This is a genomic window from Mesorhizobium sp. WSM4308 (genome assembly GCF_002294905.1).
Classification (GTDB): domain Bacteria; phylum Pseudomonadota; class Alphaproteobacteria; order Rhizobiales; family Rhizobiaceae; genus Mesorhizobium.
Map to the genome: position 1 here is coordinate 164067 of NZ_NSFW01000010.1, position 56562 is coordinate 220628.

Here is a 56562-nt window from a genome sequence, read left to right on the forward strand (position 1 = left end):
CTTGGGGTTGAGCAGATTGGTCATCAGCCCCATGGCGAACAGCTTGCGCGGCCGGTCTTTCGGCAGATCGCGCACCTGGGACGGGGAACGTCCGCCCGGCTTCACCGCTTGCCAGGCAAGCCACAGGAGATAGAGCACGCCGGCAAAGCGCAGCGCGTCGTAGGCATAGGGCACGGCGAGCAGCAGCGCGGTGATGCCGAACGCCGCCGACAGCACATAGAACAGGAAACCGACCGCGACCCCGCCAAGCGAGATCAGTCCAGCCTTCGGCCCTTGCGACAGCGAGCGCGAGATCAGGTAGATCATGTTCGGGCCCGGCGTCAGCACCATGCCGAGGCAGACCAGCGCGAAGGCGATATGGTTGGCGGTATCCGGCATTGTTCGTCCCCAAGCACGCCCGCGATCGATGTGCCATCCCGCGAGCAGCCAATATCTGCCTGTCACGGCAGGCGCCCGCAAGGGCTTGCCGGCATCAGGCGTTACGCCAGAGAAGCGGTTGCTGCATGTCGTTTCAAGTGCCTCCGGTTTCGGGACAACGACATGCATGAAGAAGGACCCAAAGCGCGCCGTTTCGGCGCGGCGCGCCTTAGCCGACCACCCGCAGGTTCGACAGTTCGTTGCCGATTTCCTTGAAGTCGTTCGACAGGCTGGCGCCGGTCGCATTCCAGAACAGCTTCGCCGGTTTGCTCGGATCCGTCGGGTCCTTGCGGAAGCGCGAGTCCGACGAGCAGGATTTCAGCGCATCGATCGCCAGCTTGTCGCTGGCCTTGGTCGTCGACAGGTCGAGCGCTACCGTCATCACCATGATGTTGGCCGCCTTGGCGTTGTTGCAAAGCGTTGCCATCTGCTCGTTGAGCGCATTGGTGTAGTTGCCGTTCGAATAGTCGAACTGACCGATGGCGCCCGACGTGCCCATGAACATGCGGCCGACCGAGGTGCCGTTGTAGCCGGGGTTGAGATAGCCGTAGGACGCATAGGTCGATTTCGAGTCGGCGGGGTCCGAATAGCCAAGCGAGGACGGCGTGTAGTAGGTGTTGGCGCCGTCGGTCAGCACGATCACCACCTTGTCATTGCCTTTTTCCGTTTCCTGGCGCCCTTGCGTGAACGGTTCGCCGCTTGAGACCACCCGCCAGCCCCACGCCATGCCCTCGGGAACATTGGTGCCGCCATTCGGCTGCATCAGGTCGATAGCCGCCTTGATCGCGGTGGCCCCATCGGCGACGCTCACATCGGTCAGTGGTGTGATCGGATTGGTGGTGCAGCTGTAGTTCGGGCCGTTGCCGGCGGGCAGCGCCGGCGCATCGATCGGCCGCGGCTGGAAATATTTGGCCATGTTTCGCAGCCGCGCTTGACCGGTGCTGCTCGTAGGATCGTCGTTCCACCAGCTGTTCACCGAGCCGTAGGTCACCGGGGCGGCCTCGTCGGGATCCTGCGTGAGCTTCCAGTGGTTGCCGGGTTCGTCTGGAGCGAACATCGGCACGAACATCGTTGCCGGATCGCCGACACCTATGCCTGTGTTGGCCGAGCCGCCGGACGGCGAAGCGTCGTTGACATTGTAGGGATAGGGCCGGGCCTCCACGCAGCCTTGCCAGCTGGCGAACGGACCGTAGGAATCGATGTAGTCATATTCGTCGTGGCTGCGTTTGCAGGTGTTGTTCGAATTGTACTCGTCGCAAACCACCCGCTTGCTGTTGACGACACGCTCGTGGTTGGTGACGACCTTCATGTCCCGGTAGAGTGAAAACCGGGTCAGCATCTGCCCTTCCTCGCTGCCCCAGCCGGTGCCACGTTTGTACCAGATGCCGTTGGTCTGCTGGGCATATTTGTTGGCCGCGTTCAGGGTCGACCAGTCGAAATTCTCGTTCGACACCGGCGACAGGCCCTCCGTGTCCATCCACGAGGCGTTGCCATTGGCGGGGCCGACATTGACCGAAGCGGCAAAGGGCACGAGTCCGAACTGCACCGGTTTGTCGACCTGCTTGATCATGACCGCCTGTTGGGCCAGCGTGTCGACCAGTTGTTTGGCCGCGGTCTTGAGAAGGTCGATGCGCTTTTGCCCCGAGCCCGTGCCGAGCGTGGTCATCGATCCGGAATTGTCGAGCACCAGGGCAACTTCCAGCGTGTTCTTCAGCCTGACCTGAGAGGTGACGCTGAAGTTGATCTTCTGGTTCGCATCGGTTGCCGATTTGCCGACGAGCTGGGCGAAGGCAGGATAGAAATAGGGCTTGTAGGCCAGCTGCGCCGTCATAGTGAGCAGGCCGCCGCCGCTGGTGTTGCTGGGCAAGGTGACGTTGAGCGTCGCGCTGGCCGGATCGATATCGTTCAGATTGGCATTGAAGAAGTCGAGCGCATAGGCTCTCAGCTGGTCATCGGTCGCGCCTTCCGTCAGCCGGCGCGCCGTAGCGAAGTTGGCGGCGTCGAGCGCATTCGTCACCATCTGCTTTTCGCGGTTCATTTCCGTGAAGTCGACCGCGATCGCCAGGCCACCCATCAGCGGCACCATCGCCACAACAGTCATAAGAGCATAGTTGCCGCGCCTGTCGCGGCGGAACTGACGCCAAAGTTCATGCATGACTTGCAGCGGCCCCCGCCTGCGGATTCTCGATTGACGCCAGCTTTTCACAAAACGCTGAAGGACGGATTTGGGAAACCGCTCTATTGCTTGGTCGGCGCTTCACCAACCGCTAACCAATGCAGGCCTGCGGCCCCGATCCGATCTAAGGCGAACGCCCATCGGGGAGGGCGTTCGCGGCCTGGCGATCAGCTGACGATGCGCAGGTTGGACAGTTCGTTGCCGATCGCCTTGAAATCGTCGGAGAGTGTCGCTCCGGTCGAATTCCAGAACAGTTTCATCGGCTTGCTCGGATCGGTCGGATCCTTGCTGAAGCGGGAATCCGACGAACAGGCCTTCAGCGCATCCATCTGTGTTTTTTCCGCCGTATTGGTAGAATCCAGGTCGAGCGCGATCGTCATGACCATGACGCCAGCTGTCTTTGCGTTGTTGCAAAGCGTGGTGAAATGCTCGTTCATCGCCTTGCTGTAGTTCGAATTGGAATAGTCTGTCTTGCTTATGCTGCTGCTGGTACCGAGGAACAGCCGGCCATATGTGTAACCGCTGCTGAAAGGCAAGATATAGCCGAGCGACGAATAGATCGCTTTGCTGCCCGCCAGGTCGTTGCCGCCATAGGCCCAATTGGTTCCTGAGTAGGTCTGGGCCGTCACCGAAGTTGGTGTGTAATAGGTGTTCGCACCATCGGTTAGGACGATCAGAACCTTGTCGTTGCCTCGTTCCGTCTCGGGCCGCCCATCGGTGAAGGGAGCGGTGCTGGAAAGGGTTCGCCAGCCCCAGGCCATGCCTTCCGGCACATTGGTGGCGCCGTCGGCGGCCATGGCGTCCACAGCCGCCTTCACCGACGTCGCGCCGGCTGTCGTGGAAACATCGGTCAGCGGCGTGATCGCCGTGGTGCTGCAGCTCGTATTGGGGCCGGCATCCATGCCATAGGCCGGCGTAACCGTGTTGCCCGGAGAGGCGAAATATTTCGGCATGTAGCGCTGACGTTCCGCGCTGGTGCTGTTGCCGGGCGTGGTGTCGGTACGCCAATTGTTGTTGGCGGGACGGCTGCTGGTGTCGGTGAGGTCGGTTTCATCAGGTGCGAACATCGGCACGAACAGGGTTGCGGGCGTTCCGGTCGAAGCTGGCGTATCCTGGATATTGTAGGGGTAGGGACGGGACTCGACGCAACCGCCCCAGTTGGCGACGGTGTCATAGGTATATGTCGCGTTCGAAGCGCAACTGCCGTCCCAGTTCTTCGAACTGCACGCCGAAACCCGTTTCATCTGCTTGTAGAGCGAAAACCGTGTCAACGGCAGGTCTTTCTGGGTTGCGTCCCAACCATTGCCTTTCGCATACCAGACGCCGGCGATGTTCTGGGCATATTTGGTGGACGAATAGGAAGAGCTCATGGTCGTCCAGTCGAAATTCTCATGATGGATCGGCGAGATGCCGGTCGTGTCCATCCATGCCGCCGAGGCATTGCCCGAGCCGACATTGACCGAGGCGGCGAAGGGAACCAGGCTGAACTGGACCGGTTTGGTAACCTGCTTCATCATCTGCGCCTGGCCGGCCAACTGGTCGACCAGCTGCTTCGCGGCACTCTTGAGGAGGTCGAACCGCACCTTGTTGGACCCGTGGCCGAGTTCCGTCATCGAGCCGGAATTGTCGAGCACCAGCGATACTTCCAGCGTATTCTTCAGGCGGACTTCCGAGCAGGCATCGAAGCTGATGTCGCTGTTGGCGGCGCTTCCGCCTATCAGCATTTTTGCCGTTGGCAGGAAGTAGGGCTTGTAGGTCAAGGTGCTACAGAGCTTCAAGGTGCCGCCGCCGGTATTATTGTTGGGCAGCGTCACGGCCAGCATGGTGTTGGCCGGATCGACATGTGCGAGATTGGCTTCGAAGAAATTCTTGGCGTAGGCCTTGGCATCGGCATCGCTGGCGCCGGCAACGATCTGCTGGGCAGTGGCGACGCCGGCAGCGTCCAGCGCGTTCAAGGTGGTTTGTCGCTGCCGCGTCATTTCCGTATAGTCGACGCCGATTGCCAGGCCACCCATGAGCGGTACCATGGCGACGACGGTCATGAGCGCGTAATTGCCACGCTGATCGCTTCCGAATCTCCGGATCATTGCTTCAAAATTCCCCCGCCAAATCGATAATCGGTGGGGATCGTGTCATAAATCGTTAAATTTCACGTTGCCGTAATACCTGCAAGGTCGAGCCGCCCTTTCAACGCGCGTTAACCAAACGCTGCCCAGTGGTGGCTCGGGCGCCAACAGATAGCGCCGTTTGCGCGCATAGGGGCGCCTTCGCGTCGATCTCCAGGTGAAAGCTGGTGACAGCGTGGATCGGTTCGGATAATTCGAAACCGCTGCGGCGAACCGTCGGCCGCGGCACTCGCAACGCTCATATTGAAGGAAACGGCATGGCGGATTCGCCTGACATCGTCGGCTCGCTCGAAGACGTCTCCAAAGCCTATTCGGCAATTCTTTGCGATGTCTGGGGCGTGGTGCACAATGGCGAATGGCATTTCCCGGCTGCTGTGGTGGCGCTGGCCAGGGCAAGGGCAGCCGGCATCCCCGTTGTTCTCATCACCAATTCGCCCCGCCGCAGCGCCGATGTCGTGGCCCAGATGAGTGTGATCGGCGTTCCGCCGTCAGCTTACGACCGTGTGGTGACCTCGGGCGACGTGACCCGCGACCTGATCGCGGAAGGCCCACGCAAGATCTTCCATATCGGCGCCGACCGTGATCTGACCCTCTATGACGGCCTCGATGTCGACCTCGTCGAGGAATTCGAGGCCGCCGGTGTCGTATGCACCGGGCTGTTCGATGACGAGGTCGAGAAGCCTCAGGATTATATCGACCTTCTGCGGCGATTGCGTGCCAGGAACCTGCCATTCATCTGCGCCAATCCCGATATCATGGTGGAGCGCGGCGAACGCATCATCTGGTGCGCCGGCGCGCTGGCGCGCGACTATGCCCAGCTCGGCGGCCGTACGCTGATTGCGGGAAAGCCCTATGCGCCGATCTACGACCTTGCGATGAAGGAGGTGGCCGAGGTGCTTGGCCGGCCGGTCGAGCGTTCTCGGGTATTGGCCATCGGCGACGGGATGATGACCGATGTGAAGGGCGCGGCCGACAATGGTTTCGACGTTCTCTATGTCTCCGGCGGCATCCATGCCCGCGACTACGGCAATGCATCCCGGCCGGATCCGGCCAAGCTCGGGCTCGTTCTGGAGCGGCACGGCTATCGTCCGGTGGCCGTCATGGTCAGACTGCAGTAGGTGGCGATGGTAGGCTTCCAGCATCTCACCGCGACCGCGCCGCTGCCCGCCGATCTGCGTGGCGGCGTTGTCGCGATCGGCAATTTCGATGGCGTCCACCGTGGTCATCAAGCGGTGCTCGAACGGGCGTTGGCCGAGGCTCTGCGGCGTGATGTGCCGGCCTTGGTGCTCAGCTTCGAACCGCACCCGCGAAAGGTGTTCAGGCCCGACATGCCGCTGTTCGTGCTGACGCCGCCGCCGATGAAGGCGCGGCTCTTGTCCTTGCTGGGTTTTGCCGCGCTCGTCGAGCAGCCGTTCACGCGCGACTTCGCTTCGCTGTCGGCGGAAGCTTTCGTCACCGACGTGCTGGAGAGGACGCTCGGCATCACCCACGCCGTGACTGGTTTCGATTTCCATTTCGGCAAGGACCGCCAGGGCGGACCGGCCTATCTGATGGCAGCCGGCGAACGCCATGGCTTTGGCGTCACGCTGGTCGACGCTTTTCGCGACGAGGGCGCCGAGGTGGTTTCGTCGAGCCGGATCCGGGCCCTGCTCTGCGAGGGCGAGGTAGTCGAGGCCGCCGGTCTGCTCGGCTATCGCTTCACGGTCGAGGCCGAAGTGATCGGCGGGCAGCAACTCGGCCGCACACTGGGCTTTCCCACCGCCAATATGAGGCTTTCACCGGAAGCGACCCTGAAGGAAGGGATTTATGCCGTCCGCTTCCGCCGCGCCGACGGCACGCTGCATGACGGCGTCGCCAGCTTCGGCCGCCGCCCGACCGTCGACGACAATGGCGCACCGCTTCTGGAAACCTTCGTCTTCGATTTTTCCGGCGATCTCTACGGCGAGACCTGCGAGGTCTCATTCTTCGGCTTCCTGCGCAGCGAGATCAAATTCGACGGCCTCGATGCATTGGTGGTGCAGATGAAGCGCGATGAAGCCGAGGCCCGGGCGCTGCTTGCCGGCGTCAAGCCGCTTTCACAGCTCGACGCGGCCATTGCGTTCTAAGGCATGATCCCGAAAAGCGGATACCGGTTTTATCGGACAAACGGTTTCCGCTTGCCCAGAGATCATGCTCGGCAAGACTCTACTTTTTCAGCGCCAGGCCGACCGCGATGAAGGTCCAGCCCTGGAAGATCAGGTCGATCGCCAGGAACAGTCCGAGCACCCACAGGCTGTTGACCGGCCAACCCATGGCGATGATCAGGCCGGCAAGCACGCTGATGAGGCCTGCCGCGACGATCCAGCCCCAACCCTGTTCCGGACGGTGGCTGTAGCCGACCCAGGCTCGCAGCGCGCCGGAGGCGACGAGCGCGACGGCCAGCAGGAAGGTCAGCACCGCCGAGGCCAGCAGCGGATTGTCGAAGGCGAAAAATCCGGCGACCGCGTAAAGCAGCCCGCTGAGCAGCCAGTAGAAGAAGCGGCTCCAGGTCTTGACCCCGAAAGCATGCATGATCTCGATGATGCCGGCCACCAGCATCAGCCAGCCGACGACATAGACGGAAGCCACGGTGGCGATGAACAGATTGCCGAAAGCAATGCCGCCGAGGATCAGCAGCACCACGCCCAGGCCGACAAACCATCCCCATTTTTCCCGCGTCTGGCCGATCGCTTTCTTCAGAGTATCGCCGTGCAAGGTCATGATACATCTCCCTCCACATCTGGCCGCGCATCCTGCGGTTGAAGGAAGGTAATCCCAATGGCACTACCCGTCCAGCGCGGTGGCTATTGCAAACGCGCGGCGAAGCTGGTGTCATCCCGCTTTGCCTCAGGGAGGTGTGACAATGAAGCGATCCCATGGGCTCGCCCTGTTTTCCTCAACTCTCGCCCTGTTCGCTGCCAATGCGGCTTCCGCATTCGCAGCGCAGCCCGGCGATCCGCCGGATGGCATCACCAAGATAGAAACGGTGGTCGTCATCTTCGCCGAGAACCGCGCCTTCGACAATCTCTATGGCCATTTTCCCGGTGCCGAAGGCATCGACAAAGCCAGCCAGGAAAGCTTGCAGCAGCGCGACCGTGACGGCTCGGTGCTGTCCGAACTGCCGCCGGTGTGGGACGGGCTGACCGCCAAGGGCGTCACGCCGCCGGTGACGCAGGCGATGACCGAGCACCTTCCAAACGCGCCGTTCACCGTGAACGACGCGAAGGGTTTCAACGTGCCGCTCAGCGTCACAACGCACGATCTCTGGCATCGCTACTACCAGAACCAGATGCAGATCAACGGCGGCAAGAACGACATGTTCGTTGCCTGGGCCGATTCAGGCGCCATGCCGATGAGCAACTGGGACGCTTCCAAGACCGACATGTGGGCGGTCGCGCAGAAATACGTGCTGGCCGATCATTTCTTCATGGGTGGGTTCGGCGGCTCGTTTTTCAACCACCAATGGCTGATCTGCGCTTGCGCGCCTTACTACGCCGATGCCGACAAGAGCCCGGCCAAACCGTCGATTTCGGTGACGGATGAGAGCGGCACAGCCCTGAAGATCGCCGACAATTCGCCGAAATCGGCGCGCGACGGCATTCCGAAATTTGTCTCCGATGGCAATCTGACGCCGGACTTCCACGCAGTGAACACGATGCAGCCGCCTTACCAACCAAGCGGCAACGATCCGACGCCTGGCGGCGATCCGCTCCTCGCGGATCCGGCCAAGCCCACCACGCTGCCGCCCCAGACGGAGCCGACCATCGGCGACATGCTTAGCCTCAAGCACATCACCTGGGCATGGTATTCGGGCGCCTGGCAGTACACGCTCGACCACGGCAACAACTCGCCGGTTCCGAATTTCCAGTATCACCACCAACCGTTCAACTATTATGCCAATTACGCGCCGGGCACCGAAGCCAGGCGCCAACATTTGCGCGACGGTGGGCTGGGCGGCGTTAGCTTCATCCAGGCGATTGACGACGGCGCCCTGCCACAGGTCTCCTTCTACAAGCCGCAGGGCAATCTCAACGAGCATTCCGGCTATGCCGACATCGAGGCTGGAGATCGCCATGTCGCCGACGTCGTCGCCCATCTGGAGAAAAGCCCGCAATGGCCGCATATGCTGGTCGTCGTCACCTATGACGAGAATGGCGGCATCTGGGATCACGTCCCTCCGCCCAAGGGCGACCGCTGGGGGCCGGGCACACGCGTCCCCGCCATCATCGTTTCGCCCTTCGCCAAGCACGGCTATGTCGATCAGACGCCCTATGATACGACTTCGATCCTGCGCTTCATCACCGAGCGCTTCGAACTGCCGGTGCTGCACGGCATCGTGGTTCGCGACCGGGCCGTCGCCGCGCATGGCGAACCGCCGCTCGGCGATCTTACCGCCGGGCTCGACCTCAATTGAAGGCCCGTGTCCGTAGGAAAACGATGAACGCTGACGGGATCGTCGCCCTTGTCACCGCTGCCGGCATCGAGCTTACCGACCGCCGCCGTAACGCCAAGGGCGACGGCTGGTCGCTAAGCTTTGCCAACGGTGCAACGGTGGAGGTGGGTGACGACGGATCGGCGCGCATTGCCGGCAAGGGCAGCAAGGCCGTGAGAGGGCTGCTGGACCTGCCGACCGCGCCGCGCCGCGCCTGATCCGGCGCGGCCGGACACTAAGTTGGCCGACTCAACTGTTACCGATGTTAAGTCAAATTTTACCGAACTGGCGCCATGGCTTGAGCGATGCCGGGTGTTTGTTCCGGCGTGTTTCGCGTATGGGGTATCGATGCGTATTGTCCGGGCGATTCCGCTGCTTCTGACCGCCTCCTTGCTGGGCGCTTCCGCGGCCGAGGCCGGCGACGGCCCTTTCGGCTGGCTGTCCGGCGACTGGTACCTGACGGTTGGCGCCACGGGCATGGTCGCGCCGAATTTCGAGGGCGGCAAGAAATACATGCTCAGCGCCCAGCCCATCATCTCCCTGGGCAAGGCCGGTCCCCAGGCTCGCTTCACCTCGCGCAACGACAATATTTCGCTGGCGCTGGTCGATGATGGCGGCGTTCGCGCCGGCCTGACCGGCAAGTTCCTGTTCTCGCGCGATGACAGCGATGCCGACGAGCTCAAGGGTCTCGATCCGGTGCGCTGGGGCGGCGAAGTCGGCGGCTTCTTCGAATTCTATCCGACGGACTGGATGCGCGCGCGCGCCGAATTGCGCCACGGCATCCGTGCCCATAACGGCTTTGTCGCCGATATCGCCGCCGACGCTTTCTACGATGTGACGCCAACCGTCAGGATTTCGGGCGGCCCGCGCGTGTCCTTTGCTTCGGCGAACTATTTCGACGCCTACTATGGCGTCAATGCGCAGGAGGCGGTGGCCTCCGGCCTGAGCCAGTACAATCCCGGTGGCGGACTGAAATCCGTCGGCCTCGGCGGCGCGGTGACCTGGAAGGTGACCGATCCGATGACCGCCAGCCTGTTCGGCGAATATTCGCGCCTGGAGGGGCCGGCAGCCGATTCCAGCCTGGTCAGGGAGCGCGGCGACCGCAACCAGTTCATGGTCGGTGTGTCGACCACCTATCGCTTCGACTTCAAGATGTAGGCGAATTGAACGAGACGCTTTATTCCTGCGTCCATCTCCGCTAAAAGCCACGCCATGATGAGCTTTTCGCGCCTTTTCGCGATCGCGATACGAATTACTGGCCCGGTGTTCCGGGTGGCCTGAGCGCCGCCGGAACCGCCGGGAGTTTCGCGCGCGCCCTCGCGCTTTTTCAGAACATCGACGCATATCGCCCAAAGGTGGGATCCGGTTTTGGGAAAACGATATGCGCCAATCAAAGACCTCAACGCCCGGGCTTTGTGCCGACGGGCTACGCAGATGGCAGATCAATGACCGACACTGTTGAAACGATCGACTATTCCAAGACGCTTTATTTGCCGCAGACGGATTTCCCGATGCGCGCCGGCTTGCCAGAGAAGGAGCCGGTGCTGGTCAAGCGCTGGCAGGACATGGACCTCTACGCCAAGCTGCGCGAGAGTGCCGCCGGCCGCACGAAATATGTGCTGCATGACGGCCCGCCCTACGCCAACGGCAATATCCATATCGGCCATGCGCTGAACAAGATCCTCAAGGACGTCATCACCCGCTCGTTCCAGATGCGCGGCTACGATTCGAACTATGTGCCTGGCTGGGACTGCCACGGCCTGCCGATCGAGTGGAAGATCGAGGAGCAGTATCGCGCCAAGGGCAAGAACAAGGACGAGGTGCCGGTCAACGAGTTCCGCAAGGAATGCCGTGAGTTCGCGGCGCACTGGATCACGGTGCAGGGCGGTGAGTTCCAGCGGCTTGGCGTCATCGGCGACTTCAAGAATCCCTATACGACGATGGCTTTCCATGCCGAGTCGCGCATCGCCGGCGAATTGCTGAAATTCGCCATGTCGGGTCAGCTCTATCGCGGCTCGAAGCCGGTGATGTGGAGCGTCGTCGAGCGCACCGCATTGGCCGAGGCCGAAATCGAGTACCAGGATTATGAGTCAGACACGATCTGGGCGAAGTTTCCGGTCGCCAATCTTGTCGTCGCCAATATCGTGGACGGGCAGCCGGCGGAACTCAATCCGGACCTGAGCGGGCGGTCGCTGGATTTGCTGGACGCCCATGTCGTCATCTGGACGACGACGCCGTGGACCATCCCGGGCAACCGCGCCGTCAGCTATTCGCCGCGCGTCGCCTACGGGCTCTATGAAGTGACGGCGGCCGAGAATGCCTTTGGCCCGCAGCCGGGTGAGAAGCTGATCTTCGCCGACGCGCTGGCCGAGGAAAGCCAGGCCAAGGCAAAGGTCACCTTGAAGCGCCTTCACGGCGTCAGCACCGAACAACTTGGAAACCTAGTGCTTTCACACCCATTCAAGGGTCTCGGTGGCGGTTACGAGTTCCCCGTGCCGATGGTTGCGGGCGATCATGTGACCGACGATGCCGGCACCGGCTTCGTCCACACCGCGCCTGGCCATGGCCGCGAGGATTTTGACGCCTGGATGGACGCCGCGCCGCAGCTGCGGGCACGTGGCATCGACACGGTGATCCCCTTCACGGTCGACGATGCCGGCTTCTTCACCAGGGACGCGCCAGGCTTCGGCCCGGATCGCGAGGGTGGAGCCGCGCGTGTCATTGACGACAATGGCAAGAAGGGCAACGCCAACCAGGCTGTCATCGACGAGCTGATCAAGCGTAACGCGCTCTTCGCGCGCGGCCGCCTGAAGCACAGCTACCCGCATTCCTGGCGGTCGAAGAAGCCGGTGATCTTCCGCAACACGCCGCAATGGTTCGTCTACATGGACAAGGACCTCGGCGACGGCACGACACTGCGCAGCCGCGCCCTGAAGGCCATCGACGACACGGGCTTTGTGCCGGCTGCCGGCCAGAACCGCATCCGCGCCATGATCGAGGAGCGCCCCGACTGGGTGTTGTCGCGTCAGCGCGCCTGGGGCGTGCCGATCGCCGTTTTCGCCGATGAGGACGGCAACGTGCTGAAGGACGCGGCGGTCAACCAGCGCATCATGGACGCCTTCGAGGAAGAGGGCGCCGACGCCTGGTTCGCCGCCGGCGCCAAGGAACGCTTCCTCGGCAACCACGATGCGTCCAAATGGAAGCAGGTGATGGACATCCTCGACGTCTGGTTCGATTCGGGCTCGACGCATGTCTTTACGCTGGAGGATCGCCCAGACCTGAAATGGCCGGCCGACGTCTATCTCGAAGGGTCCGACCAGCATCGCGGCTGGTTCCACTCCTCGCTGCTCGAAAGCTGCGGCACCAGGGGCAGGGCGCCTTACGACACCGTCGTCACCCATGGCTTCACCATGGATGAGGACGGACGCAAGATGTCGAAATCGCTCGGCAACACGGTGGTGCCGCAGGACGTCATCAAGCAATCCGGTGCCGATATCCTGCGCTTGTGGGTGGTGACGACGGATTATTGGGAAGACCAGCGGCTCGGCAAGAACGTGCTGCAGACCAATATCGACGCCTACCGCAAGCTGCGCAACACCATCCGCTGGATGCTGGGCACGCTCGCCCATGACGATGGCGAGACCGTACCGCTGGAAGCGATGCCGGAGCTGGAACGGCTGATGCTGCATCGGCTGGCCGAGCTCGACGAGGTGGTGCGCCAGGGCTACGACGCCTTCGAGTTCAAGCGCATCACCCGCGCGCTCGTCGATTTCATGGTGGTCGAGCTGTCGGCCTTCTATTTCGACATCCGCAAGGACGCGCTCTACTGCGACGCACCGTCGAGCGTGAAGCGCAAGGCCTCGGTGCAGGTGGTGCGCCATCTTTTCGACTGCCTGGTGAAATGGCTGGCGCCGATGCTGCCCTTCACCATGGAAGAGGCCTGGCTCGACCGTCATCCCGATGCCGTTTCGCTGCATCTCGACCAGTTCCCGGAAATCCCGGCGGATTGGAAGAACGAAGCGCTGGCGGAAAAGTGGCGCAAGGTGCGGCAGGTGCGCCGCGTCGTCACCGGCGCGCTCGAGATCGCGCGTGCCCAGAAGGTGATCGGCTCCTCGCTGGAAGCGGTGCCGGTCGTCACCATCAACGACGCAGCGCTCGAGGCGGCGATATCGGACGTCGACATGGCCGAGATGGCGATCACCAGCGACCTCGTCATTGCCCATGGCCAGGCGCCTGAAGGCGCCTTCACCCTCGACGATGTCAAGGGCGTCGCCGTAGTGGTCGAGAAAGCCGAGGACCGCGGCCTCACCAAATGCGCGCGTTCCTGGCGTTACACGGCCGATGTCGGGCAGGATCCCGCATTTCCCGATGTCTCCGCACGAGATGCCGCCGTTCTGCATGAGCTGAAGGCGCTCGGTCGGGTTTAGGTCGACGTCGCCGAAGAGCGTGCCGCGGTTCTGGGAAACGACGTGCACCCGATCAACAGTGCACAAATGCCACGCCGGGCGGTGCAAATCCGCCCGTGCGTTGCCCTTAAAGAGCGGTTGAGGTAAACACGCGAAACTCCGGAAGACAAATTGTCGCCGGATTTCCGTCGCAAGTGCTTGGACGATGGGGACCCGTCACAGGACCGGTGGCGATCGAGAGGCTGTCTAGAGTGGGACTTTTTGGCATGACCGAGAGATATAAGGCGCGCCTTGCGCTGCTGGCGCCGCTTGTCGCATCGGGCCTCGCTCTATCCGGCTGCATGGGCTCTCCGACCTATGGCACCGACAAGACCGCTGCCGAACAGCTGGCCGGCGATCTCTCGGGCGCCGTTTCCTTCGCGCCGAAGCGCAAGGATCCGATCGACTACAAGCCGCGCCCCACCTTGGTGAAGCCCGCTCCCGGACAGAAGGAAGCGCTGCCCGCACCGCAGGAAAGCATCCAGACGGCAAGCGCCGAATGGCCCGAATCGCCTGAACAGCGCCGCGCGCGCCTGCGCGCCGACGCCACCGCCCATCAAAATGATCCGGGCTATCAGGCTGAGGTCGTCGACGACGTGCAGACCGATCCGGCCTCGGTCAAGAAGGCGATGGCGGATTCAGGCTCCAGCCACCCGCCGGCCTGGACACCCGCTGATTCCGACAAGGGCCGCGCCGCCGAGATCCAGCGTCGTCTTGCCGCGAGCAAGCAGGGCGACCCCAACACCCGCAGATATCTGAGCGAGCCGCCATTGGCCTATCGCGTCGCGGCCGGCACGGCGCCGCAGAACGAACTCGGCGAGGACGAATACAAGAAGGAACGCCGCCTGAAGAAGGAGGCGGAAGGCAAGAAGTCCGGCTGGTTCGACTGGTTGCCGTCCCTGTAAGAACGCCCGCGCTGCCCTTTCGGGCGGCACATCGCGGTTCAGTCGCGACGTTCCTTGAAAAAATCCTTCAGCAGCAGCGCAGCCTCCGTCTCGCCCATGCCCGGATAGATGTCGGGCGTGTGGTGGCAGGTCGGCGAGGCGAAGAAGCGTACTCCATTGACCACCGCGCCGCCCTTTTCGTCGGCGGCGCCGAAGTAGACACGGCGTAGCCTGGCGAAGGAGATGGCGCCGGCGCACATGGCGCAAGGTTCCAGCGTCACATAGAGATCGTGGCCGGTCAGCCGCTCGCTTGAGAGTTTCCCGCAGGCTTCGCGAATGACAAGCATCTCGGCATGCGCCGTCGGGTCGGCAAGCTCGCGGGTGCGGTTGCCGGCTTTCGCAACGACCGTGCCGCCGTTGGCGATGACGGCGCCGACCGGCACTTCGCCACGCAAGGCTGCCGCCTCGGCCTCCTTGAGCGCCACCGCCATGAAATCCGGCCGCTTCACGCGGTTTCCATTCCGATTATCTCCTCGCCACTCAGGCGTGATCCTGTTATGGAGCGCATCAACCCGAAAATCGGACTCGATTTTCGGAAAAGATCATGCGCCAAATCAAAGTGCTACAGCGTTCGTTGCGCGCCCGAAAGGATGCGCCACGCTGTAGCAGCGCAAACGGACAAAGGCCACATGGACGACAACGACAAGAAATCTCCGCGCCAAAAAGGCCCGGGCAAGAAACCTGCGGCTCCGCGAGGCGACAGGAAGCCATCCTTCGGCGCCAAGAAACCCTATGCGCCGCGCGGCGATCGGCCGATGGCCGCCGAGGGCGAACGGCCGAAGCGCGACTTCAAGGGCGGCGACAAGCCATTCAGCAAGGGGCCACGCGCCGCGGGCAAGCCCTATGAGAAGCGCGAAGGGCCACGCAAGCCCTACGCGCCGCGTGGCGACAGGCCAATGGCAGCCGAAGGCGAACGCAAGCCGTATGAGAAGCGCGAAGGGCCACGCAAACCCTATGCGCCGCGTGGCGACAGGCCAATGGCAGCCGAAGGCGAACGCAAGCCGTATGAGAAGCGCGAAGGGCCGCGCAAACCCTATGCGCCGCGCGGCGACCGTCCGGTTGCCGCGTCGGCGGAGGGCGGCGGTAAGCGTTTCGACCGTCCCAAGCGTGATTTCGGCGATCGCCCGAAGCGCGACTTTGCCGACCGTCCCAAGCGCGACTTTGGCGGTGACCGCCCCAAGCGTGATTTCAGCGATCGGCACCAAGGGGCATCGGCCGGCTTCAAGCCGCGCCCGCGTCCCGCCGAGGCCACGGAAGAGGCCGGCGAACGCATCGCCAAGCGGCTGGCGCGCGCCGGGCTTGCCTCGCGCCGCGACGCCGAGGAACTGATCGCCGCCGGCCGCGTCAAGGTCAACGGCCGCGCCCTGACTTCGCCGGCCTTCAACGTCATGCCGGGCGACATCATCCATCTCGACGGCATGGAGATCCCGCCGATCGAGCGCACGCGCCTGTTCCTGTTCCACAAGCCCGCCGGCGTCGTCACCACCAACCGTGATCCCGAAGGCCGCAAGACTGTCTTCGACGTGCTGCCGGCCGAATTGCCGCGGCTGATGACCATTGGCCGCCTCGATATCAACACCGAAGGCCTGCTGCTGCTCACCAATGATGGCGGCCTGTCGCGCGTGCTCGAACTGCCCGCCACAGGCTGGCTGCGCCGCTACCGCGTGCGCGTCCACGGCAAGGTCGAGGAAAGCGCGCTTGCGGGCCTGCGCGAAGGCATTGCCGTCGACGGCGTCTTCTACGGTGCCATCGAAGCCAGCCTCGACCGCGAGCAGGGCTCCAATGCCTGGCTGACGATCGGCCTGCGCGAAGGCAAGAACCGCGAAGTGAAGAACATCCTCGGCGCGCTCGGCCTCGACGTGACCCGGCTGATCCGCATTTCCTATGGCCCGTTCCAGCTCGAGGATCTCCCCGAGGGCCACGTACTGGAGATCAAGGGTCGCGTGCTGCGCGATCAGCTGGGCGAGCGCCTGGTGGAGGAATCCGGCGCCAACTTCGACGCCGAGATAGCAAAACCCTTCTCCAACAAGCCGGTGCGGCGCACCGAAGTTCGCGAAGCGGAACCCGAGCGGCCGAAATTCACGCGCGACGGCGAGCGGCGGCCGATCGGCGAGGGCGGGCTGATCAAGAATCGCAAGCGCCGGGAAGGCAGCCGCGACGAGGCATTGGGCAAACTGTCGACCAGTCCCGACAGAGGCGAGCGGCCGGAAAAGAGCTTCGGCGAACGCGGACCCCGGCCCGAACGCGGCGGCTTCGGCGACAAGCCACGTGGCAGTTTCGGCGACAAGCCGCGTGGTGGCTTCGGCGACAAGCCGCGTGGTGGTTTTGGCGGTAAGAAATCCGAGCGCGAGCAGCGGCCGATCGAGCCGCCCGGCCAGCGCAAGGCCAATGTCTGGATGGCGCCAGGAGCCCGGCCGATCGGCAAGGGCAGGGCGGAAGCCGACGCCGCCAAGGCGGCGGAGGCCAAGGCGCGCAAGGCCTCGTTCAAGCCGTCCTATGGCAAACCCGCTGGCAAACCGGGCGGCGCAAAGCCTTTCGGCAAGCCGCGTGGCGAGCGTCCGGCTGGCGGTGAACGGCCGCGTGGCGGCCCCAAGGGTCCCCGCACAAGATGAGGATCGTCGGCGGTGAGTTTCGTGGGCGCCCGCTGGCGACGCCCCGCGGTAGCGCCATCCGTCCGACGACCGACCGCACCCGCGAGGCCGTCTTCAATGTGCTGGCGCATCGCTTTGCCGAACAGCTGGACGGCGCGCGCGTGCTGGATCTGTTCGCCGGCACCGGCGCGCTTGGTCTGGAGGCGTTGTCGCGCGGCGCGTCCTACGGCGTCTTCATCGAGGAATCTGCCGAAGGCCGCGGCCTGATCCGCGACAATGTCGAGGCCTTCGGCCTGACCGGGCGCACCAAGATCTTTCGCCGCGACGCCACCGGCCTTGGCGAGGCGGGCACGCTGGCGCCGTTCGGCCTGGTCTTCGCCGATCCGCCCTACGGCAAGGGGCTGGGCGAGCGCGCCCTGCAATCGGCGAAAGCCGGCGGCTGGCTGCGCCCCGGCGCGCTCTGCGTGGTCGAGGAGGCGGCGGCGGTTCCCTTCGAGCCAGGCCCCGACTTTTCGGTGCTGGACGAGCGCAACTACGGCGAAACCATCATCCGCTTCATCGAAGCCGCCTGATCGCCTGCGTTCATCGGTGGCCTCTTTGCCGCCGCCTTTGCCGGCAACAACAATTCACTTTGCTTGTCGCAAGCACCTTGCCTATCGTCTTGAAGAGAGAACCGGAGCCATTGATGACATCCAGGGCTGAATGGCTGCGGACGACACTGCTGGCAACCTCGCTGGTCTTCACGCTCACCGGCCCGACGCTGGCCGACAGCGCCGCGTCGCCTAACACGAAGCCGGCCGAGTTCAAGGTGACGGATTTCCTGCTCGACAACGGCATGGAGGTGGTCGTCATCCCCGACCATCGCGCGCCGATCGTCACCCATATGGTCTGGTACAAGATCGGCAGCGCCGACGAGCCGCCCGGCAAATCCGGCATCGCCCATTTCTTCGAACATCTGATGTTCAAGGCGACGACAAATCACGCCGCCGGCGAGTTCGACCGCGCCGTCTCCGACATTGGCGGCTCCAACAACGCCTTCACCTCCTACGACTACACCGCTTTCCACGAGACGGTGGCGCCCTCGGCGCTCGAGCAGATGATGGGCTTCGAGGCCGACCGCATGCGCAACCTCATCCTCACCGATGACGTCATCAAGACCGAGCGCGATGTGATCCTCGAGGAGCGCCGCTCGCGCATCGACAACAATCCGCAGGCCGTGCTCGACGAGGAAGTCGATGCCACGCTGTGGCAGAATCAGCCCTATCGCATTCCGGTCATCGGCTGGATGCAGGAGATGGAGCAGCTCAACCGTACCGACGCCGTCGCTTTCTATGACAAATACTACCGGCCCAACAACGCGGTGCTGATCGTGGCCGGCGATGTCGAGCCGGAGACGGTCAAGGCGCTGGCCGAAAAGACCTATGGCAAGGTGGCGCGCGGGCCCGACCTGCCGCCGCGCATCCGCCCGGTCGAGCCGGAGCAGAACACCAAGCGCACGGTCACGCTCACCGACGCCCGCGTCAGCGTGCCGAGTTTCTCGACGCAATGGGTGGTGCCGTCCTATCACACCGCTAGGCCGGGCGAGGCCGAGGCGCTCGACCTCCTGGCCGAGATCCTCGGCGGCGGCAACCGCAGCCGGCTCTACCAGGCGCTGGTGGTCAAGCAAGGCATCGCTTCCAACGCCGGCGCGTATTTCCAGGGCACCATGCTCGACGACACCAATTTCACCGTCTATGGCGCGCCGCGCGGCGACGCCAGGCTGGCCGACGTCGAGGCCGCGGTCGATGTGGAGGTGGCGCGCGTCGCCAGCGGCGGCGTCACGCCGGATGAGCTGGAAAAGGCCAAGGACCGCTACATCAGGTCGATGGTCTTTGCCCGCGACAAGCAGGACTCCATGGCCGAAATCTATGGCTCGACGCTGGCCACCGGCGGCAATGTGCAGGATGTCCAGCAATGGCCGGATCGCATCCGCAAGGTCACGGCGGACGAGATCAAGGCCGTCGCCGCGCGCTATCTGGTGTTGTCCCGCTCGACGACCGGCTATCTCTTGCCGCAGCAACAGGCGGGGAATTGATGATGACGAACCAGCACCGCGTCTCTGTCCCTTCTCCCCTCGTGCGGTCCGAAGGCCGGGGTGAGACCCGTGGCTCGCCCCAGGGCGGTGGCCTCGCGAAGCGAGGTCGGATGAGGGGTGTTCCAGCTTGGCAAGAACGGCGATCCTTCACCGACCCCTCAACCGTCTCGGCGCTGCGCGCCGATCCACCTTCTCTCACAAGGGGAGAGGGGAAGGCCCTGCACGCCCTCGCAACCCTCTTCCTCTCCATCCTCTTCCTGATCCTGCCCGCACTGGCCGCCCGCGCCATGGACATCCAGCAGGTGACCTCCTCCAAAGGCATCACCGCCTGGCTGGTCGAGGATTATTCCGTACCGATCGTCGCCGTCCGTTTCGTCTTCGGCGGCGGTTCGACGCAGGATCCGGTGGGCAAGGAGGGCGTCGCCAATCTGATGACCGGCCTGTTCGACGAGGGCGCCGGCCCCCTCGATTCGGAAGCCTTCCAGGTCAGGCTCGACGATGCCGGCGCCGAGATGAGCTTCGAAGAGACCCGCGACGGCGTCTATGGCTCCATGCGCATGCTGGCCGAACAGCGCGACGAGGCCTTCGATCTGTTGCGGCTGGCGGTCAACGAGCCGCGCTTCGACCAGGCCCCAATCGACCGCATCCGCGCCCAGATCCTGTCCGGCATCATCGCCAACGAGAACGATCCCGACACCGTGGCGCAGAACAAATGGGCGCGCGCCATCTATGGCGACCATCCCTATTCGCGCTCCGACCAGGGCACCAGGCAGAGCATCGCCGCCATCACGCAGGCCGATCTGAAGGCCCTGCACAAGGCGGTGTTCGCGCGCGGCGGCCTGCATGTCGCCGTGGTCGGTGCCATCGACGCGCAGACGCTGAAGAAGAAGCTGGACATGGTGTTCGGCGACCTGCCGCAGACCCAGGCGCTCGCCCCGGTCGCCGATGTCGAGCCGAAGCTGGCGCAGCGCGTCGAGGTCAATTACGACCTGCCGCAGACCTCGCTGCAGCTCGCCTGGCCGGGCGTGAAGCGCAAGTCGGCGGATTTCTTCCCCGCCGTGCTGATGAACGAGATTCTTGGCGGCGGCACCTTCACCTCGCGCCTGTTCGAGGAGGTGCGTGAAAAGCGCGGGCTGGCCTACAGCGTCAATTCCTCGCTGGTAAACCAGGACCATGCCAATGCGCTGATCGTCACCACCGGCACGCGCTCCGACCGCGCGGCCGAGACGCTCGGCATCGTGCGCGATGTCGCCAGGCGGTTGGCTGAGGATGGTCCGACCGAGGCTGAACTGGCGGCGACCAAGAAATATTTGATCGGCGCTTATGCCATCACCAATCTGGACTCTTCGAGTTCCATCGCCGCGACGCTAGTCGAATTGCAGCTCGACGATCTCGGCATCGACTACATGCAGCGCCGTGCCGGTTACATCAACGCGGTGACGCTCGACCAGGTCAAGGCGGCGGCCAAAAAGCTGCTGACGGCCGAGCCGACCATCATGGTGGTCGGGCCGCCGCTGGCCGGAGCCGGCAAGGGATGAGCCCAACTTTCGGCATAGCTTTTGGCGGCGGCGGCGCGCGCGGCCTGGCGCATATCCATGTCATCGAGGCGCTGGACGAACTCGGCATCAAGCCGGTGTCGATCGCCGGCTCGTCGATCGGCGCCATCATGGGCGCCGGCATGGCCGCGGGCATGACCGGCAAGGAGATCCACGACTATGCCCGCTCGATCCTCGGCCGCCGCGCCGAAGTGGCGAGCCGCATGTGGCGCGCGCGGCCAGGCACCATCGCCGAGGCCATGCAGAACGGCATCCGGGTCAGCCAGTTCAATGTCGAGCGCATCCTGAAGGCGTTCCTGCCGGAGGCCATTCCCGAAACCTTCGCCGAGCTGAAGATCCCGCTGAAGGTGACCGCGACCGATTATTTCGGCCACAAGCTCGCCGTGTTCGATGAAGGCGATCTGCACTCAGCCCTAGCCGCCTCGGCCGCCATCCCCGCCGTGTTCCGCCCGGTGACGCGCGACGGCAGGCTGCTGATCGACGGCGGCATCTACAACCCCGTGCCGTTCGATCTCATCGAGAACGACGCCGACATCATCATCGGCGTCGACGTCGTCGGCGCGCCGGAAGAGGCCGACCGCAAGCACCCCACCTCCGTCGACCTGATGTTCGGCGCCACCCAGTTGATGATGCAGTCGATCATCGCCAACAAGCTGAAACAGTGCCAGCCCGACATCCTGGTCCGCCCAGCGGTCTCGAAATACCGCGTGCTCGATTTCCTGAAGATCGACGCCCTGATGAACGAGACGGCGGACATCAAGGATCAGCTGAAGCGCGAAGTGGCGAGGGTGGTTGAGGCGCGCAATGGCGCTGCCATCAAGGGGAGGCGAGGGAAGAAGGCTGGTTGAGCGACGGGAATTGGCAGTCCTGTGTCGAACTCTGTGTCATCCAGCCTGGAAGCCCGCTATCACTTCGCCGTCACCGGCGCATACTCCAGCGCAACAACGCCGTTGCTGAAGGGCGTGGCCGAAATCAGCTCGAGCGGCACTTGTTCGCCCGGCGGGAACAGCGGCTTGCCCTGGCCGACAGCGCCGGGATAGCTGAGCAGCCTGACGCGGTCGACCAGCCCGTGGCGCAGCAAGTCTTGCGCCACGCTGAGGCTGCCATGCACATAGATGTTGCCGCCGCTGCCTTGCTTCAGCGTCCTCGCCGCGTCCGGCAGCGAGCCTGTGAGCAATTCGGCCGGTTTCCAGTCGAGCGCCTTCAGGCTGGTCGAGGCGACGTATTTCGGCAGCGCGTTGAACCGGTCGGCAAAATCCCCGGTTTCCTTGGGCCATGAGCCGGCAAAGATCTCATAGGTCGTGCGCCCCAGAAGCATGGCGCCGCTGTCGGCGAGTTCATCCTCCTTGAACCTGTTCATCTCGTCGTTCCAGGTCACGCCAGGCAGTTTTTCGACCTCGGCAATGCCATCGACGCTGATGAATTCGGTGACGATGAGTTTTCGCATGGCGTTCTCCTGCTTCGCTCAAAGGACGAACCGCATGGGCCTTTTGCTACAGGCTCTGGAAAAATCGCGGGTGGTTTGTCACAGAAGGAGTTTCCCAAGCCTAAACCAGGCTCCAAAGTCGAATTTTGGTGCTACATCTCAGCCGATATTCCCAAAGCTGCAGGAAGATCATGGGATTCGGGGTATTCGTCCACCGCTCTGATTCGATCTACGATGACAGGCCCGCTGAGCGATATCAGTTCCCCAGCCAGTATCTGCGCCGTGTGGAAGCATGTGTCGGCGGTTGGATCATCTACTATGAACCTAGCAAGGTAGAAGATGCCCGTGGCTATTTCGCCCTGGCGAAAGTCCAGCAGGTTATCCCTGATCCCGTGGCGCCTGGTATGTATCTCGCTTTGATCGAGCCGGGATCATACCTCGATTTCGCCAATCCCGTTCCATTCAATGGGATGGACGGGCTCGCTGAGCGAGGTTTGCTTAACGACCAAGGACGGATTTCTGGTCGGGCTCAATCGGCCGTCCGACCGATCAGCCCGAGCGACTTCAACCGCATCCTCGATCTGGGCCTTGACGCCCGTGAGCCACTGCTGCCGCGCGTCGATGAGATCGGCATTTCATCCGGGTTTCAGGATGAAGAGGCGCCATTCCAGTTCGAGCACAGCCGCGACCGCATAAGTTACATCGGATCGCGAATCGTGCGGGTCCGCATTTTCCGTCGCATCGTCTTGCGCGCCTATGACGAGCGTTGCGCGATTACGGGACTCAAATTGATAAATGGCGGTGGTCGGGCGGAAGTTGCCGCTGCACATATTAGACCCGTCGAAGCGAACGGGCCCGATGTCGTCAACAATGGGCTCGCACTATCAGGTACGGCGCATTGGATGTTCGATCGTGGATTGATCAGCCTCTCCGACGATCTGGAAATCCTGATCTCGCGGCAGGTCAATGACCTCGAGAGCGTGCAAGGGTTCATAAACAAGACCCGCCGTGCGCTTCCGCCTCGCCGACAGCTCGAACGCCCGCATCCTCATTTCCTGCAATGGCACCGCGAGCACTGCTTCAAGCAGTGAGGTGACGAGTAGTTTCCGGCCTGGGGCTGGCAGAGTGGAGAGTCCCCCTCAGTCCTTCGCCCGCTCCACATAGGACCCATCGGCCGTCATCACCACCACGCGGGTGCCGGGCGCGATGTGCGGCGGCACTGCGGTGCGCACGCCGTTGGAAAGCACGGCGGGCTTGTAGGAGGACGATGCCGTCTGGCCCTTGGTCGTCGGCTCGGTCTCGACCACTTCGAAAGTGGCGCGCTGCGGCAGGACCAGGGAAATCGCGATGCCGTTGAACTGGGAAACCTGCACCGGCATGCCTTCCTGCAGATAGGGTGCCGCGTCGCCGACCACGGCTTCGCTCACCGCCACCTGGTCGTAGGTTTCCGGGTTCATGAAGTGAAAACCTTCGCCGTCGGCGTAGAGGAAGGTGTGCTCGCGCTCCTCGACATAGGCGCGCTCCACCTGCTCGGTGGTGCGGTAGCGCTCCGAAACCTTCACCCCGTCGCCGATGCGGCGCATGTCGAGCTGCGTCACGGGCGTGCCCTTGCCTGGGTGGATGTTTTCGGCAAAGAGGATCACATAAAGCTTGCCGTCCTTGTCGACGACATTGCCTTTGCGGAGCGAACTGGCGATGACTTTCACCACGGTTTTAAATCCTGCGAGAGTTAGTGGGCGTTTGCCGGCTTGTGCGGCGCTGGATGGGGGCCTAGCGCATCTTGGCGCGAACCGCCAGCCCCCCAGGTGCCTCGGCACGCCTTCAAATCGCCCATGACCGCCGCTTCGCCCTGGTGGACGCCGCATGTCCACGCCGACCGCCGCCCGCGCCTGATGCTGCGCAATGGGCTCACGTCAGCCTTGCGCGAGTGGTTCGCTCGTCACGATTTTGTCGAGGTGGAAACCGCGGCGCTGCAGGTCTCGCCCGGCAACGAGGCGCATCTGGCGGCTTTCGCCACGGAAGCGGTCGGGCCGGATGGCGCGCGCGCGCCACTCTATCTCCACACCTCGCCGGAATTCGCCTGCAAGAAGCTGCTCGCCGCCGGCGAGAACAGGATTTTCAGCCTCGGCGCCGTCTGGCGCAATCGCGAGCGCGGCCCCTTGCACCATCCCGAATTCACCATGCTCGAATGGTACCGGGTGGGCGAGACCTATGAGAGCCTGATGCGCGATTGCGCCGACCTGCTGGCGCTGGCCGCGACGAGGGCAGGGGCCACGCGCTTTTCCTTCCGGGGCCGCGAGTGCGATCCGTTCGGTGAGCCGGAACGGCTGACGGTGGCGGATGCCTTCTTGCGCCATGCCGGCATCGATCTGCTGGCCACGGTCGCCGCCGATGGCGGCACCGACCGGGACGCGCTCTACGCCGCGCTGGTTCGGGCAGGCCTGCGCACGGCGCCCGACGATAGCTGGGCCGACCTGTTCAGCCGGGTGATGGTGGAAAAGATCGAGCCCAATCTCGGCCTCGGCCGCGCCACCATTCTTTGCGAATATCCGGTCGCCGAGGCGGCGCTTGCCCGGCCAAGCCCGCGCGACCCGCGCGTCGCCGAGCGTTTCGAGCTCTATTGCTGCGGCGTCGAACTCGCCAACGGCTTTGGCGAACTCACCGATGCCGAGGAGCAGCGCCGGCGCTTCATGCTCGAAATGGACGAGAAAGAGCGCATCTATGGCGAGCGTTATCCGCTGGACGAGGATTTTCTCGCCGCGCTTGCCATCATGCCGCAAGCCAGCGGCATCGCGCTCGGCTTCGACCGGCTGGCTATGCTGGCCACTGGCGCGCAGAAAATAGAGGACGTGATCTGGACGCCGGTCGCCGGCTCTTGAGCCACAGGCGTCGTGGTGCCCGGTCTTAGTGCGCGAAAACCTGCTCCAGCGAGCGAAAACCCTTGAATTCCAGGGCGTTTCCGGAGGGATCGCGGATGAACAGCGTCGCCTGTTCGCCGGGCTCACCCTTGAAGCGGACCATCGGCCGTTCCAGCCAGTCTATATCGTCGCGCGCTTCCAGCCGGGTCGCCAGGCGCTGCCAGTCATCCATCAGCAGCACGGCGCCGAAATGCGGGATCGGCACCAGAATGCCGTCGACCTTGCCGTCGCTGGCGGCTTGCGTGGCCTGCGGCCGCAAATGCGCCGACATCTGGTGGCCGTAAAGGTCGAAGTCCACCCAGGTCGCCGACGAGCGGCCGATCGCGCAGCCCAGCACTTCGCCATAGAAAGTGCGGGTTTCATCGAGATCACGGACCGGGAAGGCGAGATGGAAAGGCGTCATGAAGGATGCTCCGTGCGGGCTGCGGCCTGTTTTTGCGTCACAGGGTTCGCGATGGGAACCATGTAGTGATGCATTTTGATTGAAGCCTATGCCATTGCACAAGCCGGACCGGAACAATAGATGGGTGGGCGCGGCCGCAAGCTGGCCGCGACAAGCAGGATCACAGGCATGGCCGACACATCAGACGCTAAAAAACTGACCGACCGCGTCGCGGCGCTGGTCGAGGCCGCCAAGAAGGCCGGCGCCGATGCCGCCGACGCGGTCGCTGTGCGCGGCCGCTCCACCGGTGTGTCGGTTCGGCTCGGCAAGGTCGAGGCCACCGAATCGTCGGAGGCCGAGGATGTCTCGCTGCGCGTCTTCGTCGGCCGGAAAGTGGCGAGCGTCTCGGCCACTGCTGCATCCGATCCGGCGATGCTCGCCGAGCGCGCAGTTGCCATGGCGAAAGTCTCGCCCGAGGATCCCTATCAGGGTCTCGCCGATCCCGCGCTGCTGGCAAGGCAAATGCGCGATCTCGACCTGTTCGACGCCACCGAAGTGTCGGCCGACCAGTTGAAGGAAGCAGCCCTTGCGGCCGAAGCAGCGGCACTTGCCGTCAAGGGCGTGACCAATTCGGCCGGCAGCGGCGCCAGTGCCGGGCTGGGCGGTATAGTGCTGGCCACCTCGCACGGCTTCATCGGCCACTATGTCGGCTCGCGCTTCTCGCGCTCCGCCAGCGTCATCGCCGGCGAGGGCACCGGCATGGAGCGCGACTATGAATTCTCCTCGCGTCAGCACTTTGCCGATCTCGACGCGCCGGAGGATATCGGCCGCAAGGCCGGCGAACGCGCCGTGCGCCGCATCGGCGCGCGCAAGGCGGCGACGGGGCCGGTCGACGTGGTGTTCGACCCGCGCGTCGCTCGCGGCATCGCCGGCCATCTTGCCGGCGCCATCAACGGCGCGTCCGTCGCCCGCAAGACCTCGTTCCTGCGCGACATGATGGGCAAGCAGGTGGCCGCGTCCGCAGTCACCGTCACCGACGACCCGCTCAGGCCGCGTGGCCAGGCCTCGCGCCCGTTCGATGGCGAGGGCGTCGAGGGCGAAAAGCTTCTCATGGTCGAAAAGGGCGTGCTCAACCACTGGTTCCTGTCGACCTCGGCCGCGCGGGAACTGGGATTGATCACCAACGGCCGCGGATCGCGCAGCGGCTCCTCCGTGTCGCCATCCTCCACCAATCTCGCCATCGAACCGGGCGAACGCTCGCCGGAGGATTTGATCAAGTCGCTCAAGAGCGGCTTCTATGTCACCGAAGTGTTCGGCCAGGGCGTCGACATGGTGACCGGCGAATACAGCCGCGGCGCCTCCGGTTTCTGGATCGAGAACGGCGAACTTGCCTATCCGGTCGCCGAAGTCACCATTGCCTCGAACCTGAAGACCATGTTCCTCAACATGGTGCCGGCTGATGACCTCGACCGCAATTTCGGCACCGCCGCGCCGACGCTCCTGATCGAAGGCATGACCCTTGCCGGAGCCTGAACTGACCGCTGCCTCTTCCGGCGCCATTGGCGATCTGCCGTTGCTGCGCGACGCCGCCCGCGAGGCCGGTCTGATCGCCATGCAGTACTTCGGCAACAGCCCACAAGTCTGGATGAAGGGCGGCACCTCGCCGGTCAGCGAAGCGGATCATGCCGCGGACGCCTATCTGCGCCGCACGCTGCTGGCGGCGCGGCCGGACTATGGCTGGCTGTCGGAAGAGACGGTCGACGATCCAGCGCGGCTTTCGGCGCGCCGCACCTTCGTCGTCGATCCGATCGACGGCACGCGCGGCTTCCTCGAGGGACAGCGCACCTGGTGCGTCAGCGTCGCCGTGGTCGAAGAGGGCCGCACGCTTGCCGGCGTGCTCGAATGCCCGGCGATGGACGAGACCTACTGGGCGCTGCCCGGCCAGGGCGCGTTCCGCAACGGCAAGCGCATTGGCGTGCGCACGCTTGGCGACAAGGCCGAGATTTCAGGGTTGAAGCAGCTGATCGAGCTGGTGCCGGCCGGCTGGCAGAAGCGGCTGGTGCGCGCGCCCTACAGCCCTTCGCTCGCCTACCGCCTGGCGATGATCGCCAACGGCGCGCTCGACGCCACCTTCGTCAAGCCGAATGCGCATGACTGGGACATCGCCGCCGCCGATCTCATCCTGCGCGAGGCCGGCGGGCTGTTGCTCGACCCGCATGGCCGCGCGCCGCTCTATGCCGGCGAGGTGACCCGCCACGGCGCGCTCGCCGCCGGCAGCGGTGAATTGCTGGCGGTGCTCGTCGATGTCATCGCCGGGCTGGATGCGTGAAAGCACATTCGCAGGTTCCAAAGTCGGCGGCTTTGGTCTAGACCTGTCACAAACTCACAATATGTGAAGGACCGACATGACCGCGGAAGACGGGAAGAAACAGCTTTTGCATCTGGTGTTCGGTGGCGAACTGAAGAAGCTTGGGAGCACCGAGTTCCGCGATCTCGACGGGCTCGACATTGTCGGTATCTATCCCGATTATCAATCCGCGCACACGGCGTGGAAGGCCAAGGCGCAAGCCAGCGTGGACAATGCCCATATGCGTTATTTCGTCGTTCATCTGCACCGTCTGCTTGACCCCGACAACAAGGCTGCCGGTTGACTTCGATGGAGCATGACCTGGCGAAAGGGCCAGCCAGCGACACCGCGCCGACTCGCAGGGGCGGCAGCCGCGCGACCAAAACGTTCTGGCGCAAGGTGCGCGAACCGCTCGCGCAGTCACGATTCGTCAAGAACGCCATTGCCAGCCTGCTCGCGCAGTTCGTACGGCTGGTTCGCCTGACCAGCCCGCTGGTCGCCGGATCGGCGCGCTTTGCGGGCGGCGCCTATGCCGAATTCGAGCCCGGCATCATCGCCCTGTGGCACGGCCAGCATCTTTTGACGCCGGCCTACTATCCCAAGCGCAAGCCGCTGGTCGCCATGGTGTCGCGCAGCGCCGATGCCGAGCTCAACGCGCTGATGCTGGAGAAATTCGGCATCGAGGCGGTGCGCGGGTCCGGCGGGCGCGACAATGCCCGCCATCTCGACAAGGGTGGCGCCAAGGCCCTGATTGCCCTCAAAAAGTCGCTCACCGCCGGCAAGAACGTCGCCATGATCGCAGACATTCCGCATGGCACGCCGCGCGACGCAGGGCTCGGTATCGTTCTCCTGGCGCGCCTCTCGGGCCGGCCGCTGCTGCCTGTCGCCATCGCCACCAGCCGCCGCAAGGTGCTGGAAAAGAGCTGGGACAAGACCACCATCAACCTGCCTTTCGGCCGGTCCGCCGTGACCATCGGCGCGCCGATCTTTGTCGCGGCCGACGCCGATGACGCCGAAATGGAGCGCAAGCGCCAGGAAATCACCACCGCGCTCAATGCCGCGACGGCAGAGGCTTATCGTCTCGTGGATGGCCGGCGATGAGCGGTCGCTGGGCGCGCGCCATGCTGACCGCATACCGTTTCGCCGGTGCCGCGGCCTATCCGCTGGTCGGGCCCTATGTCGCCTGGCGCACCTCGCGCGGCAAGGAAGACCGCCACCGTCGCCGCGAGCGCTATGGCGTCGCCGGCCGCCCGCGCCCCGAAGGGCCCGTGATCTGGATCCACGCCGCGAGCGTCGGCGAGACCCTGGCCGTGGTGCCGCTGGTCGAGAGCATTCTCGATTATGGTGTCAACATTGTGCTGACGACCGGCACGGTGACATCGGCCCAGGTCGCGGACGAGCGGCTCGGCGACCGGATCATCCACCAATATGTGCCGCTCGACCTCAAGCCGGCGGTCAGCCGGTTCCTCGATCACTGGCAGCCGGACCTTGCGATCATCGCTGAATCCGAGATCTGGCCGATGACCATCCTCGAGCTTGGCGCGCGCCACGTGCCGCAGGTGCTGGTCAATGGCAGGCTGTCCGACCGCTCTTTCACCTCGTGGAAGAAGCGCGCCAACATCGCCGAGGCGCTGTTCGAGAATCTCGCCCATGTCGTTGCCCAGTCCGATGTCGACGGCGAGCGTTTTCGCGTGCTTGGCGCCCGGCCGGTCACGGTGTCGGGCAACCTCAAGGTCGACACCAACCCGCCGCCCGTCGACGAACGGGTGCTGGCCGGCTTGCAGCGGCAGGTCGGCGGCCGCCCGACCTGGGCGGCGATCTCGACCCATGACGGCGAGGAAGTGGTGGCGGCGGAAGTCCATGCGATGCTGCACAAGCGTCACCATGGTCTGTTGACGATCGTCGTTCCGCGCCATCCTGATCGCGCCGAAAGCCTTGCCGCGCAGATTTCCGGCATGGGGCTGAAGGTCGCGCGCCGCAGCAAGGGCGACCGTATCGGGCCCGACACCGATATCCTGCTCGGCGACACGATCGGCGAGATGGGGCTCTATCTCCGGTTGACCGAAATCGCTTTCGTCGGCCGCTCGCTGACCTCCGAGGGCGGGCAGAATCCGCTCGAGCCGGCCATGCTCGACACAGCGGTTCTGGCCGGCCGCAATGTGCAGAATTTCCGCGAGGCCTATCAGCGCCTGATCGACAGCGGCGGCGCCAAGCTGGTGCGCGATCGCGACATGCTGGCCGGGGCCGTCAACTTCCTTTTGACCAACGAAGTGGCGCGCCATGAGATGATGGCGGCCGGTGTGGCGACCGTCGACGAGATGCGCGGCGCGCTGGCGCGCACGCTGAAATCGCTCGAACCCTATATCCAGCCGCTGGTCGTCAAGTCGCGCCTGAAGGGCGCCAACGGGCGCTAGCGTGGCCTCCGAAGCACCACCTTTCTGGTGGGAAGAGCCGGACTGGAAAGTCCTGGCGCTGTCGCCGCTGTCGGCCGTCTATGCGCTCGTTGCCGGCCGCGGCATGCGGCGGGCCAGGCGTGAGAAGATCGAGGCACCGGTCCTGTGCGTCGGCAATTTCACCGTTGGCGGCACCGGCAAGACACCGGTCGCCATCGCGCTCGCCCAACAGGCCAAGCGCATGCGGCTGAAGCCCGGCTTCCTGTCGCGCGGCCATGGCGGTTCGTTCGCCGAACCGCATGTCGTCGATATCAATCACGATGCCGCCAAGCATGTCGGCGACGAGCCGCTGCTGCTGGCCGAACACGCCCCGGTCGCGGTGACGCCGAACCGCGCCGCCGGCGCCCGGCTGCTCTTGGCAAAGCATGGCTGCGATTTCCTGATCATGGATGATGGCTTTCAGAGCGCGCGCATCCATATCGACTATGCGCTGATCGTCGTCGACGCCCGCTACGGCATCGGCAATGGCCGCGTCATTCCGGGCGGCCCGCTCAGGGCAAAGATCGTTGACCAACTGGTCTTCACCAGCGGGCTGTTGAAGATGGGCGAGGGCACCGCCGCCGATGCCGTGGTGCGCCAGGCGGCGCGTGCCGGCCGGCCAATCTTCGAGGCGCACACGGAGCCCCGCAGCAAGACCGGGCTTGCCGGCAAGCGGTTCCTGGCCTTCGCCGGCATCGGCCATCCCGACAAATTCTTCGACACGGTGCGCGAGGCCGGCGGTGAGGTGGTCCTCTCAAAACCCTTTCCGGACCATCATTTCTACGCCGAGGACGAACTCGGCGAACTGGCGGTGACGGCGCGCGCCGAAGGGCTGGGGCTCATCACCACGGCCAAGGACGCCGCCCGGTTGCGCCACGGCGCCTCGCAGGACTTTCTCGACAGGCTCGAGGTGCTGGAAATCGACACGGTTTTCGAGCTCGACCATGTGCCCGAGCGCATCATCGAGGAAACGCTCGATGCCTGGCGGCAGCGCAGGCTGAGAAGCTAGCTACGCTTGCGCAGCTCCGGATGCATCTCGATTTCGCGGCGCAGCGAAGCGGTGGCGTTGACGTAGGGCTCCTGCCTGGCGACGCTCCAGTATTTCAGCTCGTCCAGGGGGATGTTTTCCCCGGTCACCGCACAGCGCACGAACGAGCCGGGACTGGTGACCTGGAAATCGCCATCGAGATAGCGGATGCGGGCTTCCTTGCCGCCCGGGCCTTCGAAACGGTTCATCATGCGGTGGTGCCAAGTGTCATACAGATTTCATCGCCACAAATCCGCGGCCGGGTCAAGCTTGCGACAAGCCTCGGACAATGCTGAGGCACTAGGACAGGTGCGAAAAGCGCTTTTATCGGGGGCATGATGGATATTTCTTCCGCCCGCCTGGCTTCCTTGCTCAAGGAGGCGATGACGCCGCAACCCGTGCCGTCGGCGAAGGCCGATCCGGTCAGGACGGCGCTGGTCAGGGAACTGGTCCAGCCCGCCGCGCCCTCTTTGTTCGCGCAACGCACGGCGCCCGCTTTGCTGGCGATGCCGGCGGCGCCGATGGCCGTCAAATCGCAGCAGATTGCTTCTTCCGGCATCGTCGAGGCCTATCAGGCCCAGCTCGACACACGGGACGAGGCGGTGTTGGCAACGGTACTGGCGAGGAGAACAGCGCCCGAAGCCGAAACGCAGCGCGGCGCCGTGCCGCCTTCGGCAACGGCCAATGACAACGCGCCCGCCAGGGCTGCCGGGGTGTCCTTGTTGTCGTTTATCCCGTCGCAGGTTCCGGTGCCGCAAAACGCCGCCATGGGGATGTCGTCGGGACGGCGAAGGCCAGCCAATCAATCTCACGCCGCCGCCGTACCCAATCCCGAGGGCCTGCTGGTGAGAATCGGCTTTGTTTCGATCATGACCGGTTTGCTGGCAACAATGATGTTCGGATTCGTTCTGCTGCTGCTTCGCTGAACGAATCGAAGATAGGCCGGGAGACCTATCGCTCCGCTTCGATGAACGCCTCGATCTTGTCCGGCGCCAATCCGGCCTGCCGCGCGATGCGGCGGGCAAGGTCGGCCGCCGCCGTGCGCGGCCGTCCCAGCGGCCGGTCGAGCCAATAGGAAACCGGGTTGAGCGCGGTACGCTCGTCGACCGCGGTGATGCGGCCAGACTGCAGCTGATGTCCGGTTAGCGGCGGACGCGCCAGCGCGATGCCGAGCCCATAGGCTGCGGCATCGAGCACCAGGTTGTAGTCCTCGAAGCGGCGATCCTGCGGGCGCGGGCGATAGTCCATGCCTTGCGCGGCGAACCAGGCACGCCAGCCGGAGGCGTCGGAATCGTTGATCAGCGGAAATTTAAGCAGCCGGGCCGGGTCGCCGCGCCCGATGTCCCGTGCCAGCTCGGTCGATGCGACAGGGAAGACATGTTCCTCGAACAGCTGCACCGAAACACGGCCCGGAATGACTCCACGGCCGCAGCGGATCGACAGATCGATGCCTTCATCGGCAAGGTCGGCCTGGCGGATGTCGACGTCGAGCACGATGCGCAGCTTGGAAGGATTGTTCTCCAGCGCGGCCATGCGCGGCATCAGCCACAGCCCGCTCACCGAGGGGATCGAGGTCAGCCGCACCACCGCCGTGCCGCGCGGCTCGACCCAGCGGTCGGAATGGCTCGAAATCAGCGCGAAAGCCTCCGACGTGCGCAGATGCAGCCGGTTGCCTTCGATCGTCAGCGTCACGCCGCGCGCGCCGCGATCGAACACTTTCAACCCCAGCCAGTCCTCGAGCTTGGCGATCTGCCGGCTGATGGCGCCGTGGGTGATGTTGAGCTTTTCGGCGGCCGCGGAAAAACTGCCGGTTCGCGCCGCCGCGTCGAAGGCACGCAGGGTTTCGAGCGGCACCATTGTGTCTGAGCTGTGATCCATAATCACAGGTGATCCTCGATTTGGTCGTTTGTCAACAGGCGGGAAAAGGCGTTTTGTGGCCTCCAGGACGGGAACAGCATGAGGACGGTGAGATGAGCGCGATGACGGGCACGTTGAATCAGACACAGCGGATGGACACCACGGCCGCCATCGCCGTGGCGCTGACGGTGGTCGGCTGGGCCTCTGCTTTTCCGGCCATCCGCGCCGGCCTTGCCGCCTTCGGGCCGCTGGAACTGGGCTCCCTGCGCTTTGCCATCGCCGCGGTGCCGGCGGCGATCTTCCTTGCAGTCAAGCGTCCGGCGCTGCCCAGGCTCGACGAGTTGTGGCGCCTCGTCTTTGGCGGGGCAATTTTCGTCGCGCTCTACACCGCCATGCTCAATTTCGGCGAGCTGACCGTCTCGGCTGGAGCCGCCGGCTTCATCATCAATGTCAGCCCGATCTTCACCGCCATCATGGCGATGGCGCTTCTGGGCGAACGCTTTTCAAGGTGGGCCTGGGCTGGCACGGCGATATCCTTCGCCGGCATCGGCGTCATAGCAATGGCAGACGGACAAGGCTTGCATTTCAATGCTGGCGCACTGCTCGTGCTTGGCTCCGCGCTCTGTTCGGCCGTCAACACCATCGTCCAGAAGCCGCTATTTGCCCGCCATCACCCGCTGACCATCTCGGCCTCCAACATGGTGCTCGGAGCACTTTGTCTGTCCCCCTTTCTGCCGAGCGGCTTTGCGCAGGCTGCGGTAGCCAACACCGCCGGTCTCGGCGCCGTCATCTTTCTTGGCATCGTGCCGAGCCTGATCGCCTATGCCGCCTGGGCAACAGCTCTATCGCGTCTGCCGGCCGCACGTGCCTCCAATTTCCTCTATCTGGTTTCGCCGATGTCTGCCCTGATCGGCTTCTTTTGGCTGGGCGAAGTGCCGACACTGCTCGGCATCCTCGGCGGCGCGCTGGCACTCGGCGGCGTCATCGTGGTGAATTTGAAGAGGTGATGCGAGCGGTACTTGACTGTTGGCGGGGTACTCAGCTGACTAGAGATACGGGCGCAGCAGCGAGTTGAGAATGCCGAAGACGTTTTTTCGGGACGCATCGACGTTTCGCCCGATCGCGATTGGCTACGGCAGCTGTATTGCTGCTGACCGGATCACCGTGGACGGCGCGCAAGTCGGCTATCTCTACCGCGAAACGCCAGATCATCCGGCCGACAGCGGTTGGCGCTTTTTCGCCGGTGATGAATCTGACGAGTACACCGATAACCCAAATAATTTTGGCTTGTACGATGTCAATACAATTGCGAATTACGACCCGCTTATAGCGTCCTGCTTAGAAGCTCCTTTCGGAACTGCCTTTTTTAGAGTCGAAGGAAAATTCGTCCGTGAGAAGTTCGAACCTCTGGACGAAGTTTGAATTCGTAAACGACCGAAGAGAAGCACTGCGGCGAGCATCCACCTACCGTCGCCCGAACAGCCGCTCGATATCCGCCAGCTTGAGCTCGATATAGGTCGGGCGGCCATGGTTGCAGGTGCCGGATCCCGGCGTCGCCTCCATCTGGCGCAGCAGCGCGTTCATCTCCTCGGCCTTGAGCAGGCGTCCTGAACGCACCGAGCCATGGCAGGCCATGGTGGCGGCGATCTTGTCCAGCCTTTCCCTGAGTGTATCGACCGTGTCGTTGTCGGCGATCTCGTCGGCGAGGTCGCGCACCAATTGCTGGACATTGGTCTCGCCCAGCATTGACGGCGTCTCGCGCACCGCGACGGCGCCCGGGCCGAAACGCTCGATGCCGAGACCGAAGCGGGCGAGCGTTTCGGAATGCATGGCGAGCCGCTCGGCGTCCTCTTCCGGCAGATCGATGATCTCCGGCAGGAGCAGCATCTGCGAGGGCACGGGGCGCGAATGCAGGGCGTTCTTCAGCGCTTCGTAAACCAGCCGCTCATGCGCCGCGTGCTGATCGACGATGACGAGCGAATCCCTGGTCTGGGCAACGATGTAATTCTCATGCACCTGCGCGCGTGCCGCTCCGAGCACCGTGCCGAGCAGCGTCTCGGCCGCCTCGCTCTGCCCGGCGCGCGCGTCGGCGCTGGCAAGCGCGCCGGTATCGAACGCCGCCTGATCGGGTTCGCCAAACCCGCCATGCCTTTTGCCGGCGCGCTCGAAGCCCGCACCTTCGAATTGCATGTCCAGCGGCCGCTGCGGCGAGCGCGAGGGATCGAAACCGGAGCCGGATGCATGGAATGATGCTTCGTAGCTGCGATGGCCATTGGCCGGGCCGCCATGATTGTAGGGTGCGGCACCCGGCCGGAACGCCGCCATCATGCCCGCGGCTCCCGTCGTGGCTGAGCGGATGCCGGCATCGGCCAGGGCCTGGCGGATGGCGCCGACGATCAGCCCGCGCACCAGGCCCGGATCGCGGAAGCGCACATCGGCCTTGGCCGGGTGGACATTGACGTCGACGATGGCCGGATCGAGCGAAAAAAACAGCACCGTCACCGCGTGGCGGTCGCGCGGCAGCACATCGGCGAAGGCGCCGCGGATGGCGCCCGCGATCAGCTTGTCACGCACCGGCCTGCCATTGACATAGGCATATTGCTGCAGCGCGTTGGCGCGGGTGAAGGACGGGATCGACACATGACCGGTCAGGTGCACGCCTTCGCGCATCGCGTTGATGGCGATGGAATTGTCGGGAAATTCGGCTCCCATCACCTGGGCGACGCGGCGCAGGCTGCCTTCCGGACTGTCGTCGGTCGCCGGCAATTCCAGCGTCGAGCGGTCGGAACCCGCCAGCGTGAACCGCACGGCCGGGAAGGCGATGGCGATGCGCTTGACCACATCGCTGGTCGCCGAGCTTTCAGCCCGCTCGCCCTTCATGAATTTGAGCCGCGCCGGCGTGGCGAAGAACAGATCGCGCACCTCGACGGTTGTGCCGCGGTTGGCTGCCGCCGGTCTGACGGGCAGCACGCGGCCGCCCTCTATGCCGATCTCGGCGGCGCTGTCGCCCAAAGCCGTGCGCGAGCGGATCGACAGCCGCGATACCGAGCCGATCGACGGCAGCGCCTCGCCGCGAAAGCCGAGCGAGCGGATGTCGTTGATATCCTCGGCGAGTTTGGAGGTGCAGTGGCGCGCGATCGCCAGCGAAAGCTCCGGCTCGGGGATGCCGGAACCGTCATCAGTGACGCGGATCAGGTTCAGCCCGCCACCTGAGGTGACGATTTCGATGCGTGATGCGCCAGCATCGAGCGCATTCTCGACCAGTTCCTTGACCACGCTCGCCGGACGCTCGATGACTTCGCCGGCGGCGATCTGGTTGATCATCGTTTCGGAAAGCTGGCGAATGGGCATGGCGACAGTATAGGAGGATTCGTGTCGTGCGGGCGAGGGCGAACTGCGGTGGAACGGTGAAACGGCTTTATGCCTGCGCCGCCAGCCAGTCCCTTACCTTGCGGACATTGTCGCTGAGCTCCCGGTTCTTCGGCCACACGACGTAGAACGCCTTGCCGGTCTTGAGCACGTGGTCCGTCACCTGCACCAGAAGTCCCGTCGCCAGCAGCCGCTCGGCAAGGTGCCGCCAGCCGAGCGCAATGCCTTGCCCCTCCATCACGCCCTGGATGACCAGGCCATAATCATTGATGCGCAGGCCGCGCGCGGCGTCGCCGAGGCTGCCGCCGGCCGACTGGAACCATTCGTCCCAACTCGCCGCCTCGCGATACGGCTCCTCCAGATGGATGAGACGGTGCTTGGCCAATTCCCCGACGGTCTTCGGCATGCCGAACTTGGCCAGGTAGCTGGTGCCGGCGACGGGGAAGATCTCCTCATCGGCAAGCGGCAACGAATGGTAGTCCGGCCAGTCCCGGGGCTCGCCGCCGCGCACGGCGAGCGGGATGCCTTCGGCGATGATGTCGAGGTCGCGGTCGGCGGTCTGGATGCGCAGATCGATGCCCGGCAATTCGTCACGGAACTGCTGCAGGCGCGGCATCATCCAGAACGAGCCGAAGGCGGTCGATGCGGCGAGCGTCACGTGGCCGCCGGTCGCCTGCAGGCGCAGATCCTCGGCCGACTTGCGGATATGCGACAGCCCCAGCGAGACATCGGCGTGGAAGCGTTCGCCGGCTTCGGTCAGGCTGACTTGCCGGTGGCGGCGCTGAAACAGCTTGGCGCCGAGCTGCGCTTCCAGCCCGCGCACCGCGTAGGAAACGGCGGCCTGCGTCATGCCGAGCTCGCGCCCGGCGGCGGTGAAGCTCGACAGCCGGCCGGCCGCCTCGAAGACGATCAGGCTGCCGGCGGAGGGCAGGAGGTGGCGCAGGCTTCGCATAAGCACAGCTTATACAGAAGATCAGGATTTTCCAGCGTCACAGCCATATTTCGGGTCGCTAACGTGGTGGCGGGAAGAAGGAGGCTCCATGAACGTACCGGCCGTCGAATTGACCGAACAGACCCACCGCCGCGGCGGTGGCCGTGTTGGCCGCAAGGCGCTCAGAAGCGCGCCGATCGCTTCCTTTCCGACCTTGGTGCGCAACATCCCCGTCTATGAGATCGTGCCTGACGAGGCGGTGGAACTGATCCACGAGGAATCGCTGAAGATCCTCGAGGAGGTGGGCTGCGAATTCCGCGACGACGGCGCGATCGAGCTCTGGAAGGCGGCCGGCGCCGATGTCAGGGAGACGCGTGTCCGCATCGACCGCGCGCTGCTGATGGAGCTCGTCTCGAAGGTTCCGTCGGAATTCACGCTCAATGCACGCAACCCCGAGCGCACCGTGCGCGTCGGCGGCAAGAACTCGATTTTCGTGCCGATGTATGGCGCGCCCTACGTCCGCGACCTCGACAATGTCAGGCGCTATGGCACGCTCGCCGACCTCAACAATTTCCACAAAATGGCCTACATGGCGCCGGCGCTGCATTCCTCGAGCTCGGTCATCTGCGAGCCGATGGAAATCGCGGTGCCGAAACGGCATCTGCACATCATCCACTCGGCGCTGAAGCATTCCGACAAGCCGTTCATGGGCATCGTGACGTCGAAGGAGCGCGCCGAGGACACGATGGCGATGGCCGGCATCGTCTTCGGCGAGGCGTTCGTACGCGACAACCCTGTGCTGGTGGCAATCACCAACTGCAATTCGCCGCTGGTATGGGACGCCACCATGATCGACGCCATGCGGGTCTACGCGAGCCACAACCAGCCGCTGATCCTGGCGCCTTTCGCGCTGTGCGGCGCTTCGACCTCGGCTTCTGCCGTCGGCGCGGTGGCGCAGGTCAACGCCGAGGCGCTTGCCGGCGTGGCGCTGACCCAGCTCATCCGCCCAGGCTCGCCCCAAATCTACGGCCAGTTCATGGTCACGGTCGACATGAAGACCGGCGCGCCGATGGGCGGCACCCCGGAGGCCGCCCAGATGATGTATCTTATGGGCGCGCTGGCGCGGAAATACCGGCTGCCGTGGCGCACCTCGGGATTCCATGTCGGCTCGAAGCTGAACGACGCTCAGGCGGGTTACGAATCGAACATGCTCATGCATGCCGCCATCCTGTCCGGCGCCAACTACATCTGGCATTCCGCCGGCTGGCTGGAAGCCGGCCTGACTTGCGGCTATTCGAAATTCGCGACGGACTGCGAGCAGCTCGTCGGCTGGTACAAATACGCCGGGGGGGTGTCCTTCGACGATTTCAAGGAGGCCATGGCGGCGATCCGCGAGGTCGGACCGCAAGGCCATTTCCTCGGCACCCAGCACACGCTCGAACATTTCGAGTCCGCCTTCTTCATGCCCTCGATCATGGACTTCAACTCCTACGAACAATGGAATGCCGAAGGGGCGAAGGACCACGACACGCGCGGCCGCGAGAAGGCGCGCAACATGCTCGCCGACTACGAGGAGCCGAAGCTCGACGAGGGCATTGCCGAGGGTCTCAGGGATTTGATCGCGCGGCGCGAGGAGAAGCTGCCGGATACGGTGAGTTGACGCAAAGGGCGAAGACCCGACGGGAACCATAAGGGAGGAAGAAAATGACACTTTTCACAAGCAATGGCGATCGCGTCCCCAGCGCTATCGAGGCCATGGCGCAGGAGGCGCGTGCCGGCCGCATGGACCGGCGTGAGTTCCTGGCGCTGGCAAGCGCCTTCGGTGCGTCGACGGCTCTCGCCTATGGCATGATCGGTCTTGCCGTGCCGCGACAGGCCCAGGCCGAGGAGCCGAAGAAGGGCGGCACGCTGCGCGTCTCGATGTCGGTCAAGGCGCAGAAGGACCCGCGCACCTACGACTGGGTGGAACTGGCCAACATTTCGCGCAGCTGGCTGGAGCCGCTGGTGCGCTACACCAGGCAATTCACCTTCGAGCCGGTGCTGCTCGAAAGCTGGGATATCAACGACGACGCCACCGAATATGTCCTGCATGTGCGCAAGGACATCACCTGGAACAATGGCGATGCCTTCAATGCCGATGACGTCGCCCACAATCTGGCGCGCTGGTGCGAGAAAGGCGTCGCCGGCAATTCGATGGCCGCACGCGTCGGCGCGCTGATCGACGCAAAAACCGGCAAGGCGAGGGACGGCGCGATCACCAAGGTCGACGACCACACCGTCAAGCTGAAGCTTAGCGAACCCGACATTTCGCTGATCCCGAACTTCACCGATTATCCCGCGCTCGTCGTCCACCGCAACTTCGATGCCGACGGCGCCGATCCGGTCAAGAAGCCGATCGGCACGGGTCCGTTCGAACTCGTCTCTTACGATGTCGGCCAGAAGGCGGTGGTGAAGCGCCGCGAGAACGGCAAATGGTGGGGTGGCGAGGCGCCTCTCGACGGCGTCGAATTCGTCGACTACGGCACCGACTTCAATGCCACGGTGAACGCTTTCGATTCCGGCGAGATCGACCTCAATTTCGAGAGCCCGGCCGATTTCATCGACATTCTCGACAAGATGGGCCTGCAGAAATCCGAGGTTGCGACGGCAACGACACTGGTTGCCCGCACCAACATCACGCACAAGCCCTATGACGACAAGCGGGTGCGCAACGCTCTGCAGATGGCCGTCGACAACAATGCCGTCTTGCAGCTCGGCTATGCCGGGCGCGGCACGGTCGGCGAGAACCATCATGTCAGCCCGATCCATCCGGAATATTATCCCCTGCCAAAAAAGCAGCGTGACGCCGCCGGTGCCAAGAAACTGATGGCGGAAGCCGGTCAGGCCGACTTCGAGCACGAACTGATCACCATCGAGGACGATTGGCAGAAGAACACCGGCGACGCGATCGCCGGTCAATTGCGCGATGCTGGCATCAAGGTGAAGCGCACGGTGCTGCCGGGGTCGACCTTCTGGAACGACTGGACGAAATATCCTTATTCGATGACCATCTGGTACATGCGTCCGCTCGGCGTTCAGGTGCTGGCGCTGGGTTATCGCAGCGGCGAGGCGTGGAATGAGTCGGCCTATTCCAATCCCGATTTCGACGCCAAGCTCAAACAGGCGCTCTCGCTGATCGACGTCGCCAAGCGCAAGGAGGTGATGAAGGATGTCGAGCAGATCCTGCAGGACTCCGGAGTCATCATCCAGCCGTTCTGGCAGAAGCTCTACAGCCACACCAGCAAGAAGGTGAAGAACTACGGCGTCCACCAGACCTTCGAGATGGACCTCCAGAACGTCTGGCTCGACGGCTGAAAGGAGGCCGGGCAGGGGCTTCATGAGCGGCAAAAAACCCGGTATGCAGGATGCTTGGTGTTGATTGCGTCAAGCCATCAAAAGCCGGAGATTCTGCATGAGACGGACAGTGCTCCTTGCCGCCCTCGCGATAGCCTTACCCGCGGCCGCCTTCGCCGGACCGGCGTCGGACGCCGTGAAGTTCTTCTATGTTCCGGCGGTCAAATTCGAGGCCGATGCACAATATCGGGATCGCTTCACCGCGCCGGTGACGAGACTGTTCGATCTCAACGACCAGGCGACCAGGAAGAATCCCGACCAGGTCGCCTGCATCGACTTCGATCCCGGTCTTGATGCGCAGGATTTCGACCAGAAGACGGTCTCCAAGACCCTGAAATTGTCCGAAACGGTGGATGGCGACACGGCACAAGTGGTGGCAAGCTTCAGGCTGTTTTCGGACGGTGACGATTCGCAACGCGAAATGCGCTGGTCATTGCAGAAGGTCGACGGCAAGTGGAAGGTATCGGACATTGCTTCGAAGACCAGCGACTGGACGCTGAGCCAGCTCGAATGCATGGCGGGCCAAGATCCGGAGTGATGCCATGGGCCTTGGCCGTTCCTGCGGGGGTCGAATCGACGGTTTCGTGTCGCCGCTCGGCATCCCCGGGGCGTGAAGTTTTCTAAATTTCGTGGAACGCCAAGCGCTTCGAATGTAGTGTGAAGGCGATGTAACAATGGCATGATGGCGGTCGTGTAGCTTGGCGGATCGCCACGCGCACGAGAAATTCAAATCAGCAATCCGGTTTTGACGTCACGTTGCTTTTGACGAGGCGAAGCGCTAGACTTCCTCCGCTTGGTTGTGAACGAATCTCTTGTTCCATTTAGGGGGAATGATCATGAAAATTCTGGGCTACCTATTATCTTCGCTGTTTCTCGCCTTGGCGACGGCGGTGATCGCCACGCCGGCTTCCGCTCAAGCGACCCGGACCTGGGTTTCCGGCGTCGGCGACGACGCCAATCCGTGCAGCCGCACGGCGCCTTGCAAGACCTTTGCCGGCGCGATCTCGAAGACGGCCGTCAGCGGGGAGATCAACTGCCTCGATCCCGGTGGCTTCGGTACGGTGACAATCACCAAGTCGATTACGATCGACTGTGTCTATACGGAAGGCGGGGTTCTCTCCGCCGGAACCAATGGTGTCATTGTCAACGCTCCGGCTGGAAGCGTTGTGCATCTCAGGGGGCTGGATATCGATGGCGTAGGCACAGGCCTAAATGGCGTACGCTTCCTTGGTCAGGGCCAACTGCATATCGAGGATTCGATCATCCAGCGGGTCACTGGCCAGGGCGTGGAAGTCGCGCCGAACGGACCCACCGAAATCTATATCAGCAATACCCGGATATCCGAGGCAGCCACGAATGGCATCCTGATCAAGACGACTGGCGCCGTTGGGATAAATGCTGCGTTCACGCGAACGGAGGTCACAAACAACGGCGCCGGTATCACCGTCGATGGCACGGGTGACACCCTGGCCATAAATATGGCGTTGACAGCGAGCCTGGTCAGCGGGAACGGCGGCAACGGCGTGACCGTGAAGACGGTTGCCGCAGCCTCCCAGGTCCGCGCCACGGTAACAAATACGACGGTGTCGTCCAATGCCGGCGTGGGCGTGAATGCCAATGGTGCGGCTGCCAGCGGCGCCGGCAGTTCGATCGTCACTCTTGGCGGATCGACCGTGTTCGCCAACGTGACCGGTGTCGGCTCTAGCGGATCGGGTGTGGTGCAGTCTTTCAAGAACAACATGATTTCCGGAAATGTCTCGGATGGCACGCCGCTGACGGCATTCCCTGGACCTGGAGGCGCACCGCTGCAATAAGCGCTCTGTTGCATGACACACCATTCCACCGGGCAGTGCTCGCTGTCCGGTGGAATGCAGTAAGACCTGAAGACCAAGCTTTCCACGGACTTTGGGCGTGCTTCAGCTAGCCACGCGGTGTCGGTGTTGCATGGCGCCGCGCTGGCAGCCTTCAGGCTGCCTGGCCGCAAGCAACATCTTGAAACCCGATCGATCGCGTTTCGCCGGCGACCGGCAATCAACCCTGAAGCGATTGCAGGATAAATGGAACCATACCGGCGCGCGGCTTTCCCTGATAAAAGCAATGATATGAAGGCCTGAGATAGGGACCGCCAAAGATTGCCTCGTATTCGCTGGCAAAAACCTCCCACCTGTTTTTGCCCGAGGTCGCCACGGAATCATGGACCTGGTGAAACGTCCCCTCGCTGAGCAGGCAAACATTGCGCGCGTCAGGGCGCGTCACGTAGCGACGAAATATCTCGAGATTTGCCAAGCCGCCGCCTGGGGACGTGAAACGTTCGTCGAAGCCGCCATGTCGGTCGAACAATGTGCGGCTTATCGAGAAAGAATTGCTTTCCGTGATGCCGCCGAAGAAACCACTGCTTGAGGAGCCGGCAAATACCGAAATCCCGAACAGCCCGTCCGACTCGTCGGGCCAGCGCACGGCACGGATCAATCCATCTTCGATCTCCGCCCCATATCCTTCCGGCACCGACTGCATCTGCACCTTGGGACCAATGTGCCAGGACAGCGAGAACACAAAGGCATCCTCCATCCTGCCATGAGCTTTTACACTCTCATCGATCAGTCGTTCGGAGAATATGCGGGCACCATCGATGGCAAACAACAAAATCTCCCCCTTGGCGATTTCGCGCGCAGCCCAATTCAGAGCAAACACCGGGGATTGCCTGGGGTCTGGTGCTCTTACGATTTGCGCATTTGGCGGCAGATTTTCGTATGTGAGCCGCGTGCTTGAGCCGTTGTCGACGACGATGACTTCGTATTCATCCGACCTCAGTCCCTTCTGATAGGGAGCGGTCGCGGACAGGATCGTGCGGGGTGCCTCGCGCGCCATCTCGTAGGCACAGATGATGACCGAGAGGCGCGGCCTGCGCTGCGACAATGCTGGCACCACGCGCCGGTCCGATTGCATCGAAGCCTTGGTCGCGCGCTGTGCCGCGATGATCCCAAGATCGTTAGCCAACAGATCCGTGGCACGTGGTTGCATGTGGTCGCGGATGGCTGCGACGGTTGGAAATGACCACTTCCCAGCCAGTATCTCGGCTTCGATGGCGCCATAGTTGGCGGTGAGCATGTCCGACGACGGATCGAGCCGGGTCACCAGGCCGAAACCCTTCATGTCGACATCATAAACCCGAATGTCCAGATCGGGCCGGTAGTGGCGAAGAATAGGTATCAGGCGATAGACATCGCCAGTCCAGATCGTTGTATTGCGTTGCCGTGACGCGTAATCCATGTGCTGCGGCAGCAGGTCATTAATGACAATGACGCTGTCTGGGCTGGCATGCTTCTCCAGATTCATGAAATCGCGCAGTGCGAATTCGACAAGATGCAACCCGTCGATGAACGCCAAATCGATGGGTGCCCCGAGAATTTGCGCCACGTCGTCGCGTGCGAAGAAACTGTCGCTGGTGGTGTTGAACAACCGCGTGGGGGCGGTCAACGCGACCTTGATCTCGTAGTCGGGATCTATGCCTATGGCCGGAACTCTTGACAGAGCCAGGCTATAGCCCAGTCTGCAGCCGATCTCGCAATAGTTGGCCGGCCGAAGCGTTTCATGGGTTAGCCCCAAGGCGTCTAGATAGTTCAAGAGACGGTCTTCCTTGTTGACGGAACCTGCAAGGGTACTGGCACAATATACGCAAACCCGCCAGCCGGACGTGGCTGTAGGTTTCTTGGTGCCGACAGGCATTGGCGTCGTTTGCGTTGCCGATGATCTGCCGATAGTTCCGCTGAAACGATTGTTCTTGAACGGTTGGCGCGGGCAGCCGCGCGAACCGTTCGCCTCGAAGTGCTTGTTGGCTTCCTCAAATTCTGCATCTTTGTGACCAGGTTTCGACGACCAAAGGCTGGACATTCCGCCGGCCTGAACGCATGACCGTTCGAAGCCTGGAGTGATGCGATGGCCCGTCTTATGGCCCTGGTGATCGTGTGCGTTTTGACCTGCGCCGCCGCCGCTCAAGGTCTGTTCGGCTCACCGCCGCCGAACGCGCCGTCCGCCGGCGGCCAGCCTCCAGACAGCACCGCTACGCCTCCTGCCGCAACGCCGGCGCCGCAGGAAAAGCCGGTCGAGTTGCCGCCGGCGGCGCCCGTTCTGCCGGGATCGCCGACGGCAGTGGTGAAGCCCTTTTACGAACATCCCGGGCTGGAACTCGATCCAGCCCAACGCAAGAACTTCATCGATCCAGCGAAAACCGTGCTCGACAAGAGTGACGCGCTGCGCGCTTCGGGTGAGGGCGAATGCCTCGACCCCAACATGGCACTCGACAACGCCGACTACGACAAGCTCGCCGTCGACCGGAGTCTGCGTACGGTCGAGGCCGTCAACGACGACGAGGCCAAGGTGGTCGTCGCGTTCGTTGTCGAAGGTCACCAGCACCGTCTCGAATGGAAGCTCAAGAAGGTAGCCGGTGACTGGAAGATTTCCGATCTTCTGTCGGTGACCGGCGAATGGGCGCTCAGCCAATATCAGTGCGAATGAGGGGCTCAGCCGCGCCCGCGATAGGGGGCGACGCCCGTGTCCGGCAGCCAGGCGCCTTCAGGTGGAGTGCCGGTCTGCCAGAAAACGTCGATCGGAATGCCGCCGCGCGGATACCAATAGCCGCCTATGCGCAACCACAGCGGCTTGGTTGCTGCCACGATGCGGCGGCCGATCATGACGGTACAATCCTCATGGAAGGCACCGTGGTTGCGAAACGAGGTCATGAACAGCTTCAGCGACTTCGATTCCACCAAAGCCGCATCGGGTGCGTAGTCGATGACGATATGGGCGAAATCCGGCTGGCCGGTCACCGGGCACAGCGAGGTGAACTCCGGGCAGGTGAAGCGCACGATCGCCGGCGGGCCGTCGCCGCGCGAAAACGGCACGGTTTCCAGGACCGCTGCTTCGGGGCTCTGTGGCGTCTCGACGTGCGCGCCGAGCTGGGTAAGGGTTTTGGTATCGATCATGGGCGGGGTTCCTTCGAATTTGCCGCTCATTAGCATCGGACCGAAACGTGCGCAGCGGTTTTCAGACGAATCCGATGCTTAAATTAGGAATGCTGCAGCACCTGCTCCAGCGCAATTTGAAACCGCAGGAAGACGATGACCAGCAACGACCCGCTTCTTCAGCCCTACCAGCTCAAGCATTTGACGCTGAAGAACCGGGTGATGTCGACCAGCCACGAGCCGGCCTATTCCGAGGACGGCATGCCGAAACAACGCTATCGGCTCTACCATGCCGAGAAGGCCAGGGGTGGCATGGCGCTGACCATGACCGCCGGCTCGGCGATAGTCTCGCGCGACAGCCCGGCCGCCTTCGGCAATCTGCATGTGTATGATGACCGCATCGTGCCGTGGCTGGCCGAACTCGCCGAGGCCTGCCACGAGCATGACTGCAAGGTGATGATCCAGATCACCCATCTTGGCCGCCGGACCGGCTGGAACAAGGCCGACTGGCTGCCGGTGCTCTCGGCCTCGCCGGTGCGCGAGCCGGCGCACCGCGCTTTCCCAAAAACCATTGAGGACTGGGACATCGAACGCATCGTTGCCGACTATGCGTCGGCCGCGCAGCGCTGTCAGGCAGCCGGCCTCGACGGCATCGAGTTCGAGGCTTACGGCCATTTGATGGATGGCTTCTGGTCGCCGGCCACCAATCATCGCGATGACGAGTATGGCGGCTCGCTCGACAATCGCCTGCGCTTCACCAACATGGTGCTGGATGCGGTGCGCGCGGCGGTCGGCGAAAAGTTCGTCGTCGGCATCCGCATGGTCGCCGACGAGGATTTTCCGCAAGGCCTGTCGAAGGAGGAAGGCGTCGAGATCGCCAGGCGGCTGGCCGGCTCCGGCAAGGTCGATTTCCTCAACATCATCCGCGGTTCGATCGAGAGCGACGCGGCATTGACCAAGGTTATTCCGGTGACCGGCATGCGGTCTTCGCCGCATCTCGATTTTGCCGGCGAGGTGAGGGCGGCGACAAAGTTCCCGACCTTTCATGCGGCGCGCATCTCCGATGTCGCCACCGCGCGCCATGCGATCGCCACCGGCAAGCTCGACATGGTCGGCATGACCCGTGCGCATATTGCCGATCCGCACATCATCAGGAAGGTGATGGAAGGCCGCGAGCACGAGATCCGCCCCTGTGTCGGCGCCACCTATTGTCTGGATCGCATCTATGAAGGCGGCGAGGCGCTCTGCGTTCACAACGCGGCGACCGGCCGCGAGGCCGAGATTCCGCACATCATCGTCAAGACCGAAGGGCCGAAGCGGAAAGTCGTCGTCGTCGGTGCTGGGGCCGGCGGACTGGAGGCGGCGCGTGTCGCAGCCGAGCGCGGCCACCAGGTCACGATCCTGGAGGCATCCTCGCAAGCGGGTGGCCAGGTCCGTCTGGCAACGCAGAATCCGCGCCGCAAGGAGCTGATCGGCATCATCGACTGGCGGCTGGCCGAACTCGATCGGCTCGGCGTCGAGATCCGCTACGACACCTGGGCGGAAAAGGACGATGTTCTGGCACTGGCGCCCGATGTTGTGGTCGTCGCCACCGGCGGCCTGCCGCAGAACCCGCCGTTGACGAGCGGCGACACTCTCGTCACGTCGAGCTGGGACATCATGGCCGGCAGCGTCAAGCCGGCCGAAAACGTTCTGCTCTTTGACGACAATGGCGGCCATCAGGGCATGGGGGCGGCCGAGTTGATCGCCAACAGCGGTGCGAGGCTGGAGCTGGTCTCGCCGGAGCGTTTCTTCGCCCCCGAAATGGGCGGCATGAACCACGTGCCGTATATGCGCGCTTTCCAGGTGAAAGGCGTCACCATCACCATCAACACGCGCCTGCGCTCGGTGCGGCGCGAGGGCAACCAACTGGTCGCCGAACTCGCTTCGGACTTTGCCGACGGCTGGCGCGGGGAACGCAGGGTCGACCAGGTGGTGGTCGAGCATGGCACGGCGCCGCTCGACGATCTTTACCTCAGCCTGAAGCCGCTTTCGAAGAATGGCGGCGCGATCGACTATGAACGTCTGGTCGCCGGCGGCGACATTTTCCCGGCACGCAACCCCGAAGCAGGCTTCGTGCTGTTGCGCATCGGCGATGCGGTCGCTTCGCGTAACATTCACGCCGCCATCTATGACGGCATCAGGTTCGGCTTGCGGTTCTGATGCAAGGCCCGCTCGGGCTGGCGCAATTTGTGGTGTTGGTGGCGCGCGGTCGGACCTGCATACGAGAGCCCATGTAGGCCGGCCTGGCCGCGCGCCCGCACGTCACTGGCTCATCGCCGGATAACGTGCGATCAGTGAACTGGGGATGCGGACGGTGCTCAGACCATCCTGGCGATCGCCATGCACAGCACCGTGACCACCAGCAGCCACGCAGCGATGCGTTCGCCCAGGGCCATTCTGGCCCGCAGTTGCGTTTCGATTTCCGCATTGGCGCCGGCAAGCCGCCGGCTGGGCGCCCTGACCATGGCGCCGAGCACGCCGGCGGCGGCGAAAGCGGCCAGGATACCCAGCGCCAGCACCATTTCCATCGAGCCGAAATAAGCGCCATGGAAGAAATACCACAGCAGCGCCCCGGTCAGGAAAACCATGCCGGCCGCGCCCATCTGCGGCTGGATGAAGCGTTCCGCCTTGATCTCTGGATCGCGGGCAAGCGTGATGGTGGTGCCGGCCCAGAACACCCCTGCCATGACGTGAAGACCGATGACGACGATGTAGACATATTGCATGACGGCTCTCCTCTCATCTGTGGGGGGTATCTAACAATTAGATATCTAACAGTTAGATGTCAATGTATAAAGCGGGAGTCAGTTCCATCTGGGAAAAACCCCGTCTAGTGTCCGGCAATGACGCCCTTTGAACGCCCGCCAATCGGCATGAACCTCGGCCGCACCGCCAAACTTGTCGCCCAGGCCTTCGACGCCGCTTTGGTCGAAGCGGGCGGCACCTTGCCGGTCTGGCTCACGCTGCTGTCGGTCAAGTCGAGCGCGCTCGCCAATCAGCGCGAACTTGCCGGCATGATCGGCATCCAGGGGGCGACGCTGACCCACCACCTCAATGCGATGGAAGCGCAGGGCCTGCTGACGCGCCGCCGCGATCCCGTCAACCGCCGGGTCCATCTGGTCGAACTGACGGAAGCGGGAGAAGCGCTGTTCGAGACGTTGCGGCAGGCCGCGCTTGCCTTCGACAGGCGGCTTCGCACAGGGCTGCCCGACGAGCGCCTGGCGGAGTTTGCGCAGGTACTGGCGGCGCTACGCGACAATGTCGAAAGCTAGGAATACCGAACCATCGGCTCAGTTGTCATAATTCGGGATCGCTCCGAAGGCGTAATGGCGCAGCTTCAGCGCGGTGACCAGGTCGGTAAGCTTCGTCTTGCCGTCAAAGCCGTCCTGGAACATCTCGTCATGCATCAAGAGGATCAGCCTGCCGGGCTTGTCGAAGTGGCCATAGCCGAACAGATGATCGATCTCGCTGACCAGATGATCGACGCTCTGCACCGGCTCGCCGTTGTCCTTGTGCACCCATTCATGATCCCAGCCATACAGATAGAAGCCGGAAGCGGCGACGAACTCGTAGTCGGGGTCCTCGCGGCCGGCTTGCGCGGGTCCGAGCGAGTTGTCGTCCTTTGACATAGAGGGCAGCCGGAACACATCGCGCCCCGGCAGTCGTGCATGCACCGCAGGCTTCAGGCCCAGCACGGCATTCGCCATGAGCATGTCTGCAACCACCCCTTCCGTATCGCCATAGAAGTGCCGGTAGTGATTATAGGCGTGGCTGTAGCTGTGGTTGCCGATCGTCACCAGCGGCATCGCCTTGGCGCGCCGCACCAGCGCCTTGGTGGACGCACTGGCCTCGGCATGCATGCCGACCATGAACAGTGTTGCCGGAACCTGCTGTGCCTGCAGCACGTCGAGGATGTTGCTGGTGCCGTTCAGCGGGCCGTCGTCGAAGGTGAGATAGATGATGCGGTCCGCCCCATGGGCCGGCAGCGCGGACATCAGAATGGCCGCCAGGACAAACCGAAAGAATGTCATAAGCTCCAGCGATCCGGTTGCACTTGCCGCAGGCCGCCATTTCGGCGGCTGATTGTCAAGGCGGGCAGTTACGCCAGGCTGCCCTGCAAGACCCGCAGTTTGGCCTTCTTCGGCATGCGGGCGGTCAGCCATTCCAGCGCCTTGTCCTGCGGCATCGGAAAGGCGATGGAATAGCCCTGTACCTGGTCGCAGCCGATCGCCATCAGCGAGTCGAGTTCGGCCTCGGTTTCAGCACCCTCGGCGACGATGGAGATGCCCAGCCCCCGGGCAAGCTCGGTGATGGCGCGCACGATCTTCGAGTTGTCGCCATTCTCATGGATATTCTGGACGAAGCGGCGATCGATCTTGAGCCGGTCGATCTCATTGGGATTGACGTGGCTGAGCGACGCATAGCCGGTGCCGAAATCATCGAGTTCCAGGTGGACGCCGGCTGCCCTGATGTGACGCAGTTTCGCCGCGATGCCTGTCTTCTCATCGTCGAGAATGACGGATTCGACGATTTCCAGCGACAGTTTCTGCGGCGGCAGTCCGGCCTTTTCCAGCGTCTCGAACAGAAACGCATCGAAATCGTGCTCGCGCAGCTCGGTGCCCGAGACATTGACGGCAAGCCGTCCGAAGGCAATCCCGGCGCGGTTCCATTCGGCGGCTTCGTTGATCGCCTTGCTGATGACGATGCGGCCGATCTCCGGCATGAAGCCGCATTTCTCGGCGACCGGAATGAATTCGCCCGGCGAGATCATGCCGCGCTCGTGATGGTTCCATCGCACCAGGGCCTCGATGCCGCTGATCGTGCCGTCGGTCAAGGAAACCTGCGGCTGGAAATAAACCTGGAATGCCCGCTCGGAGATGGCGACCTTGATGTCGTGTTCGAGCTGCTTGCGGTAGTCGAGCTCGCGGCGCAACTCCTCCGAGAAGAACGAGAAGTTGCCGCCGCCCATTTTCTTGGCGGAGTATAGCGCCAGATCGGCATGGACGAGCAGGTCCTGCGCGTTGTCGGCGTCGATCGGATAGACGGCGATGCCGCCGCTGGCGCCCGGAAGGATGGTGGTGCCCTGGAAGACGATCGGTTCGTTGATATGCGCCAGGATGCGCCGCGCTAGCATGTTGATGTCCTCGGTGCTGCCCGCTCCGTTGAGGATCATCACGAATTCGTCACCACCGAGCCGCGCGCACAGATCCGACGCCCGGCAGGAATCGCGCATGCGCTGGGCTGTGACGACCAGGACATAGTCGCCGGCGGCGTGGCCGAGCGTATCGTTGATCTGCTTGAAGCGGTCGAGGTCGAGCTGGACCACCGCCAGCCGTTCGCGCCGGCGGTGCGCGCCCTTGATCAGCGTGTCGAAATGATCGGTCAGGAAGGTGCGGTTGTGCAGGCCGGTCAGGCCGTCATGGACCGCGATGAAGGCCATCGAATTGCGCGCATCGACCAGTTCACGTGTCTTGCGCAGGATCGCGTTGGACATCGGCCTGAAGATGAACAGCGCCACCAGCAGGATGACGCCGAGGGTGGCGTAGAACAATGTGCGGTGGAGCGCGAGCAGCTTTTCGGAGCGCTCGTCGGCATCGGCGCTGATGCGCTGTCCGAGCGCGGCATAGCCCGACAAGGTGGCGTTGGCGACCGAGGCATCGAGGTTGACGCGTTCTGCGCTGCCTTTGTAGCCGTCATTGTCGAGATTGAGTTGCGATTCAAGGGCTGAGATCAGGCGGTCGCCATTGGCGATCAGCCCGACCGAGAAATAATCGAGATGGAAGGGTTTGGCGAAAAGCACGCTCTCGATCGACTTCGCATCGAACTTGGCCGGCGATTGCGGATCCGCACCGGTCTGCTCGAGCAGCAGATCGTAATTGGTCTCGAACTCGGCGGTGGCCTGCTTCAGTGCGCTGACCAATGCCGGCCGCTTGTCGCGCGAGGCGGCACCGGTTGCACCGGCCAGGAAGACGATGCGCTGCGACAAGGTCTTCTGCGTGCCGACAATGTCGAGCAAGGTGTTGTTGTGCTGCTGCGTGGCCATCGTCTGCTGCAGCAAGACGAAGGACGCCGCCACCATGGCCGCAATGATCAGCAGCGCCAGCCAATAGCCCGCCTTGATCAGCAATATGAGCTTGCCTGAAACGGTTTGCACCGGCTGCTGCGACATGTTCGGGGGCGGCCCTTTTGCCAACGGATTCCTGTATGACCACCATTGAGCCGCAAACGTTAACAGGACTGGAAACCGACAGCCTGACGGCAAGGGAAGATGCGGAAAGATCGCGAAATGGTTATCGGCTCCTTTCGCCGCCGGCCCGCATTTGAACATTGGTTGGCGCGAGTGTTCCCAACTGGTGGCCTGGGCTGTACCCGTGCGTCTCATCCGATGCTGCCCGGCCACCCCATCCGGTCGCTTTTGCGATGGATTTTTTGCGCGGGCCGGACGACAGTCTGGCCACGTCAAACGAGGCCCGATCATGACCGCAGCATTTCTCTCCCATATCGACAGCGAGCTTGCCGGGCTCAAATCGGCCGGCCTCTACAAGTCCGAGCGGGTGATTTCCTCGATGCAGTCGGCCCAGATCGAGGTCGGCGGCGAGAAGGTGCTGAACTTCTGCGCCAACAACTATCTCGGCCTCGCCGATAGCGCCGACCTGCGAAAGGCGGCCGCGCAGGCTCTGGATCGCTATGGCTACGGTATGGCGTCGGTGCGCTTCATCTGCGGCACGCAGGAGGAACACAAGGAGCTCGAAGCGACGATCTCATCCTTCCTTGGCCTGGAAGACACCATCCTCTATGGCTCCTGCTTCGACGCCAATGGTGGCTTGTTCGAGACGCTGCTTGGCGAGGAAGACGCGATCATCTCGGATGCGCTGAACCATGCCTCGATCATCGATGGCGTCCGGCTGTCGAAGGCCAAGCGTTTCCGTTATGCCAACAACGACATGGCCGATCTCGAGGCGCGGCTGAAGGAAGCCAGGGATTGCCGCTTCAGGCTGATCGCCACCGATGGCGTGTTTTCGATGGACGGCATCATCGCCAACCTGAAGGGCGTCTGCGACCTCGCCGACAAATACGATGCGATGGTCATGGTCGACGACAGCCATGCTGTCGGCTTCGTCGGCAGACAAGGCCGCGGCTCGGCCGAGCATTGCGGCGTCGAGGGCAGGGTGGACATCATCACCGGCACGCTGGGCAAGGCGCTCGGCGGCGCTTCGGGCGGCTACACCTCGGGCAAGAGGCAAGTGGTCGACTGGCTGCGCCAGCGCTCGCGACCCTATCTGTTCTCCAACACGCTGATGCCGGCGATCGCCGGCGCCTCGATCAAGGTGTTCGAGCTGATCCGCAATGGCGACGCCTTGCGCGAGCGCCTCTATGCCAATGCGGCGCGGTTCAGGTCGCAGATGGGCAAACTCGGCTTCACGCTCGCCGGGGCCGACCATCCTATCATTCCGGTGATGCTGGGCGATGCGACGCTGGCGCAGGAGATGGCGGCGCGCATGCTGAAGCGCGGCATCTATGTCATCGGCTTTTCCTTCCCGGTGGTGCCGAAGGGCCAGGCGCGTATCCGCACGCAGATGTCGGCGGCGCATTCCAGTGCCGATATCGACAGGGCGGTCGAGGCCTTCGGCGCGGTCGGCAGGGAGCTGGGCGTGATTTCGTGAGCGGCCAGCGCCGAAAAGCGATTCCGGATCAAGAGATTCAAGGGACAAAAGAATGTCGAACATGATGAAGGCGCTGGTAAAGGCCAAGGCCGAACCAGGCATCTGGATGGAAGAGGTGCCGGTGCCGGAGATCGGCCCCAACGACGTGCTGATCAAAGTGAAGAAGACGGCGATCTGCGGCACCGACGTACATATCTACAATTGGGACCAGTGGGCACAGAAGACAGTGCCGGTGCCGATGGTGACCGGCCATGAGTTTGTCGGCACGGTGGCGGATTTCGGCGCCGCGGTCACCGAATACAAGGTCGGCCAGCGCGTCTCGGGCGAGGGCCACATCGTCTGCGGCCACTGCCGCAACTGCCGCGCGGGGCGAGGGCATCTGTGCCGCAACACGCTCGGCGTCGGCGTCAATCGTCCCGGCGCCTTCGGCGAATATCTGGCGATCCCGCAGCACAATGTCGTGCCGATCCCCGACGACGTGCCGGACGAGATCGCGGCGATCTTCGACCCCCTGGGCAATGCGGTGCATACGGCACTGTCCTTCGATCTTGTCGGCGAGGATGTGCTGGTCACCGGCGCGGGGCCGATCGGCATCATGGGCGCGCTCGTCGCCCAATGCGTGGGCGCGCGAAAAGTAGTCATCACCGACATCAACCCGGTGCGCCTGGCGCTGGCGAAAAAGCTCGGCGTCCAGCATGTCGTCGACGCCTCGAAGGAAAAGCTGCGCGACGTCATGCCGGCCCTCGGCATGACCGAGGGCTTTGACATCGGCCTGGAAATGTCGGGCGCTGCCCCCGCCTTCCGCGACATGATCGACACCATGAACAATGGCGGCAAGATAGCCATTCTCGGAATCGCGCCGACCGGCTTCGAGATCGACTGGAACAAGGTCATCTTCAAGATGCTGCATCTCAAAGGCATCTATGGCCGCGAAATGTTCGAGACCTGGTACAAGATGATCGCACTGGTCCAGGGGCCGCTCGACGTGACTGGCCTGATCACCCACCGCATCGGCATTGACGATTTCCAGACGGGTTTCGATGCGATGCGGAGCGGCAGTTCGGGCAAGGTGGTGATGGACTGGTGAGACGTATCGATTAGAGACGTCGAGTTCCTTCGCTGTCCCGTCAGCCTAACAGCTACTTTCCTTCAAGGCCCCCTCCAGGGCGGCCACTCCGCTGACAATCGCAGCCCGCTCCTGGTGGCTCAGCCTAGCCAGTAGTTCCCTTTCAAACGCTATCGCCAGCGGCACCATTTCGCGATAGGCCGCAAGCCCCGCTTTGGTCAGTGTCAGATGCTCGACCCGGCGGTCGTTTTCATCAGGCGTCCGCGTCAGCCAGCGCCGCCGTTCGAGTTCGGCGACAGCGCGCGACACCTTGGTCTTGTGCATGGCCGACTGTTCGCCGAGCTCGGTCGCCGTCATCGTGCCGCGCTGGCCGAGGCCTGAAAGCGTGCGCCACTCCGGTCGCGTCAGGCCGTGGCGATCCCGGTAAATCCTGGAGAATTCGCGGCTGACGGCATCGGCAAGCCGGTAGAGACGGTAGGGCAGGAAGCTTTCCAGCTCGAGAATGTCGGGTTCCATGACGTGCCGTGGCCGTTGATAGTTACATTTTCGATGGTTACAAATGAAACCAGTTTGGTCAATATCACCGGCAGACTTGGCTTTGTGAAGCTTGGAGCCGAGATCAGGGAGGATCGGATGGCCTTTTCCTACATGCCGGGTTTCGGCAACGATTTTGAGACCGAGACTTTGCCCGGCTCACTGCCGCAAGGCCGGAACTCTCCGCAGCGGCCGGCCTACGGCCTCTATGCCGAGCAGCTTTCCGGCTCGCCCTTTACCGCCCCGCGCGGCACCAATGAGCGCTCATGGCTCTATCGCATCCGGCCGAGCGTCAAGCACACCGGCCGTTTCAAGGCGGCGACCTATCCCCTGTGGAAGACAGCGCCGAATGTCGGCGATCACGAACTGGCGCTTGGCCAGTATCGCTGGAACCCGGTGCCGATGCCGAAGGAGCCGACCGATTTCATCAAGGGCATGCGCAGCATCACCACGGCCGGCGACGTGCTCGGGCAGACCGGCATGGCGGCCCATGTCTATGTCGCCAACACATCGATGGTCGACGATCATTTCTTCAACGCCGATGGCGAGTTGCTGGTTGTCCCGCAGGTCGGTGCCTTGCGTCTGATCACCGAAATGGGTGTCATCGAGCTTCGGCCCGGCGAGATCGCCGTGCTGCCGCGCGGCCTCGTCTTCAAGGTCGAACTGGTCGATGCTGAAGTGCGCGGCTATGTCTGCGAAAACTACGGCGCCAAGCTGACCTTGCCCGACCGCGGCCCGATCGGCGCCAATTGCCTGGCCAACCCGCGCGACTTCAAGACGCCCTGCGCCTGGTTCGAGGAGAAGGAAACGCCGTGCCGGCTGATCGTGAAATGGTGCGGCAATTTCCACGTCACCGAGATCGGCCATTCGCCGCTCGACGTCGTCGCCTGGCATGGCAACTACGCGCCCTACAAATATGATCTGGCGACGTTTTCGCCGGTCGGCGCCATCCTGTTCGATCACCCCGATCCATCGATCTTCACCGTGCTGACGGCGCCGAGCGGCGAGGAAGGCACCGCCAACATCGACTTCGTCATCTTCCCGCCGCGTTGGCTGGTGGCGGAAGATACGTTCCGTCCGCCCTGGTATCACCGCAACATCATGAGCGAGTTCATGGGGCTGATCCACGGCCAGTACGATGCCAAGGAGGAAGGCTTCGTTCCGGGCGGCATCAGCCTGCACAATCTGATGCTGGCCCATGGCCCGGATGCGCCTGGCTTCGAAAAGGCCTCGCGCGCGGAGTTGAAACCGGTCAAGCTCGACAACACAATGGCCTTCATGTTCGAGACACGTTTCCCGCAGATGCTGACCCGCTACGGCGCCGAACTGGAAACCCGGCAGGACAATTACATCGACTGCTGGGCCGACTTGAAGAAGCGCTTCAATGGCACGCCCGAGGGCGACTGGTCTTGAGCGGCAAGCCAATGCCGGACC

At 63.4% G+C, this 56562-nt stretch carries 52 protein-coding genes (2 of these 52 running past the window's edge); 34 read left to right on the plus strand and 18 right to left on the minus strand.

From position 1 onward, the window contains the following. The 3 genes from CK227_RS20065 to CK227_RS20075 all read right to left on the minus strand — a co-directional run. A protein-coding gene (locus CK227_RS20065) for a LysE family translocator (protein WP_095770550.1) crosses the window boundary here: on the minus strand, positions 1–378 show its 5' portion. 255 nt of this gene lie to the left of the window's left edge; only the first 378 of its 633 coding nucleotides appear in the window; it begins with the start codon at positions 376–378; the stop codon falls past the left edge of the window. Positions 379–586: 208 nt separating this feature from the next. Continuing rightward, entirely contained in the window at positions 587–2572 is a 1986-nt protein-coding gene (locus CK227_RS20070; protein ID WP_179296317.1) for a TadE/TadG family type IV pilus assembly protein, read from the minus strand. 188 nt (positions 2573–2760) lie between these two features. Then, positions 2761–4680 carry a TadE/TadG family type IV pilus assembly protein gene (locus CK227_RS20075; RefSeq protein ID WP_095770549.1) on the minus strand — a complete coding sequence of 640 codons (1920 nt, stop codon included), beginning with the start codon at positions 4678–4680 and terminating at the stop codon, positions 2761–2763. Positions 4681–4976: 296 nt separating this feature from the next. Between CK227_RS20075 and CK227_RS20080 the strand changes: the two genes are divergently transcribed. Continuing rightward, positions 4977–5837: a TIGR01459 family HAD-type hydrolase gene (locus CK227_RS20080; protein ID WP_095770548.1), complete on the plus strand. Its 861-nt coding sequence runs from the start codon at positions 4977–4979 to the stop codon at positions 5835–5837. A 6-nt stretch (positions 5838–5843) separates the two neighbouring features. Continuing rightward, entirely contained in the window at positions 5844–6824 is a 981-nt protein-coding gene (locus CK227_RS20085; RefSeq protein WP_095770912.1) for a bifunctional riboflavin kinase/FAD synthetase, read from the plus strand. Between the two features lie 79 nt (positions 6825–6903). Here the strand turns inward: CK227_RS20085 and CK227_RS20090 are convergent, their stop codons facing one another. Further along, a complete protein-coding gene (locus CK227_RS20090) occupies positions 6904–7458 on the minus strand; it encodes an HdeD family acid-resistance protein (RefSeq protein ID WP_095770547.1) in 555 nt (184 codons plus the stop codon). Between the two features lie 142 nt (positions 7459–7600). Here CK227_RS20090 and CK227_RS20095 point away from each other — a divergent pair, with 142 nt between their 5' ends. From CK227_RS20095 to CK227_RS20115, 5 genes are all read left to right on the plus strand, one after another. Beyond that, a complete protein-coding gene (locus CK227_RS20095; RefSeq protein ID WP_245317983.1) occupies positions 7601–9151 on the plus strand; it encodes an acid phosphatase in 1551 nt (516 codons plus the stop codon). Between the two features lie 23 nt (positions 9152–9174). Further along, positions 9175–9387 carry a hypothetical protein gene (locus tag CK227_RS20100; RefSeq protein ID WP_095770545.1) on the plus strand — a complete coding sequence of 71 codons (213 nt, stop codon included), beginning with the start codon at positions 9175–9177 and terminating at the stop codon, positions 9385–9387. 130 nt (positions 9388–9517) lie between these two features. Next, on the plus strand, positions 9518–10327 hold the full coding sequence (locus CK227_RS20105) for a MipA/OmpV family protein (protein WP_095770544.1): 810 nt from the start codon (positions 9518–9520) through the stop codon (positions 10325–10327). A gap of 287 nt (positions 10328–10614) precedes the next feature. Further along, positions 10615–13596, plus strand: coding sequence for an isoleucine--tRNA ligase (ileS, locus tag CK227_RS20110; protein WP_095770543.1), 2982 nt, complete (start codon positions 10615–10617; stop codon positions 13594–13596). A gap of 245 nt (positions 13597–13841) precedes the next feature. After that, the gene (locus CK227_RS20115; protein ID WP_095770542.1) at positions 13842–14519 is read left to right on the plus strand and encodes a hypothetical protein; all 678 of its coding nucleotides are present in this window, start codon (positions 13842–13844) and stop codon (positions 14517–14519) included. A 38-nt stretch (positions 14520–14557) separates the two neighbouring features. Here the strand turns inward: CK227_RS20115 and CK227_RS20120 are convergent, their stop codons facing one another. Then, positions 14558–15007, minus strand: coding sequence for a nucleoside deaminase (locus tag CK227_RS20120; RefSeq protein WP_095770541.1), 450 nt, complete (start codon positions 15005–15007; stop codon positions 14558–14560). 180 nt (positions 15008–15187) lie between these two features. Between CK227_RS20120 and CK227_RS20125 the strand changes: the two genes are divergently transcribed. The 5 genes from CK227_RS20125 (at position 15188) to CK227_RS20145 (ending at position 21627) form a co-directional block, all read left to right on the plus strand. Then, positions 15188–17170: a pseudouridine synthase gene (locus tag CK227_RS20125; protein ID WP_095770911.1), complete on the plus strand. Its 1983-nt coding sequence runs from the start codon at positions 15188–15190 to the stop codon at positions 17168–17170. After that, the gene (rsmD, locus tag CK227_RS20130) at positions 17167–17721 is read left to right on the plus strand and encodes a 16S rRNA (guanine(966)-N(2))-methyltransferase RsmD (protein ID WP_095770540.1); all 555 of its coding nucleotides are present in this window, start codon (positions 17167–17169) and stop codon (positions 17719–17721) included. Before CK227_RS20125 ends, rsmD begins: the two co-directional genes overlap by 4 nt. A gap of 113 nt (positions 17722–17834) precedes the next feature. Then, positions 17835–19223, plus strand: coding sequence for a pitrilysin family protein (locus tag CK227_RS20135; protein WP_095770539.1), 1389 nt, complete (start codon positions 17835–17837; stop codon positions 19221–19223). A 110-nt stretch (positions 19224–19333) separates the two neighbouring features. Continuing rightward, positions 19334–20761 (plus strand): pitrilysin family protein, encoded by a 1428-nt coding sequence (locus CK227_RS20140; RefSeq protein ID WP_095770538.1) that lies wholly within the window; start codon positions 19334–19336, stop codon positions 20759–20761. Further along, a complete protein-coding gene (locus CK227_RS20145; RefSeq protein WP_095770537.1) occupies positions 20758–21627 on the plus strand; it encodes a patatin-like phospholipase family protein in 870 nt (289 codons plus the stop codon). Before CK227_RS20140 ends, CK227_RS20145 begins: the two co-directional genes overlap by 4 nt. Before the next feature lie 59 nt (positions 21628–21686). Here the strand turns inward: CK227_RS20145 and CK227_RS20150 are convergent, their stop codons facing one another. After that, positions 21687–22226: a dihydrofolate reductase family protein gene (locus tag CK227_RS20150; protein ID WP_095770536.1), complete on the minus strand. Its 540-nt coding sequence runs from the start codon at positions 22224–22226 to the stop codon at positions 21687–21689. A 170-nt stretch (positions 22227–22396) separates the two neighbouring features. Here CK227_RS20150 and CK227_RS20155 point away from each other — a divergent pair, with 170 nt between their 5' ends. After that, the gene (locus CK227_RS20155; RefSeq protein ID WP_095770535.1) at positions 22397–23296 is read left to right on the plus strand and encodes an HNH endonuclease; all 900 of its coding nucleotides are present in this window, start codon (positions 22397–22399) and stop codon (positions 23294–23296) included. A gap of 48 nt (positions 23297–23344) precedes the next feature. Here the strand turns inward: CK227_RS20155 and efp are convergent, their stop codons facing one another. After that, entirely contained in the window at positions 23345–23914 is a 570-nt protein-coding gene (gene efp / locus CK227_RS20160; RefSeq protein WP_010915481.1) for an elongation factor P, read from the minus strand. 123 nt (positions 23915–24037) lie between these two features. Between efp and epmA the strand changes: the two genes are divergently transcribed. Beyond that, positions 24038–25084: an EF-P lysine aminoacylase EpmA gene (gene epmA / locus CK227_RS20165; protein ID WP_095770534.1), complete on the plus strand. Its 1047-nt coding sequence runs from the start codon at positions 24038–24040 to the stop codon at positions 25082–25084. Positions 25085–25109: 25 nt separating this feature from the next. Here the strand turns inward: epmA and CK227_RS20170 are convergent, their stop codons facing one another. Continuing rightward, entirely contained in the window at positions 25110–25526 is a 417-nt protein-coding gene (locus CK227_RS20170; RefSeq protein ID WP_095770533.1) for a VOC family protein, read from the minus strand. A 168-nt stretch (positions 25527–25694) separates the two neighbouring features. On the opposite strand from CK227_RS20170, the gene CK227_RS20175 reads away from it, so the two are divergent. From CK227_RS20175 to lpxK, 6 genes are all read left to right on the plus strand, one after another. Continuing rightward, positions 25695–27038 carry a TldD/PmbA family protein gene (locus CK227_RS20175; RefSeq protein WP_095770910.1) on the plus strand — a complete coding sequence of 448 codons (1344 nt, stop codon included), beginning with the start codon at positions 25695–25697 and terminating at the stop codon, positions 27036–27038. Then, the gene (locus CK227_RS20180) at positions 27025–27834 is read left to right on the plus strand and encodes a 3'(2'),5'-bisphosphate nucleotidase CysQ (protein WP_095770532.1); all 810 of its coding nucleotides are present in this window, start codon (positions 27025–27027) and stop codon (positions 27832–27834) included. Before CK227_RS20175 ends, CK227_RS20180 begins: the two co-directional genes overlap by 14 nt. Before the next feature lie 76 nt (positions 27835–27910). Further along, positions 27911–28156, plus strand: coding sequence for a DUF4170 domain-containing protein (locus CK227_RS20185; protein WP_095770531.1), 246 nt, complete (start codon positions 27911–27913; stop codon positions 28154–28156). Between the two features lie 5 nt (positions 28157–28161). After that, a complete protein-coding gene (locus tag CK227_RS20190; protein WP_095770530.1) occupies positions 28162–28953 on the plus strand; it encodes a lysophospholipid acyltransferase family protein in 792 nt (263 codons plus the stop codon). Continuing rightward, the gene (gene waaA, locus CK227_RS20195; protein ID WP_095770529.1) at positions 28950–30266 is read left to right on the plus strand and encodes a lipid IV(A) 3-deoxy-D-manno-octulosonic acid transferase; all 1317 of its coding nucleotides are present in this window, start codon (positions 28950–28952) and stop codon (positions 30264–30266) included. The genes CK227_RS20190 and waaA overlap by 4 nt, the downstream gene beginning before the upstream one ends. Position 30267: 1 nt before the next feature. Next, entirely contained in the window at positions 30268–31293 is a 1026-nt protein-coding gene (gene lpxK / locus CK227_RS20200) for a tetraacyldisaccharide 4'-kinase (RefSeq protein WP_095770528.1), read from the plus strand. Here the strand turns inward: lpxK and CK227_RS20205 are convergent. Further along, positions 31290–31523, minus strand: a complete 234-nt coding sequence (locus CK227_RS20205; RefSeq protein ID WP_095770527.1) for a DUF2093 domain-containing protein — start codon at positions 31521–31523, stop codon at positions 31290–31292. The two genes, lpxK and CK227_RS20205, sit on opposite strands and share 4 nt — an antisense overlap. Before the next feature lie 156 nt (positions 31524–31679). Between CK227_RS20205 and CK227_RS20210 the strand changes: the two genes are divergently transcribed. Beyond that, complete coding sequence (locus CK227_RS20210; RefSeq protein ID WP_245317981.1) at positions 31680–32237, plus strand: hypothetical protein; 558 nt, start codon at positions 31680–31682, stop codon at positions 32235–32237. A 25-nt stretch (positions 32238–32262) separates the two neighbouring features. On the opposite strand, the gene CK227_RS20215 is transcribed toward CK227_RS20210, so the two are convergent. Beyond that, positions 32263–33189, minus strand: a complete 927-nt coding sequence (locus tag CK227_RS20215) for a LysR family transcriptional regulator (RefSeq protein ID WP_095770525.1) — start codon at positions 33187–33189, stop codon at positions 32263–32265. A 92-nt stretch (positions 33190–33281) separates the two neighbouring features. On the opposite strand from CK227_RS20215, the gene CK227_RS20220 reads away from it, so the two are divergent. Both CK227_RS20220 and CK227_RS20225 read left to right on the plus strand, forming a co-directional pair. After that, on the plus strand, positions 33282–34175 hold the full coding sequence (locus tag CK227_RS20220; protein ID WP_095770524.1) for a DMT family transporter: 894 nt from the start codon (positions 33282–33284) through the stop codon (positions 34173–34175). Positions 34176–34245: 70 nt separating this feature from the next. Next, positions 34246–34590, plus strand: a complete 345-nt coding sequence (locus tag CK227_RS20225) for a DUF2185 domain-containing protein (RefSeq protein WP_095770523.1) — start codon at positions 34246–34248, stop codon at positions 34588–34590. A 42-nt stretch (positions 34591–34632) separates the two neighbouring features. On the opposite strand, the gene mutL is transcribed toward CK227_RS20225, so the two are convergent. Both mutL and CK227_RS20235 read right to left on the minus strand, forming a co-directional pair. Next, positions 34633–36519, minus strand: coding sequence for a DNA mismatch repair endonuclease MutL (gene mutL / locus CK227_RS20230; protein WP_095770522.1), 1887 nt, complete (start codon positions 36517–36519; stop codon positions 34633–34635). Between the two features lie 67 nt (positions 36520–36586). Then, positions 36587–37489, minus strand: coding sequence for a LysR substrate-binding domain-containing protein (locus tag CK227_RS20235; RefSeq protein WP_095770521.1), 903 nt, complete (start codon positions 37487–37489; stop codon positions 36587–36589). Between the two features lie 88 nt (positions 37490–37577). Here CK227_RS20235 and CK227_RS20240 point away from each other — a divergent pair, with 88 nt between their 5' ends. The 4 genes from CK227_RS20240 (at position 37578) to CK227_RS20255 (ending at position 42675) form a co-directional block, all read left to right on the plus strand. After that, positions 37578–39128, plus strand: coding sequence for a trimethylamine methyltransferase family protein (locus CK227_RS20240; RefSeq protein WP_095770520.1), 1551 nt, complete (start codon positions 37578–37580; stop codon positions 39126–39128). A 44-nt stretch (positions 39129–39172) separates the two neighbouring features. Beyond that, a complete protein-coding gene (locus CK227_RS20245; RefSeq protein WP_095770519.1) occupies positions 39173–40822 on the plus strand; it encodes an ABC transporter substrate-binding protein in 1650 nt (549 codons plus the stop codon). Positions 40823–40919: 97 nt separating this feature from the next. Continuing rightward, positions 40920–41399, plus strand: a complete 480-nt coding sequence (locus CK227_RS20250) for a DUF3828 domain-containing protein (protein ID WP_095770518.1) — start codon at positions 40920–40922, stop codon at positions 41397–41399. Positions 41400–41691: 292 nt separating this feature from the next. Then, positions 41692–42675 (plus strand): right-handed parallel beta-helix repeat-containing protein, encoded by a 984-nt coding sequence (locus tag CK227_RS20255; RefSeq protein ID WP_179296316.1) that lies wholly within the window; start codon positions 41692–41694, stop codon positions 42673–42675. A 217-nt stretch (positions 42676–42892) separates the two neighbouring features. Here CK227_RS20255 and CK227_RS20260 read toward each other — a convergent pair whose 3' ends face one another. After that, the gene (locus tag CK227_RS20260; RefSeq protein ID WP_095804198.1) at positions 42893–44752 is read right to left on the minus strand and encodes a class I SAM-dependent methyltransferase; all 1860 of its coding nucleotides are present in this window, start codon (positions 44750–44752) and stop codon (positions 42893–42895) included. Positions 44753–44797: 45 nt separating this feature from the next. Here CK227_RS20260 and CK227_RS20265 point away from each other — a divergent pair, with 45 nt between their 5' ends. Continuing rightward, entirely contained in the window at positions 44798–45376 is a 579-nt protein-coding gene (locus CK227_RS20265; RefSeq protein WP_095770516.1) for a hypothetical protein, read from the plus strand. A gap of 5 nt (positions 45377–45381) precedes the next feature. Here CK227_RS20265 and queF read toward each other — a convergent pair whose 3' ends face one another. After that, positions 45382–45843 (minus strand): preQ(1) synthase, encoded by a 462-nt coding sequence (gene queF, locus CK227_RS20270; protein ID WP_095770908.1) that lies wholly within the window; start codon positions 45841–45843, stop codon positions 45382–45384. A 135-nt stretch (positions 45844–45978) separates the two neighbouring features. On the opposite strand from queF, the gene CK227_RS20275 reads away from it, so the two are divergent. Continuing rightward, complete coding sequence (locus tag CK227_RS20275; protein ID WP_095770515.1) at positions 45979–48024, plus strand: NADH:flavin oxidoreductase; 2046 nt, start codon at positions 45979–45981, stop codon at positions 48022–48024. A 158-nt stretch (positions 48025–48182) separates the two neighbouring features. Here the strand turns inward: CK227_RS20275 and CK227_RS20280 are convergent, their stop codons facing one another. Next, the gene (locus tag CK227_RS20280; RefSeq protein ID WP_095770514.1) at positions 48183–48590 is read right to left on the minus strand and encodes a hypothetical protein; all 408 of its coding nucleotides are present in this window, start codon (positions 48588–48590) and stop codon (positions 48183–48185) included. Between the two features lie 117 nt (positions 48591–48707). On the opposite strand from CK227_RS20280, the gene CK227_RS20285 reads away from it, so the two are divergent. Next, complete coding sequence (locus tag CK227_RS20285; protein ID WP_095770513.1) at positions 48708–49136, plus strand: MarR family winged helix-turn-helix transcriptional regulator; 429 nt, start codon at positions 48708–48710, stop codon at positions 49134–49136. A gap of 18 nt (positions 49137–49154) precedes the next feature. Here the strand turns inward: CK227_RS20285 and CK227_RS20290 are convergent, their stop codons facing one another. Then, entirely contained in the window at positions 49155–49859 is a 705-nt protein-coding gene (locus CK227_RS20290) for a polysaccharide deacetylase family protein (protein ID WP_245317978.1), read from the minus strand. A 104-nt stretch (positions 49860–49963) separates the two neighbouring features. After that, positions 49964–52033 (minus strand): EAL domain-containing protein, encoded by a 2070-nt coding sequence (locus tag CK227_RS20295; protein WP_095770511.1) that lies wholly within the window; start codon positions 52031–52033, stop codon positions 49964–49966. A gap of 307 nt (positions 52034–52340) precedes the next feature. Here CK227_RS20295 and CK227_RS20300 point away from each other — a divergent pair, with 307 nt between their 5' ends. Then, positions 52341–53528 carry a glycine C-acetyltransferase gene (locus tag CK227_RS20300; RefSeq protein WP_095770510.1) on the plus strand — a complete coding sequence of 396 codons (1188 nt, stop codon included), beginning with the start codon at positions 52341–52343 and terminating at the stop codon, positions 53526–53528. 52 nt (positions 53529–53580) lie between these two features. Then, positions 53581–54615: an L-threonine 3-dehydrogenase gene (tdh, locus tag CK227_RS20305; RefSeq protein ID WP_095770509.1), complete on the plus strand. Its 1035-nt coding sequence runs from the start codon at positions 53581–53583 to the stop codon at positions 54613–54615. A gap of 45 nt (positions 54616–54660) precedes the next feature. On the opposite strand, the gene CK227_RS20310 is transcribed toward tdh, so the two are convergent. Next, on the minus strand, positions 54661–55110 hold the full coding sequence (locus CK227_RS20310; protein WP_095770508.1) for a MarR family transcriptional regulator: 450 nt from the start codon (positions 55108–55110) through the stop codon (positions 54661–54663). A gap of 117 nt (positions 55111–55227) precedes the next feature. Here CK227_RS20310 and hmgA point away from each other — a divergent pair, with 117 nt between their 5' ends. Continuing rightward, positions 55228–56541 carry a homogentisate 1,2-dioxygenase gene (gene hmgA, locus CK227_RS20315; RefSeq protein ID WP_095770907.1) on the plus strand — a complete coding sequence of 438 codons (1314 nt, stop codon included), beginning with the start codon at positions 55228–55230 and terminating at the stop codon, positions 56539–56541. 11 nt (positions 56542–56552) lie between these two features. Next, on the plus strand, positions 56553–56562 hold the start of the coding sequence (locus CK227_RS20320; RefSeq protein ID WP_179296338.1) for an MBL fold metallo-hydrolase. 845 nt of this gene lie beyond the right edge of the window; only the first 10 of its 855 coding nucleotides appear in the window; its start codon is at positions 56553–56555; the stop codon falls past the right edge of the window.

What these genes read in the sequence shown, in the direction of transcription:
- CK227_RS20245 (WP_095770519.1), top strand. Translation starts at nt 39,173, where the DNA reads ATGACACTTTTCACAAGCAATGGCGATCGCGTCCCCAGCGCTATCGAG.
- queF (WP_095770908.1), bottom strand. Translation starts at nt 45,843, where the DNA reads ATGATCGATACCAAAACCCTTACCCAGCTCGGCGCGCACGTCGAGACG.
- CK227_RS20260 (WP_095804198.1), bottom strand. Translation starts at nt 44,752, where the DNA reads ATGTCCAGCCTTTGGTCGTCGAAACCTGGTCACAAAGATGCAGAATTT.
- CK227_RS20175 (WP_095770910.1), top strand. Translation starts at nt 25,695, where the DNA reads ATGGCCGACACATCAGACGCTAAAAAACTGACCGACCGCGTCGCGGCG.
- CK227_RS20280 (WP_095770514.1), bottom strand. Translation starts at nt 48,590, where the DNA reads ATGCAATATGTCTACATCGTCGTCATCGGTCTTCACGTCATGGCAGGG.
- epmA (WP_095770534.1), top strand. Translation starts at nt 24,038, where the DNA reads ATGACCGCCGCTTCGCCCTGGTGGACGCCGCATGTCCACGCCGACCGC.
- tdh (WP_095770509.1), top strand. Translation starts at nt 53,581, where the DNA reads ATGTCGAACATGATGAAGGCGCTGGTAAAGGCCAAGGCCGAACCAGGC.
- CK227_RS20150 (WP_095770536.1), bottom strand. Translation starts at nt 22,226, where the DNA reads ATGCGAAAACTCATCGTCACCGAATTCATCAGCGTCGATGGCATTGCC.
- CK227_RS20190 (WP_095770530.1), top strand. Translation starts at nt 28,162, where the DNA reads ATGGAGCATGACCTGGCGAAAGGGCCAGCCAGCGACACCGCGCCGACT.
- CK227_RS20145 (WP_095770537.1), top strand. Translation starts at nt 20,758, where the DNA reads ATGAGCCCAACTTTCGGCATAGCTTTTGGCGGCGGCGGCGCGCGCGGC.
- rsmD (WP_095770540.1), top strand. Translation starts at nt 17,167, where the DNA reads ATGAGGATCGTCGGCGGTGAGTTTCGTGGGCGCCCGCTGGCGACGCCC.
- CK227_RS20090 (WP_095770547.1), bottom strand. Translation starts at nt 7,458, where the DNA reads ATGACCTTGCACGGCGATACTCTGAAGAAAGCGATCGGCCAGACGCGG.
- CK227_RS20220 (WP_095770524.1), top strand. Translation starts at nt 33,282, where the DNA reads ATGAGCGCGATGACGGGCACGTTGAATCAGACACAGCGGATGGACACC.
- CK227_RS20310 (WP_095770508.1), bottom strand. Translation starts at nt 55,110, where the DNA reads ATGGAACCCGACATTCTCGAGCTGGAAAGCTTCCTGCCCTACCGTCTC.
- CK227_RS20285 (WP_095770513.1), top strand. Translation starts at nt 48,708, where the DNA reads ATGACGCCCTTTGAACGCCCGCCAATCGGCATGAACCTCGGCCGCACC.
- CK227_RS20080 (WP_095770548.1), top strand. Translation starts at nt 4,977, where the DNA reads ATGGCGGATTCGCCTGACATCGTCGGCTCGCTCGAAGACGTCTCCAAA.
- CK227_RS20140 (WP_095770538.1), top strand. Translation starts at nt 19,334, where the DNA reads ATGAGGGGTGTTCCAGCTTGGCAAGAACGGCGATCCTTCACCGACCCC.
- waaA (WP_095770529.1), top strand. Translation starts at nt 28,950, where the DNA reads ATGAGCGGTCGCTGGGCGCGCGCCATGCTGACCGCATACCGTTTCGCC.
- CK227_RS20300 (WP_095770510.1), top strand. Translation starts at nt 52,341, where the DNA reads ATGACCGCAGCATTTCTCTCCCATATCGACAGCGAGCTTGCCGGGCTC.
- CK227_RS20205 (WP_095770527.1), bottom strand. Translation starts at nt 31,523, where the DNA reads ATGATGAACCGTTTCGAAGGCCCGGGCGGCAAGGAAGCCCGCATCCGC.
- CK227_RS20265 (WP_095770516.1), top strand. Translation starts at nt 44,798, where the DNA reads ATGGCCCGTCTTATGGCCCTGGTGATCGTGTGCGTTTTGACCTGCGCC.
- CK227_RS20155 (WP_095770535.1), top strand. Translation starts at nt 22,397, where the DNA reads ATGGGATTCGGGGTATTCGTCCACCGCTCTGATTCGATCTACGATGAC.
- mutL (WP_095770522.1), bottom strand. Translation starts at nt 36,519, where the DNA reads ATGCCCATTCGCCAGCTTTCCGAAACGATGATCAACCAGATCGCCGCC.
- CK227_RS20255 (WP_179296316.1), top strand. Translation starts at nt 41,692, where the DNA reads ATGATCATGAAAATTCTGGGCTACCTATTATCTTCGCTGTTTCTCGCC.
- CK227_RS20215 (WP_095770525.1), bottom strand. Translation starts at nt 33,189, where the DNA reads ATGGATCACAGCTCAGACACAATGGTGCCGCTCGAAACCCTGCGTGCC.
- CK227_RS20295 (WP_095770511.1), bottom strand. Translation starts at nt 52,033, where the DNA reads ATGTCGCAGCAGCCGGTGCAAACCGTTTCAGGCAAGCTCATATTGCTG.
- CK227_RS20240 (WP_095770520.1), top strand. Translation starts at nt 37,578, where the DNA reads ATGAACGTACCGGCCGTCGAATTGACCGAACAGACCCACCGCCGCGGC.
- hmgA (WP_095770907.1), top strand. Translation starts at nt 55,228, where the DNA reads ATGGCCTTTTCCTACATGCCGGGTTTCGGCAACGATTTTGAGACCGAG.
- CK227_RS20135 (WP_095770539.1), top strand. Translation starts at nt 17,835, where the DNA reads ATGACATCCAGGGCTGAATGGCTGCGGACGACACTGCTGGCAACCTCG.
- CK227_RS20185 (WP_095770531.1), top strand. Translation starts at nt 27,911, where the DNA reads ATGACCGCGGAAGACGGGAAGAAACAGCTTTTGCATCTGGTGTTCGGT.
- CK227_RS20235 (WP_095770521.1), bottom strand. Translation starts at nt 37,489, where the DNA reads ATGCGAAGCCTGCGCCACCTCCTGCCCTCCGCCGGCAGCCTGATCGTC.
- CK227_RS20070 (WP_179296317.1), bottom strand. Translation starts at nt 2,572, where the DNA reads ATGCATGAACTTTGGCGTCAGTTCCGCCGCGACAGGCGCGGCAACTAT.
- CK227_RS20225 (WP_095770523.1), top strand. Translation starts at nt 34,246, where the DNA reads ATGCCGAAGACGTTTTTTCGGGACGCATCGACGTTTCGCCCGATCGCG.
- CK227_RS20275 (WP_095770515.1), top strand. Translation starts at nt 45,979, where the DNA reads ATGACCAGCAACGACCCGCTTCTTCAGCCCTACCAGCTCAAGCATTTG.
- CK227_RS20085 (WP_095770912.1), top strand. Translation starts at nt 5,844, where the DNA reads ATGGTAGGCTTCCAGCATCTCACCGCGACCGCGCCGCTGCCCGCCGAT.
- CK227_RS20290 (WP_245317978.1), bottom strand. Translation starts at nt 49,859, where the DNA reads ATGTCCGCGCTGCCGGCCCATGGGGCGGACCGCATCATCTATCTCACC.
- CK227_RS20095 (WP_245317983.1), top strand. Translation starts at nt 7,601, where the DNA reads ATGAAGCGATCCCATGGGCTCGCCCTGTTTTCCTCAACTCTCGCCCTG.
- CK227_RS20100 (WP_095770545.1), top strand. Translation starts at nt 9,175, where the DNA reads ATGAACGCTGACGGGATCGTCGCCCTTGTCACCGCTGCCGGCATCGAG.
- CK227_RS20125 (WP_095770911.1), top strand. Translation starts at nt 15,188, where the DNA reads ATGGACGACAACGACAAGAAATCTCCGCGCCAAAAAGGCCCGGGCAAG.
- CK227_RS20115 (WP_095770542.1), top strand. Translation starts at nt 13,842, where the DNA reads ATGACCGAGAGATATAAGGCGCGCCTTGCGCTGCTGGCGCCGCTTGTC.
- CK227_RS20250 (WP_095770518.1), top strand. Translation starts at nt 40,920, where the DNA reads ATGAGACGGACAGTGCTCCTTGCCGCCCTCGCGATAGCCTTACCCGCG.
- CK227_RS20170 (WP_095770533.1), bottom strand. Translation starts at nt 25,526, where the DNA reads ATGACGCCTTTCCATCTCGCCTTCCCGGTCCGTGATCTCGATGAAACC.
- CK227_RS20105 (WP_095770544.1), top strand. Translation starts at nt 9,518, where the DNA reads ATGCGTATTGTCCGGGCGATTCCGCTGCTTCTGACCGCCTCCTTGCTG.
- ileS (WP_095770543.1), top strand. Translation starts at nt 10,615, where the DNA reads ATGACCGACACTGTTGAAACGATCGACTATTCCAAGACGCTTTATTTG.
- CK227_RS20075 (WP_095770549.1), bottom strand. Translation starts at nt 4,680, where the DNA reads ATGATCCGGAGATTCGGAAGCGATCAGCGTGGCAATTACGCGCTCATG.